We start from the raw sequence: 55439 nt of genomic DNA, 5'->3' as shown, positions 1-55439 counted from the left end.
CAGCGCGGCGCGGCTGGCCAAGCGGGTCGCCGAGCTGGCGCCGGCCGGTGAGGACGTGGAGCTGGCCTGGAACCCGGAGTTCCTGCGCGAGGGCTTCGCCGTGCAGGACACCCTGCACCCGGACCGGATCGTGATCGGCGTGGACGGCGGCCGGGCCGAGGAGGTGCTGCGGGAGGTGTACGCCAAGCCCGTGGCCGAGGGCTCGCCGTTCGTCGTGGCCGACTTCCCCACCGCGGAGCTGGTCAAGACCTCCGCCAACTCCTTCCTGGCCACCAAGATCTCCTTCATCAACGCGATGGCGGAGGTGTGCGAGGCGGCCGGCGGTGACGTGGTGAAGCTGGCGGAGGCGATCGGCCACGACGAGCGGATCGGCAAGAAGTTCCTGCGCGCCGGGATCGGTTTCGGCGGCGGCTGCCTGCCCAAGGACATCCGGGCGTTCATGGCGCGCGCCGGTGAGCTGGGCGCCGACCAGGCGCTGACGTTCCTGCGCGAGGTCGACTCGATCAACATGCGGCGCCGCGGCCACATGGTCGAGCTGACCCGGGAGGCGGTCGGCGGCTCCTTCCTCGGCACCCGGGTCGCCGTCCTCGGGGCCACGTTCAAGCCGGATTCGGACGACGTACGGGACTCCCCCGCGCTCAACGTCGCCGGGCAGATCCACCTCCAGGGCGCCCAGGTGACGGTGTACGACCCCAAGGGCATGGCGAACGCCGCGCGCGTGTTCCCGACGCTCGGGTACGCGGACACGGCGCTGGAGGCGGTGCGCGGCGCCGATGTGGTGCTGCACCTGACCGAGTGGCGGGAGTTCCGGGAGCTGGACCCGGCCGCGCTGGCCGAGGTGGTCGCCACGCCGCGCATCCTGGACGGGCGCAACGCGCTCGACCCGGAGCTGTGGCGCAAGGCGGGCTGGACGTACCGGGCGCTGGGGCGTCCGCAGGCCTGACCCGTACGAACAAGCGATCAGGGGCCGGAACTCCGTGGAGTTCCGGCCCTGATCGCGTCGGACCGGCCCCTCGTGACGTCGGACCGGCCCCTCGTGGCGTCGAAACGGCGGCGAAGTGGCGGCGAAGTGGCGACCTGCGCGCCTCAGCCGTCAGAAGTCCGGCATCCTGCGCCCCGCTCAGCCGTCGAGGCTGTCGAGACCGTCGAGCTGGTCGATCGTCGCGATGGACGGCCCGCGCCCGTCCCGCAGCCCCCGCGCGACATCCTCCGCGCCGCCTAGTGTGCGGACCGCGTTCTGCCAGGTCAGCTTGGCGAGGTCGGCCGTGGACCACTTGCGGTCGAGGAGTTCGGCGATCAGGTTCGGATAGCCGGACACGTCGGCGAGGTCGGCGGGGGTGAAGGCGGTGCCGTCGAAGTCGCCGCCGATGCCGATGTGGTCGATGCCGGCGACCTCGCGCATGTGGTCGAGGTGGTCGGCGACGGTGGCGGCGGTGGCGAGCGGGCGCGGGTGCGCCGCCTCGAAGTCGCGGTGCACGGCCATCGCCTCGGCGGTGGTGTCCAGGTGGTGGAAGCCGTGCGCGCGCATGTTCTCGTCCGCGCGCAGGGTCCAGGCGACGGCCGCGGGCAGGATGAACTTCGGTACGAAGGTGGCCATCGCGACGCCGCCGTTGGCGGGCAGCCGCTCCAGCACGTCGTCCGGGATGTTGCGCGGGTGGTCGCAGACCGCGCGGGCGGAGGAGTGCGAGAAGACGACCGGGGCGGCGCTGGTGTCCAGCGCGTCGCGCATGGTGTCGGCGGAGACGTGCGAGAGGTCGACGAGCATGCCGAGGCGGTTCATCTCGCGGACGACCTCGTGGCCGAAGGCGGTGAGGCCGTGCGCGCGCGGCTCGTCGGTGGCCGAGTCCGCCCAGTCGATGTTGTCGTTGTGGGTGAGCGTCATGTAGCGCACGCCCAGTGCGTACAGCGCGCGCAGGGTGGCCAGCGAGTTGCCGATCGAGTGGCCGCCCTCGGCGCCCATCAGGGACGCGATCCGGCCGTCCGCGCGGGCCGCTTCCATGTCGTCGGCGGTGTACGCCAGGCGCAGGTCGTCGGGGTGGCGGGCGGCGAGCCGGCGCACCACGTCGATCTGTTCGAGGGTGGCGGTGACGGCCCGGTCGCCGGCGTAGTCGGACCGTACGTACACCGACCAGAACTGCGCGCCGACGCCGCCGGCCCGCAGCCGGGGGATGTCGGTGTGCAGGTGACCGGTCTGGTCGGCGGCGATGTCGCGCCGGTCGAGGTCGTAGCGGACCTGCTCGCGCAGGGCCCAGGGCAGGTCGTTGTGGCCGTCGACCACCGGCCATTCGGCGAGCAGCGCGCGGGCGGCCTCCAGGGAAGCGCTCACTTGCCGCTCCCGAAGCCGAAGGCCGGGGAGGCGACCTTGTTGCGCAGCCGCTTGCCCTTCTCGGTGGCCTGTTCGTTCAGGTGCTGCTGGAACTCGCGCATCCGGACCTGGAGCTCCGGGTCGTGGGCGGCGAGCATCCGGGCGGCGAGCAGTCCGGCGTTCCGGGCGCCGCCGACCGAGACGGTGGCGACCGGCACGCCGGCCGGCATCTGCACGATGGACAGCAGCGAGTCCATGCCGTCCAGGTACTTCAGCGGTACGGGTACGCCGATGACCGGCAGCGGTGTGACCGACGCGAGCATCCCCGGCAGGTGGGCCGCTCCCCCGGCGCCCGCGATGATCGCCTTCAGGCCCCGCCCGGCGGCCTGCTCGCCGTACGCGATCATCTCGTGCGGCATGCGGTGGGCGGAGACGACGTCGACCTCGTAGGGGACCTCGAACTCGTCGAGGGCCTTGGCCGCGGCCTCCATGACGGGCCAGTCGGAGTCGGAGCCCATGACGATGCCGACCGTGGGGGAAGTGCTCGCAGTCATTCGGTGATGGTTCCTCGCAGGTAGCCGGCGGCGTGCGCGGCGCGCTCGCGCACGTCGGCCAGGTCGTCGCCGTAGGTGTTGACGTGGCCGACCTTGCGGCCGGGCTTCACGTCCTTTCCGTACATATGGATCTTCAGCTGCGGGTCCCGTGCCATGCAATGGAGGTACGCGGAATACATGTCGGGATAGTCGCCGCCGAGGACGTTGGCCATCACCGTCCACTGGGCGCGCGGGCGCGGGTCGCCGAGCGGCAGGTCGAGGACGGCGCGGACGTGGTTGGCGAACTGCGAGGTGATCGCGCCGTCCTGGGTCCAGTGGCCGGAGTTGTGCGGGCGCATGGCCAGCTCGTTGACCAGGATGCGGCCGTCGGCGGTCTCGAACAGCTCGACCGCGAGGTGGCCCACCACGCCCAGCTCCCGCGCGATGCGCAACGCCAGCTCCTGCGCCTGGCCGGACAGCTCCTCGGACAGGTCCGGGGCGGGCGCGATCACCGTGTCGCAGACGCCGTCGACCTGGATGGACTCCACGACCGGGTACGCGACGGCCTGGCCGTGCGGCGAGCGGACGATGTTGGCGGCCAGTTCCCGGACGAAGGAGACCTTCTCCTCGGCCAGAACCGGCACTCCGGCGCGGAACGGCTCGGCGGCCTCCTTGGAGGATCGTACGACCCAGACGCCCTTGCCGTCGTAGCCCCCGCGGACCGTCTTCAGGACCACCGGGAAGCCGCCCTCCCGCCCGTCGCCCGGCCACCGCCCCTCGTCGAGGCGCTGCGCGCCGCCCCCACTGATTTCGGCCGCGAACCGCTCCACGTCCGCCGGGTCGGCGACGATGCGGTGCCGGGGGCAGGGCGCCCCGATCTCGGTCAGCTTCGCGCGCATCACCCCCTTGTCCTGGGCGTGCACCAGCGCGTCGGGGCCGGGCCGGACGGGGATGCCGTCGGCCTCCAGGGCCCTCAAATGCTCGGTGGGAACGTGCTCGTGATCGAAAGTGATCACATCACAGCCACGGGCGAAGGCGCGCAGCGTGTCCAGGTCGCGGTAATCGCCGATGACGACGTCACCGACCACCTGGGCCGCCGAGTCCTGCGGGGTGTCGCTGAGGAGCTTGAATCTGATGCCGAGGGGGATGCCCGCCTCGTGGGTCATACGGGCGAGCTGGCCGCCGCCGACCATGCCGACTACCGGGAACGTCACGCCCCCAGGGTATCCGTACGGCCATGAGCCTCCGCCGCCCCCTTGGATGAACGTACGAACGCAAGTCCGCCACCCTCGCCGTTCGCCGTGTGCGGAGATCACCCGGGCGGTAGGCTCGCCGCCGCCGTGGAGGGGGAGGACTCATGGGCGACGGGGACGACGGGGGCATACCCAGGCGCACCAGGACCGCGGGGATCGCCTTCGCCGTGGCGGCCCTGGTCGCCGCCGTCTACGCGGTGGTCACCCAGCTGACCGGACCGGTCGTGTTCGACGAGGGCGACCGGGAGATCTCGGTCACCTCCGGCACCCGCTTCTCCATCCGCCTCAAGGACAATCCGGCCAGCGGCTTCCGATGGGTCCTCGCCGCACCGCGGCCGGACCCGGCCGTACTGCAAGGGGCCGTCGGGCACTACGACGCCGACGAGCCGTCCGGCCCGGGCTCGGGCGGCTTCCGCTACGTCGATTTCACGGCCCGCGGGGCCGGACATACCGAGGTGACTCTCAGGTACTGCTACCGCTGCGGCACCGCGCAGGCCGACGAGCAGGACGAGAACGCCCGGACGCGGCGGTTCCGGGTGACCGTGGACTGACACGACCCGGGCGCCCCTCCGGTCACGGGTGGCAGGCGGCACACAGGTCCCCTGGTTAGCATGAGCGGACAGGATGCAGGTTGACGACCGCACCCAGACGCCCACGAACGCCCACCACCAGGAGCTGAACGATCACTATGAGTGAACGGAGCGCACTGCGGGCCCGACTGGACGCACTGGCCCGCGAACTCATGAAGTTCGGCGCCGTCGGGGGCGCGGGGGTCCTCGTCAACTTCGTGGTGTTCAACCTCGTACGGCACCTGACCGAGCTGCCCGTCGTCCGGGCCAGCATCGTCGCCACCGTGGTGGCCACCGGCACGAACTACCTCGGCTACCGCTACTTCACCTACCGGGACCGGGACAAGAGCGGCCGCACCAAGGAGCTGACGCTCTTCCTGCTGTTCAGCGTCATCGGCCTGGTCATCGAGAACGGCGTCCTGTACGTGGCGACGTACGGGTTCGGCTGGGACTCCTCGCTCCAGAGCAACGTCTTCAAGTTCCTCGGCATCGGCCTGGCCACGCTCTTCCGCTTCTGGTCGTACCGCACCTGGGTGTTCCGGGCGCTGCCCGCGCGCAAGGCCGTGGCGACGGCGGAGTCCTTCCTGGCCGAGGCCGAGGCCGAGGGCGCGCGGGAACGGCGGGCGGCGAGCGCGGCGGCCGCGGAGCGCCCGCGCGAGTAGCCCCGTCAGGGAGCCGGTCCTGCCACGGGGCCGGTCCCGTTACGGAGCCGGTCCCACTACGGAACCGGTCCCACTACAGAGCCAGGCCCGCCACGGAGCCAGGCTTGCCACGCAGACGCCCGCCCGATGCTCACTCCCCCGCCGACGACTCCGCCTCGCGGGCCAGGAACAGGGCGAACACCGGCGGATGCTGCTGGAGCAGTTCCAGCCGCCCGCCGTCCGCCTCCGCCAGGTCCCGGGCCACGGCCAGCCCCAGCCCCGTCGAATTCCGGCCGCTGACCGTGCGCTCGAACACCCGGGAGCCGAGGTCGGGCGGTACGCCCCGGCCGGCGTCGGTGACCTCCACGACCGCCTGGTTGCCGGTGACGCGGGTGCGCAGCGCCACCGTCCCGTCCCCGTGCATCAGCGAGTTCTCGATCAACGTGGCGAGCACCTGGGCCACCGCGCCGGGCGTACCGACCGCGCGCAGCCCCTTCTTGCCGGAGCGCACGATGGCCCGGCCGGCGCTGCGGTAGGCCGGGCGCCACTCCTCGACCTGCTGCTTGACGACCTCGTCGAGGTCGAAGGCGACGGCGGAGCCGGAGCGCGGGTCGCGGGAGTTGGTCAGCAGCCGCTGGACCACGTCGGTCAGCCGCTCGACCTGGCCCAGCGCGATGGTGGCCTCCTCCTTCACCGTGTCCGGGTCGTCGGTGACGGTGATCTCCTCCAGTCGCATGGACAGCGCGGTCAGCGGCGTCCGCAGCTGGTGGGAGGCGTCGGCGGCGAGCCGGCGCTCGGCGGTGAGCATCCGCGCGATCCGCTCGGCGCTGGCGTCCAGCACGTCCGCGACCCGGTCCAGCTCCTGCACGCCGTAGCGGCGGTGGCGCGGGCGCGGGTCGCCGGAGCCGAGCCGCTCGGCGGTCTCCGCGAGGTCGGTCAGCGGCGCGGTCAGCCGGCGGGCCTGGCGGACGGCGAGCACCACGGCGGCCAGGATCGCCAGGATCGCGACGGCCAGGATGACCAGCAGCGTACGGCCGATCTCGGCGCTGACCGTGGAGCGCGGCTCCTGGACGGTGACCGTCTCGCCGCGGTCGCCGTGCTGGGTGGACTCGATGACGTCGCCGGCCGGCCGGGAGCCGATCTCGATGCGCGGCCGGCCGGGCACCTCGATCTCGGCGTACCGCTTCGCGGTGATCTGCTCCGAGAGGATCTCGGGCGTCAGCTTCTCGCCGCTGCCCAGCCGGCTCTCGACGATGCCGACGAGCCGTACGGCCTCGGAGGCGACGCTCTCCTGCGCCCCCGACTGGATGGTGCGGGTCTCCACGATGACCAGTGACACGCCGAAGACGGCGATCACGACGAGCACCACGGCGAGGGTGGAGTTGATCAGACGGCGGCGCACGGTGTCCTCCGGGCGGGATGCGTTCGTTCTTCTACTCTTCCCGCCCGGCGGCGGGCGCTCAGCTCTTCTCGAAGCGGAAGCCGACGCCGCGGACGGTGGCGATGTAGCGCGGGTTGGCCGCGTCGTCGCCGAGCTTCTTGCGCAGCCAGGAGATGTGCATGTCCAGCGTCTTCGTGGACGACCACCACGTGGTGTCCCAGACCTCGCGCATCAGCTGGTCGCGGGTGACCACCCGGCCCGCGTCCCGCACCAGCACCCGCAGCAGGTCGAATTCCTTCGCCGTGAGCTGGAGTTCCTCGTCGCCCATCCAGGCGCGGTGCGACTCGACGTCGATGCGCACGCCGTGGGTCGCGGGCGGCTGCTGCGGCTCGGCGGACGAGCCGCGGCGCAGCAGGGCCCGGACGCGGGCGAGCAGTTCGGCGAGCCGGAAGGGCTTGGTGACGTAGTCGTCGGCACCGGCGTCCAGGCCGACGACGGTGTCGACCTCGTCGGCGCGGGCGGTGAGCACGAGGATGGGGAAGGAGTGGCCTTCGTTACGGAGCCGGCGGGCCACCTCCAGGCCGTCCATGCCGGGCAGACCCAGGTCGAGGACGACCAGGTCGATGTTGCCCTGCAGACCGGCGTCTAGCGCCGTGGGGCCGTCCTCGCGCACCTCGACTTCGTAACCCTCGCGGCGCAGGGCGCGGGCGAGCGGCTCCGAGATGGACGCGTCATCCTCGGCGAGCAGTACACGGGTCATGGGCCGATGGTAGTCCGATGTCTTACCTCCTCGGGCGGGACCCGGTGCGCCCGCGGGTGGCCGGAAAACGACCTCCAGGTGGCGCGCCGGCGACCGCTCCCGGGCGGGACCGCGGCATGCCGGGGCCGACGGGTGATCTTGAGGCACACACCGCGCACCGCATCCGCAACCCCCTTCGCGGTTCCCGGTTGCACATGTGACCGTTGTCTCACTCGCCCCACTGGCGCGGCTGCTGGACGTATGGTGTCCCAACGTCCGCAGCACAGCCTCGGGACCAGTGACTCTCAAGAGACGTCATCGGTCCCTGTTGTGTGCGGGGCCGGAACCACCGGTCCTGCTACACAGTGAATGACCTGTCGACCGGGTCCACCGCGCAAGCAGCACGGGGGCGTGGATCCCGGCGTCACGACTGCTCCGCCGATTCCTCTTCCAGTGGCGTCGGCCCCCGGGACGTAGGGGGCGGGCAAGGTGACGCCGGTGCCGGTCAGCCCGACCCGGGCGCGCTGCGGGCTCCCCCACGCGTCCCGAGCACACCTAGGAAGAACCCATGGCGTCCAGCCTGACGAAGGACGCCGCCGCGCAGGGGAACCCTGCCAGCGACGGCAAAACCTTCTTCGGCCACCCCCGCGGACTGGCCACCCTCTTCATGACCGAGATGTGGGAGCGGTTCAGCTTCTACGGGATGCGGGCGCTGCTCGTCCTGTATCTGATCTCGGGCGGTCCCGATGCCAAGGACGGCGCCCAGGGCGGCGGTCTGGGCATACCCCAGACCAGTGCCCTGTCGATCTACGCCGTCTACATGGCGATGGTCTACCTGCTCGCCATGCCCGGCGGCTGGTTCGGCGACCGCGTCTGGGGCCCCCGCAAGACGGTGATCGTCGGTGCCTCCGTGGTCATCGCCGGTCACATCGTGCTCGCGATCCCCGGCCAGACGTTCTTCGTCGGCCTGGCGATGGTCGCGCTGGGCTCGGGCCTGCTGAAGTCCAACATCTCCACGATGGTGGGCCACCTCTACAACGGCCCGCAGGACAAGCGCCGGGACGGTGGTTTCACCGTCTTCTACATGAGCATCAACATCGGGTCCACGGCCGCCCCGCTGGTCATCGGTGGTATCGGCCAGAGCGTCAACTGGCACCTGGGCTTCGGTATCGCGGCGGTCGGCATGGCGCTGGGCCTGGTCCAGTTCCTGCTCGGCACCAAGCACCTGGACCCGAAGAGCAGCCAGGTCCCGACCCCGCTGTCGGTCGCGGAGCGCAACGGCTGGCTGCGCAAGGGCCTGTTCTGGGCCGCCCTCGCCGCGGTCTTCTACGCCGTCATCGGGTTCTCCGGCAACTTCAACGAGAAGTGGCTGCTGATCCCGCTCGGCGTCATCGGCATCCTCGTGCCGGTCGTGGTGCTGTTCCGCATCAAGCGGGACAAGGACCTCTCGGCCGACGAGCAGAGCAAGGTCAGCAGCTACGTCTGGTTCTTCGTCGCGGCCGCCGCGTTCTGGATGATCTTCGACCAGGCCGGTTCGACGCTGAACGTCTTCGCCGAGAAGAACACCGCGGACACGATCTTCGGGATGAGCTTCCCCTCGTCGTGGCTGCAGTCGGTCAACCCGATCTGGGTACTGGCCCTGGCCCCGGTCTTCGCCTCGGTGTGGCTGGCGCTGGCCAACCGCGGCAAGGAGCCGAAGACCACCGCGAAGTTCACCATGGGCATGGTGATGATCGGTGCCTCGTACTTCATCTTCCTGCTCCCGATCACCTTCTCCTCGGACGGCACGAAGGTCACGCCGCTGTGGCTGATCGGCATCTACTGCATGCAGACCATCGGTGAGCTGTGCGTCTCCCCGGTCGGCCTGTCGGTGACCACGAAGCTGGCCCCGCCGAAGTACGCCAGCCAGATGATGGGTGTCTGGTTCCTCGCCAACACCGCCGGCGACAGCGTCGTCAACCTGCTGGGGCAGGCCGGTGCCGACCTCTCCGGTGTGGGCGTGCTGGTGGGTGAAGCGGTGCTGGCCACCCTGGCCGGCGTGATCATCTACCTGAACCGCAAGCGGATCAACGGTCAGATGAACGACGTGAACTAGGGCGCACGCCCGGCTCACCGCCTCCTCGCACTCCCGAGGGCCCCGGCTGCGGATTCCGCGCCGGGGCTCTTGGGCGTTCGGCGGTCTCGCGGTACGGGGGCTCGCCGTAACGGGTTCCCTCCGTACGGGAGGCTCGCCGTACGGGTTCCCGCCGTACGGATTCCCGCCGTACGGGTCCGCGCCGTACGCGACGGTCACCGTCCCAGGCGCCGCCACGGAGTGAGGGTGAGGACGGCGCCGCCCAGCAGGACCACCGTGCCCGCGACGAGAGCCAGGGCGCGGAGGGTGCCGTGGTCGTCGGCGCCGGTCTCCGCCAGACCGCCGGAGGTGCCGCCCGCGCTCGCCGGGCCCGCCGCGCTGCCCGCGGTGGTGCCTCCGGCGGTACCGGTGCCGCCCGCCGTGGTGCCGCCGGTGCCGCCCTGCTGGGCGGTGGTGTCCAGGGCCAGGGAGACGCCCGGGTCCTTCTCCGGGGTGCACGTCGTGGTCGTCCCCAGGGCCCGTACGGTCAGGACGCCCGGCGTCAGCGTCGCCTTGCCGGTCGCGCCCGGTGTGTAGGTGCCCTTCAGGTCGGGGATCTCGATCGGCTGCCCGGACTTGACGGGCTCCTTGTTCGCCGGGCCCTCCGCCGTGACCGTGCCCTTGTCGGCCCCGCCGACCCGGACGTCCATGGACGGCCGCACGGCGCCCGCGGGGATGTCCGCGGGGCTCTGCATGACCGACTTGGCGAACTTCACCGTCAGGCCGTAGCCGCCGCCCTTCTTGACGGCGTTGATCTGCACCGGCGAGGTGGCCTTCTTGTCGCCGATGGGGGTCTTGCATGCGTACGGCACCTGGACGACCTTGCCTTCGTAGGACGTGCCGTCGGCATCGCCGCCGCCCGAGGAGCCTCCGGAGGAGCCGGTGGTGCTGCCGCCCGCCGTGGAGCCGCCGGTGCCGCCGCCCGTATCGCTGCCGCCCGTCGTGCCGCCGCTCGCCGTGGAGCCACCGCCCGTACCACCACCGGTCGTGCCGCCACCGCTGGCGCCACCACCGCTCGTGCCGCCCGGGCCGCCCCCGCCGCCGGTCACCTTGATCGTGGCGGCGGGCCGCACCTCCTCCTTGGGGGCGCACTTGGTGTCCGTGGAGATCGGCTTGCTGACGTTGATCGTGTACGCGCCGGGCGCGAGCGTGACCTCGCCGGGCTTCTCCAGCTTCAGGGTGCCCTTCATGTCCGGGAGCTTCATCGGGCTGTTCTTGGGGATCGGCGGGTTCCGCCGCGGCCCCTGCACCTTCAGCTCGCCGCTCTGCGCGCCACCGACCTTGATCGTTCCGGTGGGGCGCACGGTGTCCTTCTCCAGGTCGAGCACGTCGGGGTTCTTGGACGCGGCCTCGACCGTGCGCCACACGATCTCCACCTCGTCGCCGACCCGGGCCGTCGCGGGCGCGGTCACCGCCGCCCTGGTGGTGCCCTGGACCGCGGGCAGGCCCGAGATCGGCGGCGGTACGCACTCGGTCCGGTACGCCGTCTCCGCGGCCCCGGCCGGGCCCGCTGCCGCCAGGATTCCCGCACCGGCGAGCAGCAGGGCGACCCCGCCCGCGCTCGCTCTCCTGCGTTGCCTCATCACGTGGAACCTTTCGCTCTCGGGGGGTCGGTCGGATCGGACGTGGTGGCGGACGGTGCGGTGTCCGGGGTGAACCACGGCAGGGTGGCGGCGGGGTCCGCCGGGGGCGGCTGCGCGGCGTCGGGTTCGGGGGCGCGCCTTCGCATCCGCAACGGTTCACGGAGGGCGCTCCCCGGTGTACGCAGGGTGCTCCTCGCCGCGTGGAGGGGCCTCTTCCGCGTACGGACGGACCTCCTCGGGGCGCGGGCGGCTCTCCCCGGCGTACGGGCGGCACCTACGCGCGGGCGCACGCGGTCGACGACCACCATCCCGATACGGAAAACCGCGGCCGGCACGACGACGCACAGCAGGATCCAGAACAGCGTCACGCCCCACGGCCGCCCGACGCCCCACGGCTGCTCGGCGAGCACCTTGCCGCCGTACTTGAGCGAGACCAGGTAGTCGCCGTGTGCCCCGGCGGGCAGCTCCACCGGCAGCTCGATCCGCTGCCTGCGCCCGGCGGGCACGGTGCCCTGCCACTGCCGCTCCTCCCACTGCGGCGCGTAGACCCCGTGCGAGGTGCCCACCTCGAAGACCGGGTCCTTGGCCGGGGCGGACCCGAGGTTGCCCACGGTGATCACCAGCCGGCGCCGCGGCGGCGCGCCGAACCAGGTCAGCAGTCCGCTGGAGCCCTCCAGGCGCGGCGGCGCCAGTACGCTCAGCCGCCCGCCGGCGTCCTCCCGCGGCAGCGGCGCCACCGGATGCCCGGCCACCGTGAACGGGGCGTCGGCGGTGGCGGGAGCGCCGGTCACCGTGGCGGCGTGCACGACGCACGGGCAGGGCTTGGGCGGCTCGGCGACCGGGATGTCCTTGCGGAACGCCCCGTCCGGCCCGGTGGTCACGGCCCGGCCGTCACCGTTGGCACAGGCGTTGGTGCCGCCGATCATGTTCTGCCCGCAGATGAGCAGGGTGAGCAGCGCCTTGGGACGCCAGCCGCGGCCGGTGACGGTGAGGGTGCCGCCTTTGCCCGCTTGCCGGGCGGAGAGGTGGAGGGTGGGGGCGGGGGCGGCGGATGTGGGAGGAGCCGCGGAGGCCGGGAGCGCGGCCTGTAGGGACAGCAGGAGTACGAGGGTGGCCAGGGCGCTCGTGACGGCGGCGGGGCGGTGGCGATGGGCCCGTACCGTACGGCGCCCGCTCCCGGCCCTCATGCGTCCGCCTCTGCCCGGCAGGGACCCGCCTGGGGGGCACTCGCTCGGGACGTCCCCACCTGGAAGGCACTCGCTTGGGAAGCCCCTACTTGAGGAGCACTCGCTCGGGTGGCCTCCGCCTGGCAAGGCGCCTTCTGCGCGGCACCCGCTCGGGAATCCCCCACCCGCCTCCGCCTTCGTAAGCGCCACACGGCCGCCCCCGCCAGCAGTCCGGCGGGCGGCAGCGCCGCGGCCCCCCACGGCACCGCCGTGTACGCCGCCACGGCCGTCCCGCGCGCGCCGCCCGCCGCCGTGACCGTCAGCCGTACGTCCACCGAATCCAGCGCGGGCGGGTCCGGCCACGGCTCGGTCAGGGGCAGCCGGCGGCCGGGCGGCAGCGTGACGGGGAGTACGCGTGCGGCGCGGCGCAGGGCCGGGCCGAAGAGCCCGTCGGCGTGGACGGCGAGGCGCGGCGCGAGCGTGGTGTTGCCGCGGTTGACCAGCACGTACCGGATGACCGCCGCGCTCCCCCGGCGCTCCACCGCCACGTCCTCGACGCTCAGCGCGGCCAGCGCGGGCCCGGTCACCCGCAGGTGCACCGGAACCGCGGCCTTCCTGCCGGACGCCTCGGCGACGAGGGCGGTCGGGTGATCACCCGGGTCCGCGTCCCCGGGAACGGTCACGGTGAAGGGCACGTCCGCCCGGGTCCGCGGCGGTACCCGTACTTCCTCCGACGCCGTCACGATCCAGCGCCCCGGCCCGGCCGGCGCGCCGCCCACCCGGATCGTCACCGCGCTGCCGGTCGGATTGGTGAGCGCGAGGCGGTCCTTCAGGACCGTGCCGGGGGCGCCTTCCAGGTAGAAGTACGGGCGGTCCTGTGCGCTCGGCCGGGCGCCGCCGCCCGGCGCGGGCGCGGCGGTCCAGCGCTCGCCGTCGTTGCGTGCGGCGTATGCCTCGGCCGGGCCGAGCAGCGCGGCGGCGGTCGCCAGGGCGGCACCCGTGACCACCGCGCGGGTACGGAACGGCATCGGCGGCTCCTGGTGCTGGTGCGCTGGTGCGGGTACGCGAGTGCACAGGCGAGACATGGGTGCACGGGTGCGCCACGGGTGCACGGGTGTGCCGGTGTGGTGACGGGGACACCCGGGCGGGGCCTACACGCTGTTGTGGTGGCGCCGCGTCAGCCAGAGCACGCCCGCCGCACCGGCGAGGAGCACCGTGCCGCCGAGGGTGCCGAGGGCGACGGCGGAGTCGGCCGGGCCGGTCTGCGGCAGCTGCCCGCCGCCGGATCCGCCCGTGGCCGACTCTCCGGTGCCGTTCGCGGAGCCGCCGGTCGTTCCGCCGGCGCCGCTGCCACCCGTACCGCCGCCCTCCGTACCGCTGCCGCTGCCGCCCGTACCGCCGGAACCGCCCGTTCCGCCCGCGCTCTTGACGTCCAGGGTGAGCGACGGCTTCGGGTTGTTGGCGGGCGTGCAGGTGGTGGTCGTGCCGAGGGCCTTGATGGTGAGCGTGGAAGCCGTGAAAGTGACCTTGCCGCTCCGCTTGGGCGTGTACGTCCCGCTCAGGTCACTGATCTTGATGGGCGTGTTGGCGGGGACCGCCTTGTCGTTGGGCGGACCGGACACGGGCACGGTGCCGCTCTCGGCGCCGCCCAGCTTGATGAGCGCGCTCGGCTTCATGGCGCCCGCGCCCAGTTCGACGGGGCTGGAGGAGACGCCCTTCTGGAACGTCATCACGAGCTTGTACGCGTCGCCGCTGCGGGTGCTCCTGATGTCGATGGGCGAGACCGCGCCCTTGTTGCCGATCGGCGTCTTGCACTGGTAGTTGACGTCCACGACGTCGGCCCGCGCGGCCGGCGCGGCGAGCAGGACCGCGGACCCCGCCGTCAGCGCCACGGCCGCGGCCAGACCGGCCGCACGGCGGGGGCGCGCGGCGTGCTGTTCGTAGAAGCGGGCCACCTTGAGTTCCCCTTCTCACGGTTGAGCGCCGCCCGATGTTACTGACGGCACATCAGATCGGTGGCTCAAGGTACGCCGGGGACCTTGTCGAGGGAAGTCACAGAACAGGCCGGATCTGTACGGCGCGGGAAAACAGCGGCCACAGGAGGGCCGCCACGCAACGCGCCCAGTACCTCACGCAGAGCCACGACCTCGCGCAATGGGCTGGCGACGGCCGTGCGCGGAGCGCAGAATCCCGCTGAGCCCACTCGCCGCCGTAGCCCCTCGGGCGCCCGCACGCCCTCCGGGCCGCCCTCTGGCGCATACGCCCCCGGAGCCCCTCAGGCGTGAACGAGGGCCCCGCCCAGGGGCCCTTAAGAAGGAGCTGCGAGTTCCGCCCACACGGTCTTGCCCGTGCCGTCGGGGTTGCGGACGACCCCCCAGTCCAGACACAGGCGCTGCACGATGAACATGCCGTGCCCGCCGGGCCGCCCCGCCCGGTGCGGGGTGCGCGGCGCGGGCGAGCCCGCGCCCAGGTCGGTCACTTCGAGGCGCAGCACCTTGGCGTTGCTGCGCAGCCGCAGTTCCTCCGGCCCCTCAGCGTGCAGGCAGGCGTTGGTGACCAGCTCGGATACCACGAGCAGGACGTCCTCGGCGGCGGCCCGCTGGTCAGCACTGGCGGCCGGGAGCCAGCCCCAGTCGTGGAGGGCCTGCCGGGCGAAGTCACGGGCCCGCGCAACGGCTCCCTGCACACCCGCCAGGCGCAGCCTGCGGATCTGGCCGGCCGGGACGGCCGGGGAGGCGGAGGGAGCGCCGGCGTTGCCCGGCTCCGGGCCGAGGTCGCCCGGCGGGTACGGCCGGGTGGTGCTCATCAGCGCTTCACCTCACCGATTCGCCATTTCACGGATAGCGGTTACCTGACAGATTCAACAGATTCAGATGTCTCCTGCCCGACGGGACCGTGAGAACACCCACTTCTTGGGTACGGAAGTTGTGACGCGGGCAACGCGCACGAGGGGAACCCCCGTGACCGCACCGCCCCCGTCGCTTCCGTCAGTCGGCGAGAGCCTTGTCGAGGGAGTCGTGCACGGTGAACACCGCGTCCGCGCCTGTGATCTCGAAGACCCGCGCCACCACCGGCTGCATTCCGGCCAGATGCACCCCGCCACCCTCGGCCTCCGCCTTCAGACGGGCGCCGAGCAGGACGTTCAGGCCGGTGGAGTCCATGAACTCCAGCTGTGAGCAGTCGACCACCAGCCGTGTGAAGCCGTCGCCGACGCACCCTTCGAGCGATTCGCGCAACAGCTCCGCGGTGTGGTGGTCCAGCTCACCCGCGACGGTCACGATCGCGCTGGCACCTTGATGCCGGATAGCGACATTGAGCCGTCCCCGACTGGCACTGCCGACCGTCCCGCGGTCCATGCGCGTGCACCCCTCTTGCTGTCTCGGCGTCCGATTGCTTACGACTGCGCTGACCGAACACTACGCCTTCGATACGCGCGACTGGTAGCCGAACAATACGCAATCACTGCCGAACCCGGACAACACGCACTTGCCATCTTCCGGCAAAGCCAGGTAGGCGTAGTAAGGACACGTTCGAAACGACCGGCTTTGGAGGCGCCGCACACCGCAGCTTCACGTAGAGGCATCGGCAGCCATATGCCGAGAACGATGGAGGACAACATGTCACCCCGGCTCGACGAATTGCGCACCGAAGACATCACGGAGACCGCGTCGTCGACTCCCCTGTCAGAGACCACCCTCGCCCAGGCCGCCCTCACCGAAGCCGTCCTGACCGAGGCCGCCCTGCCCGACCAGTCCCATCACTCTCGTTCCCCGCACCTCACATCTGAACCGTCCGAATCGGACGCGGCGGGAATTCCCGAGATCGACGGGCTGCCCGAGATCCCCCCGTACGACGAGGTGGGGCCGCTGGACGCGCGGGCCCTGTCCAAGACCCTCTTCGAGCGCCTGGAATCGCTGGAAGAAGGCACCCACGAATTCGCGTACGTCCGCAACACCCTGGTCGAGCTCAATCTCGCGCTCGTGAAGTTCGCGGCCTCCCGGTTCCGCTCGCGCAGCGAGCCCATGGAGGACATCGTCCAGGTCGGCACCATCGGCCTGATCAAGGCGATAGACCGCTTCGAGCTCAGCCGGGGCGTGGAGTTCCCGACCTTCGCCATGCCGACCATCGTCGGCGAGATCAAGCGCTTCTTCCGCGACACCAGCTGGTCCGTACGGGTGCCCAGGCGCCTTCAGGAACTGCGCCTGGACCTGGCCAAGGCCGGCGACGAGCTGGCGCAGCAGCTGGACCGCTCCCCCACGGTGAGCGAGCTGGCCGAACGCCTCGGCATCACCAATGACGAGGTCATCGAGGGCATGGCCGCGAGCAACGCGTACACCGCCAGCTCGCTGGACGCCCAGCCGGAGGAGGACGACAACGAGGGTGCGCTGGCCGACCGCATCGGCTACGAGGACCACGGCCTCGAAGGCATCGAGTACATCGAGTCCCTCAAGCCGCTGATCGCCGAGCTGCCGCCGCGCGACCGCAAGATCCTCTCCCTCCGCTTCGTCGCCAACATGACGCAGTCGGAGATCGGCGAGGAACTGAACATCTCTCAGATGCACGTCTCGCGCCTGCTGTCCCGCACGCTGGTACGGCTCCGCAAGGGGCTGATGGTCGAGGAGTGACCCCCACGACCACCCCGCGGTCGCGGCCGGCCCGGCAGGCCGGCTGACGCCCGCGCAGAGGAGGGCCTGCCCCGGAATCTCGGGACGGGCCCTCCTCTGCTGTGCGGGTGCGGTCGCCGCCGCTGTGTGGGTGGGGCGCACGACTCCTCTGTGCGTGGGCGCTCGACTCCTCTGTACGTGGGGCGCCCGACTCCGCTGGGTGTGGGGGGGCGCTCGACTCTGCTCCAGGAGCGCGCTCGGTGTTACGGGGCGCGCAGGTGGTGCACGTACGCCGGTGGCAGATTGCGCCACACCGTGCTGCGCCCCTGCCCGTACCGCTTGCCGTACTCGGCCAGCACGCCGGCCACGGCGCGGTGCCGGGCCGCCTCGGACCGGCCGGCCACCAGCGCGCGGGCGGGGGCGGTGCCCAGGTAGGCGAAGTATGTGAGGTGCCCGCCCGGCCGGAGCACGGACAGGTAGCGGTCCAGGACCGTACGGACCTCGTCCGGCGCGAAGTTGGTGAACGGCAGCCCGGAGACGACCGCGTCGTACCGGCGGTCCAGGGGGACTTCGGTGATCGAGCCGGGGAGTATCCGTATCCGGTCGGCCGCCGCGGCCAGGGCGGCGTCCGTGCGCAGCGCGCCGTTCAGGGCCTCCACGAAGCGGGGGTTGATCTCGACCACGTCCAGGTGGTCGGCGGGCCGCAGCAGCCCGGCCAGCGCGCGGGTGACCGGACCGGTGCCCGCGCCTGCTTCCAGTACGGCCAGATCGAGGCCGACATCGAGGGCGACGGCGGAAGCCTGCCCGCCGGCCGCCGCCTGGCCGTCCACCGGCTCGTCCAGGAGGCCCTGACCAACGCCCGTAAGCACGCGCCGGGCGCCTCGGTGCGGGTGACGGTGCGTCACGGGCCGCAGGAATCCGCCGTCGAGGTGCGCAACGCGGCGCCCCGTCCGGAAGCAGATCCTCCGGCGGCCGGTCCGGCCGGCGGCTACGGCCTGCTCGGCCTGACCGAACGGATGTCCGCGCTGGGCGGCACCCTGGAGTACGGTCCGACGCGGGACGGCGGCTGGCACATCGCCGCCACCCTCCCGACGCGCTCCGGGCCGGACGCACCGACGACGGGAGCGACATGATCCGCATGCTGGTCGCCGACGACGACAGCCTGGTCCGGCTCGCGCTGACGGACATCCTCGGCGACGCGCCCGGCATCACCGTCGTGGCCGAGGCGGCGGACGGCGCCGAAGCCGTCGACCTGGCCCGTGCCCACCGGATCGACGTGGCGCTGATGGACATCCGCATGCCGCGCCTGGACGGCATCGCCGCCACCGAACGGCTGCGCGGGCTGCCGGACCCGCCGGAGGTCGTGGTGCTGACCACCTTCGACCTCGACCAGTACGTCTACGACGCGCTCACCGCGGGCGCCTCGGGGTTCCTCCTCAAGGACAGCGACCCGGCGGAGATCATCCGCGCCGTACGGGTCGTCGCCGACGGCCAGGCCATGCTCCACCCCGGCGCCGCCCGCCGCCTGATCGACCGTTACCATCACACGACCACCCGCACCACCCCACACGCCCGCTCCCGCATCGAACGCCTCACGCCCCGCGAGACCGAGGTACTGGCCCTCCTCGCCGACGGCGCGTCGAACGCGGAGATCGCGGGCGGCCTGTCGATGCGCGAGAGCACGGTCAAGGCCCATGTGAGCCGCATCCTCGCGACGCTGGAGGTCGGCAACCGGGTGCAGGCGGCGCTTTGTGCGCGGGATGCGGGAATGGTGGGGTGAGGGGGACGTGAAGGGGCGTGCCCCGGGACCGGTGGGGTCCCGGGGCACGGCCGCTTGTTCAGTGGGGCTTACAGCACCGTGGTGATCAGCGCGAGGGGGTGGTCGTCGTTCTGCTCGCCCGGCTTCGCGTAGTTGGCGGTGACCTTCACCTCGTCGCCCTTCACGAAGTGCGAGCCGGGGGTCGGCTTGAGCTTCAGCTTGAGGATGCGGTCCTGGTAGTCACAGGTGATCTTGTCGGCCGGGACGGTGGCGGTCGCCAGCGACTTGGCGTCCTCCTCCTGGTCCACCTTGGTCATCTTGCTGACCAGCTGCCACGAGTCGCCGGGGTCACAGGAGTACTTGACCGTCACGGACAGCACGTCGCCACGCAGCTGCGCGCGCTCGATCGAGATAAGAGTCGCCTTCGCCGCGGCGCCCGGCGCCATGGCCAGGGAGGCGCCGCCGAGGACGGCCACTGCGGCCGCGGTGCCGGCGATGCGGGTCTTCAGACGGGTCGACTTCATGTGGGTTCCTTCCCCCCGCGCAGTTGCCCTGGTCGTACACAAGAGGAACGCGGTGTTCCGCCAACTGTGCTGGCAACTGCGACAGTTGTTCGTATTGGAACCCGGACATTACGTGATCTACGCAATGTCCGGCACCTGAACATGGGGAAGTCGCCGTGTGATCAGACGCACTCCCCTCCGCGCCAGACCCGGGAGACGAGCGGGACGCCCGGGCGGTAGGCGAGGTGGACGTGGGAGGGGGCGTCGAGGAGGGTGAGGTCGGCGCGGGTGCCGGGGGTGAGGCGGCCGATGTCGGTGCGGCGCAGGGCCGCGGCGCCGCCCGCCGTGGCGGACCAGACGGCTTCGTCGGGGGTCATCTTCATGTCCCGTACGGCCAGCGCGATGCAGAAGGGCATCGAGCTGGTGAAGGACGAGCCCGGGTTGCAGTCGGTGGACAGCGCCACGGTGGCGCCCGCGTCGAGCAGGGGGCGCGCGTCGGGCCACTGGGCGCGGGTGGAGAACTCGGCGCCGGGGAGGAGCGTGGCGACGGTCGAACTGTTGGCGAGCGCGTCGATGTCGGCGGCGTCCAGGTGGGTGCAGTGGTCGGCGGAGGCGGCGTCGAGCTCGACGGCGATCTGCACGCCGGGGCCGTGGTGGAGCTGGTTGGCGTGCACGCGCGGGTGCAGGCCCCGGGCCTTGCCCGCGGTGAGGATGGCGCGGGCCTGGTCGCCGTCGAAGGCGCCCTGTTCGCAGAAGACGTCGATCCAGCGGGCGTGCGGGGCGCAGGCGTCCAGCATGGGGCCGGTGACGAGGTCGACGTAGCCCGCGGGGTCGTCGGCGTAGTCGGGGGAGACGATGTGCGCGCCGAGGAAGGTGACCTCGTCGGTGTGGGCGGCGGCGATGCGCAGGGCGCGGGCCTCGTCCTCGACGGTGAGGCCGTAGCCGGACTTGGTCTCCAGGGTCGTGGTGCCCTGGCGCAGCGCCTCGGCCATGTACTTGGCGACGTTGGCGTGCAGGTCCGCGTCGCCGGCCGCGCGGGTGGCGGCGACGGTGGTGCGGATGCCGCCGGCCGAGTACGGGCGGCCGGACATCCGGGCGTTGAACTCGGCGGTGCGGTCGCCGCCGAAGACCAGGTGGGAGTGGGAGTCGACGAAGCCGGGGAGCGCCGCGCGGCCCTCGGCGTCGACGCGGTTGTCAGTGGCGGGTGCTTTGCTTGTCGGACCGACCCAGGCAACGCGGTCGCCGTCGAAGACGACCGCCGCGTCCTGGAGCAGACCGAGGGGGCCTTCACCGAGGGAGGGGTCGTTGGTGACGAGACTGGCGATGTTGGTGATGACGGTGGTGCTGCCGCTCGCGGCGCGCTCCGCGGCAGGGGTGTCGGGGTGGGTCATCGTGGGGGTGCTCTCCTTCGGCCGCGGGTTCAGCCGCGTACGGCCGCGATGGCCTCGGCCAGTGCGGTGGGGACGTCGGGCACGAGCGTATGGACTCCGTCGCGTACGACCTGACGGCCGCCGACGACCGTATGGCGCACATCCGCCCCGGAGGCGGCGAATACCGCCGTCTCGGCGCCCAGCCTGGGCAGCGGGCCCGCGGTGCGCACGGAGTCCAGCGCGATCGTGGTGAGGTCGGCGAGCGCGCCGCGTTCGATGGTGCCCGCCTCGTCCCAGCCCAGTGCGGCGTGGCCGTCGGCGGTGGCGGCGCGCAACAGGGCGGCGGCCGTCCAGTGGCCGCGGGTGCGGGTGCGCAGCCGTTCGTCCAGTTCCATCGCGCGGGCCTCTTCGAAGAGGTCGATGACGGCGTGGCTGTCGCTGCCGAGCGACAGGGGGCTGCCGGCGGCCTGGAGCTGGACGGCGGGGCCGATGCCGTCGGCGAGGTCGCGCTCGGTGGTGGGGCACATGCACACCCCGGTGGTGGCGGCGCCCAGCAGCCGTACGTCCTCCCCGGTGAGGTGGGTGGCGTGCACGGCGGTGGTGCGGCGGCCCAGGACACCGTGTTCGGCGAGCAGTTGGGTGGGTGTGCGGCCGTGCGCCTCGCGGCAGGCGTCGTTCTCGGCGGTCTGCTCGGAGAGGTGGACGTGCAGCGGTGCCTGCCGCTGCCCGGCCCATTCCGCGACGGTGCCCAGCTGGTCGGCGGGCACGGCGCGGACGGAGTGCACGGCCGCGCCGATACGGGCGTGCGGCCTGCCCTCCTTCAGGCCGGACGCGCGCTCGGCCCAGGCGTCGGCCGTGCCGTCCGAGAAGCGCAGCTGGTGATGGTTGGGCTCGGCGCCGAAGCCGGAGGAGAGGTAGGCGGTGTCGAGCAGGGTGATGCGGATGCCGGCCTCGTCGGCGGCGGCGATCAGGGCCTCGCCCATCGCGTTGGGGTCGGCGTAGCGGGTGCCGCCGGGACCGTGGTGGAGGTAGTGGAATTCGCCGACGCAGGTGATGCCGGTCAGCGCCATCTCGGCGTAGACGGCCCGCGCGAGCGCGTAGTAGGAGTCGGGGGTGAGCTGGGAGGCGACCTGGTACATCACCTCCCGCCAGGTCCAGAAGGTGCCCGAACCGACCTGGACGGTGCCGCGCAGCGCCCGGTGGAAGGCGTGCGAGTGGGCGTTGGCCAGGCCCGGGAGCGTCAGGCCGCGCAGGGCGACGGCGCCCGGCGGCGGGTCCGGGACCTCGGTCCGCACGGCGGCGATGCGCCCTTCCGCCGGGTCCACGTCCACGGCCACGCCCGGCTCGACGTGGGTGCCGAGCCAGGCGTGTTCCAGCCAGTACGTCTTCGGTGCGGCCGGCCGCGGCCCGTCGCCGGGTCGCGGGGTCGGCCCGGGTTCCTGCGGCGTCACCTGCACGCCAGACCCTCCAGTACGTCGGCGAGTGCGGTCACCCCGGCGGTGCAGTCGTCCTCGGCCGCGTGTTCGGCGGGCGAGTGCGAGACGCCGGTGGGGTTGCGTACGAACAGCATGGCGGTGGGCACGGTTGCGGACAAAATACCCGCGTCGTGTCCGGCGCCGGTGCCGAGCACGGGCACCTCGCGGGCGCCGCCCGGACGGTGGTCCGCCGCTCGGCCGAGGATCTCGGCCAGCTCGTCCCGCAGCGCGTGCCCGAACTCGACGACGGGGGTGAAGGATTCCCGGGTGACGCGCACGTCGACGCCGTCGCGCGCGCCGTGCTCGGCGGCCGCCCGCTCGATGGCGGCGACGACGGTGTCCAGCGTGTCCTGGTCGGCGGCGCGGGAGTCCAGCCAGCCGCGGACCAGCGACGGGATGGCGTTCACGCCGTTCGGCTCGACGCCGATCTTGCCGAAGGTCGCCAGCGCGCCGGCCCGTTCGGCCCGCTCGCGGGCGGCGAGCACGGTCGCCGCGTAGGTGAGCATCGGGTCGCGCCGGTCCGCCAGCCGGGTGGTGCCGGCGTGGTTGGCCTCGCCGTGGAAGTCGAACCGCCAGCGGCCGTGCGGCCAGATGGCGGAGGCGATGCCCACGGGGTCGCCGCTCAGGTCGAGCGCCCGGCCCTGTTCGACGTGCAGTTCGACGAACGCGCCGATGCGGGAGAGCCGGTCGGGGTCCGGGCCGATGGCGTCCGGGTCGTAACCGGCCCGCTCCATGGCCCGGGGCAGCGTCGTGCCGTCGGCGTCGCGCAGTTCGCGGGCCCGCTCCACGGTGAGCTGTCCGGCGCTGAGCCGGGAGCCGACGCAGGCCAGGCCGAAGCGGGCGCCTTCCTCGTCGCCGAAGTTGACGACGGCCAGCGGCTTGGCGGGCGTGGCGCCCCGTCGGCGGAGTTCGTCGAGCGCGGCGAAGGAGGACACCACGCCGAGCGGCCCGTCGAAGGCGCCGCCGTCCGGGACGGAGTCCAGGTGGGAGCCGGTGACCACGGCGTCGCCCGCGGCCACGTCCGCGGCGGACGCCGCGCCGAGCCAGGCCCACTGGTTGCCGTTGCGGTCCACCTCGTAGGCCAGCCCGCGGGCGCGGGCCTGGTCCGCGAACCAGGCCCGGCAGTCGGCGTCCGCGCCGGTCCAGGCGTAGCGGCGGTAGCCGCCGGTGCCGGAGTGGCGGCCGATGGCGGCGAGGTCCCGCCACATCTCGTGGAAGGACGTCCCGACCGCCCCCGGAGCACCTGGCCCAGGAGCACCCGCCCCAGAGGCGTCCGCCCGAGAGGCACCCGCCCCCAGAGCACCGGCCCCGTGGGCTCCCGCCCCAGGCCCGCCCGCCCCAGGGGTTCCAGCTCCAGAGGCGCCCGCCCCCGGACCGCCTCCCGCTCCGTCGTTCGGCGAGGTCACTCGCCCTCCCGCATCGGAATGCGCACGCCGCGTTCGGCCGCGACCTCGTCGGCGCGCTCGTATCCGGCGTCGACGTGGCGAATGACGCCCATGCCCGGGTCGTTGGTCAGGACGCGGCGGATCTTCTCGCCCGCCAGCGGGGTGCCGTCGGCGACGGTGACCTGGCCGGCGTGGAGGGAGCGGCCCATGCCGACGCCGCCGCCGTGGTGCAGGGACACCCACGAGGCGCCCGAGGCGACGTTGACCATGGCGTTCAGCAGCGGCCAGTCGGCGATGGCGTCCGAGCCGTCGAGCATCGCCTCGGTCTCCCGGTACGGGGACGCCACCGAGCCGCAGTCCAGGTGGTCGCGGCCGATGGCCAGCGGGGCCTGGAGGGTGCCGTCGGCGACCATGTCGTTGAAGCGCTCGCCCGCCTTGTCGCGCTCGCCGTACCCGAGCCAGCAGATCCGGGCCGGCAGGCCCTGGAAGTGCACCCGCTCGCCGGCCAGCTTGATCCACCGGGCGAGGGACTCGTTCTCCGGGAAGAGGTCGAGGATCGCCCGGTCGGTGGCGGCGATGTCCTTGGGGTCGCCGGACAGCGCGGCCCAGCGGAACGGGCCCTTGCCCTCGGCGAACAGCGGCCGGATGTAGGCGGGCACGAAGCCGGGGAAGGCGAACGCCCGCTTGTACCCGGCCAGTTCCGCCTCGCCGCGGATGGAGTTGCCGTAGTCGAAGACCTCGGCACCGGCGTCCATGAAGCCGACCATGGCCTCCACGTGCCGGGCCATCGACTCGCGGGCCCGGCGGGTGAAGTCGGCGGGCTGCTCGGCCGCGTACGCAGCCATGTCCGCGAAGTCGATGCCCAGCGGGAGGTACGACAGGGGGTCGTGGGCGGAGGTCTGGTCGGTGACGATGTCGATCGGCGCGCCGTCGGCGAGCATCCGCGGCAGCAGTTCCGCGGCGTTGCCGAGCAGGCCGATGGAGAGCGGTTTGCGCTGGTCACGGGCCTCGACGGCGAGCTGGAGCGCGTGCTGGAGGCTGTCGGCCCGTACATCCAGGTAGCGGTGCTCGATGCGCCGCTCGATGGCGCGCGGGTCGCAGTCGACGCAGATCGCGACGCCGCCGTTCATCGTGACGGCGAGCGGCTGGGCGCCGCCCATGCCGCCGAGCCCGGCGGTGAGCGTGATCGTCCCGGCGAGCGTGCCGCCGAACCGCTTCGCGGCCACCGCGGCGAACGTCTCGTACGTGCCCTGGAGGATGCCCTGCGTGCCGATGTAGATCCACGAACCGGCCGTCATCTGGCCGTACATGGTCAGGCCCAGCGCCTCCAGGCGCCGGAACTCCTCCCAGTTGGCCCAGTCGCCCACCAGGTTGGAGTTGGCGATCAGCACCCGCGGCGCCCACTCGTGCGTCTGCATGACGCCGACCGGCCGGCCCGACTGGACGAGCATCGTCTCGTCCTGCTTGAGCGTGGTCAGCGTGCGCACCATCGCGTCGAAGGAGCGCCAGTCGCGGGCGGCCTTGCCGGTGCCGCCGTAGACGACGAGCTGGTCCGGGTGCTCGGCGACCTCCGGGTCGAGGTTGTTCTGCAGCATGCGCAGCGCGGCTTCCTGCTGCCATCCCCGGGCGCTCAGTTCCGTACCGCGCGGTGCCCGCACGGGTCGCGGTCCTGACATGGGCCGTGCCTCCCTGGCGTCGATGCGAAGTCATCGCGCGATGTGCATGCCTCGCACGATGCGTGTGGAGCGGGCGCCGCCCGGGGGACGGGCAGCACCACTGGATCGAGCTATTCACATCTTGGGGTGTTGAATATGGCTAGTCAACAGGTCGGGGCGGGGCACGCGCCGCCCCGCCCCTCCGGCCGGGGCCTCAGCGCACCGTCTGGTCCCCGTCCGGCACATCCGTCACCGACACCTTCGCCCGCGGCTGCCCCAGACCGTCCGCCACCGCCGCCGCCAGGCCCTCCGGGTCGGGACGCGTCGGGTACGGGACGGCCTCCCCGTCCCCGTAACTCTCCACGGCCTTCGTGAAGTAGCCGGGATGCCAGGCTCCGACCGCGCCCCTGACCTGCACCGCCGTGACACGCCGGTCGCCCACCCGATCCCGCAGGACGCCGAGGATGCGGTCGGAGCGGTACTCCCCCGGTACCTGGAAAAGGCTGGCGTGCGCGCCCACCAGGCCGCCGTCCGCCAGGCGGACCGTCACGGTCAGGCAGCTGGTCACGCTCGGGTAGAGCAGCGTGCCGCCGGGGCCGGCCTCCCGGACCTGGCCTTCTGTGATGCGGACGGCCGGGGCCGTGGCACTGGCCGCCGGGCTCCCCTCAAGGTGGGACTGCGCCACGGCCGCCCCCGTGCCGGCATGCAATGCCAGCACCGCGGCCGGTACGGCCAGCAGCCGCAGCCCGCGCTTGCGGAGCCCACGCCCGCTGCCCGCCGTCTTCTCGTCCACCAATGCGCTCCGCTTTCTCTTCGTACGTACGTGCCCCCCAACCTCTACAGCACGAACCCCCGCGGGAACGGATCGGTCGGATCGAGCACATACCGGGCCGTGCCCGTGATCCAGGCCCGGCCGGTCACCGTGGGCACGACCGCCGGCCGGCCGCCGACCCGCTCCGTGCCCACCAGCCGGCCCGTGAAGCGGGTGCCGATCAGGGATTCGTTGACGAAGGGCCGGCCGAGGGGGAGTTCGCCGCGTGCGTGCAGCTGGGCCATGCGGGCGCTGGTGCCGGTGCCGCACGGCGAGCGGTCGACCCAGCCGGGGTGGATGACCATGGCGTTACGGGAGTCGGAGCCGTCCGGGCCCGGCGTGCCGGGGGCCGTGAACTGGACGTGGCGGCAGCCGGAGATGGCCGGGTCGGTGGGGTGGACGGGCCGGTCCCGCTCGTCGACCGCGGCCATCACGGCCAGCCCCGCCGCGATGATCTCGTCCAGACGGGCGGCGTCGAACGGGATGCCCAGCGCGGCGAGCGGGGTGATCGCGTAGAAGTTGCCGCCGTACGCCAGGTCGTAGCGGACCTCGCCGAGGCCGGGCACCTTCACCACGGCGTCCAGCTCGTACGCGTACGAAGGGACGTTGTGGATCGTGACGTGTTCGGCGCGCCCGCCGCGCACCGCGACCCGGGCCGCGACCAGCCCGGCCGGGGTGTCCAGCCGTACGGTGGTGACCGGCTCGGTGACCTCCACCAGGCCCGTTTCCACCAGGACCGTGGCGACGCCGATGGTGCCGTGCCCGCACATCGGCAGACAGCCGGAGACCTCGATGTAGACGACGCCCCAGTCGGCGTCGGGCCGGGTCGGCGGTTGCAGGATCGCCCCGCTCATCGCGGCGTGCCCGCGCGGCTCGTTCACCAGCAATTGGCGGACCGGGTCGAGGTGTTCCACGAAGTACCGGCGGCGTTCGGCCATGGTCGCGCCGGGGATGGTGCCGACGCCGTCCGTGATGACGCGCGTCGGCATGCCCTCGGTGTGCGAGTCCACGGCTTGGAAAGTGCGCACACTGCGGGCGGCGAAGGAGTTCCGGGCGTCGGACGTCATCACCCGGCCGCTTTCACCCAGGCCTCCAGCGCCTGGACGGCGCCGCGCATGTCCGCGTCCAGCTGCCGCCGCTGTTCCGGGAGCAGCGGTCCGCGCGGCGGCCGGCAGGGCCCGCCGTAGCGCCCGACGAGGTCCATCCCGCGTTTGACGGCCTGTACGAACTCGGTGCGCGAGTCCCAGCGGAACGCGGCGACCAGCGGCTCGTACAGCTCCCGTGCCTCGGTGACGCGGCCTTCCCGGGCCAGTTCGTAGAGGCGTACGGACTCGGCCGGGAAGACGTTGGGGAAGCCGGCGAACCAGCCGGTGGCGCCCATCAGCAGCGCCTCCAGCACCAGGTCGTCGGCGCCCGCGACCACCTCCAGGCCGGGGGCCTGCTCCTTGATGTGCAGCACCCGGCGGATGTCGCCGGAGAACTCCTTGACGGCCACCACGCCGTCGATCGCGGCGACCTCCCGCAGCACCTCCGGAGTGAGGTCGACCTTGGTGTCGAGCGGGTTGTTGTAGGCCATCACCGGCAGCCCGACGGCCGCGACCTCCTCGAAGTGCCGCACGATCTCGGCGGTGTTGGCGCGGTAGAGGGTGGGCGGCAGGCACAGCACGCCGTCCGCGCCGTCCTCGGCGGCCAGCTCCGCCCAGTACCGCGCCTGGTGCGCGCCGGCCCCGTGCACACCGACCACGACCAGCGCGTCCCGCCCCACCGCCGCGACGGCGGTACGGGCCACGGCGCGCCGTTCGCCGTCCGTGAGGGAGGAGTACTCGCCGAGCGAACCGTTCGGCCCGACCCCGTGACAGCCGTTGTCGACGAGCCAGCGGCAGTGGTCGGCGTACCGGTCGAGGTCGGGCCGCAGCCCGGCGGGCGCGGCCGGGTCCTCGGCGTACGGGAGGGCGGTGGCGACGATGACGCCGGTCAGGGACGTACGGGAGGCGGCACGGGACGTACGGGACTGCGGCGTGGCGGGGTCCGTCATGGCGGGTCCTCTCGGTACGGCGGGTCGGTCGGGGTGGAGTGGAGTCAGGGTCGGGGGCGCGGTTCAGGGCCGGGCGGACGTGGGGTCGGAGGGCGGCTCGGGTACGGGGTCGGGCTCCGCCGCGTCCGCGTGCGCCACGCCCGTATCCCCCGCCTCCGCCCCCGCCGCGGCCAGATCCGCGAGCCGTACCGGCTGGGCGATCGGGCGGCGGTCGGCCGTCTGCGGGTCGGGCAGGGCGTCCGGGCCGCAGAGCCCGGCCGCGTTGCGGGCGCAGACCCGGCCCTGGCAGGGGCCCAGGCCGACGCGCGTGCCGAGCTTGAACGTCCGCATGCCGTCGGCGGTCAGGAGGCCGGTGCGCAGCTGCCCGTACGGCACCTCCTCGCAGCGGCAGACGAGCGTGTCCTCGTCGAGCCAGGTGCGCCACCCGGGGCGCACGGGGTGGGTCGCGGCGAGCAGCCGGGCGAAGCGGCGGCCCGCGAGCACCCGCCGCCGGACGGCCGGGGCGCGCCGCGCCGCCACGGACCGCGCGCCGGCCCACCGCGCCGCCGCCAGCCCCGCCAGCTCGCCTTCGGCCGCGGCGAGTGCCGCGCCGCCGATGCCGGTGGGCTCGCCCGCCGCGTACACACCGGGTACGGAGGTCTGCTGCGCGGGCCCGACCGCGACCCGGGCGCCGTCGCGCAGCGCGCATCCGGCGGCGAGGGCGAGTTCCAGCTGCGGTGTGAAGCCGTACCCGACGCAGAGCGCGTCCACGTCCTCGATGCGGCGTCCGGTGCCGGGCACGATGCTCCAGTCCGGTGCGAGGCGGGCCACCGTCACCGCCTCGACGCGGTCCCGTCCGTGCGCGGCGACGACCGCCCGGCGGGGCCGGTAGGGGACGCGGTGCCGCGCCATGGTGGCGGCGTACGCGAGGAGTTCGGGGACCTTGCCGCCGCCGTCCCGGAGCGCGGCGACGGGCGCGCGCAGCCAGGCGGCGGGCGTGCCCGCCTCGTACACGCCGAGGACGCGTGCGCCGACGGTGAGCAGCGACGAGGTGACCGGCAGCAGGAACGGGCCGGTGCCGGAGACCACCACCCGGCGGCCGATCGCCGTCCGCTGCCCCTTGGCGAGCGCCTGTGCCGCGCCCGCCGTGACGACGCCCGGCAGGTCCCAGCCGGGGAACGGCAGTGCCCGGTCGTACGCGCCGGTGCACAGGACGAGCGCGTCGGCGTGCAGGGTGTACGGCGTACGGGCGGGGGCGTCGGCCGGGCCTTGCAGGACGTGGACGGTCCAGCCCGCGTCCCTGCCGGCGGCTGTCCCGGACGGCGGGCCGCCCCCCTCGCCCTCTGCCTCCACCCCCCACACCGTCGCCCCCGCCAGCCACTCGATCCGCGGATGCTCCTGTACGGCCCGCACCGCCGCGCCCCGCGCCGGGCCGTCCGCGGTCTGCCGGTGGTACTGCCCGCCCGGCCGCTCCCCGTCGTCCACCAGCACCACCCGGACCCCGGACCCGGCCGCCGCCAGCGCCGCCGCCATGCCCGCGGGCCCGGCCCCGACGACGACCACCGGCACCGTCACGTCCCGCGCCCCCGCCCAAAGCGCGTCCGGCGCGAGTTCCGGCAACCGCGCTCCCACCTGCGTCTCGATGCGGTCGCCCGCCGCCACCACGCGCCGGCAGGCCCGTACGTCGGGTACGCCGTTGACCACCACCAGGCAGTCGTGGCAGACGCCGATCCCGCAGAACACTCCGCGCGGACGGCCGCCGCGCGTGGTCCGCCAGGAGAGGCGTCCCGCGGCCAGCAGCACCGACGCGACCGTCTGGCCGGGCCGCGCCCACTCCCCGGCACCGTCCACCGTCACACGGAACACCGCGCCCCCTCCCCTTCCACCAGCCCCGGCCGCCCCACCCGGTACGGTTCCGGGTCGATCCGGGGGCGCTCGCCCGCGTACAGCCGCGCCAGGAGTTCGCCGGTGGCCGGGGCGAGGCCGATGCCCGCGCCCTCGTGCCCGGTCGCGTGCCACAGGCCGGGCAGCCGCGGGTCCGGGCCGATCACGGGGAGGTGGTCCGGGGTGTACGGGCGGAAGCCCCCGTAGGCGCGGATCACCGGGACCCGGCCCAGCACCGGGAACAACGCGGCGGCCTTCCGGGCGAGTTCGCCGAGGACGGCGGCGCGGAAACGTTCCTCGAAACCGGCCCGCTCCCGGCTCGACCCGATGAGCACCGTGCCGCCCCGCGTCGCCTCGACCACCGTCGAGGTCCGCAGGTCGGCGTCGCCGCTGCCGACGGCGCCCACGTACTCGGCGTCGTACACCTTGTGCCGGACGGTGCCCGGCGGCAGCGGCGCGGTGACCAGCACCAGGCCCCGGCGCGGCTGTACGGGCAGCGGCGCGCCCGCCGCCCGCGCGAAGTGCCCCGCCCAGGGGCCGCAGGCGTTGACGACCGCGCCGCACGGCAGCGTCCCGGCCGAGGTGCGCAGCGCCGTCACCCGCCCGTCCGCGCCGCGCTCCACGCCGAGCGCCCGCACCCCGGAACGCAGCGTGCCGCCGCGCCCGCGCACGGCGGCGAGCAGCGCGGTGGCCGCCGCGACCGGCTGGATCTGGGCGTCCTGCGGGTAGTGGACGGCGGCGCGGACGCCCGGGGCGAGGTGCGGTTCGTACGCGCGTGCGGTGTCCGGGCCGACCTCGTGAGCGGTGACGCCGGCGGCCCGTTGCGCGGTGGCGAAGGCCGCCAGCGCCCGCGCTCCCGCCTCCCCGAGGGCGACCACGAGGCCGCCCTTCGCCTCGTACTCGCACCGCTCCGCGAGAGCGGGCCCGCCGGGATCGCGCCGCTCGGCGTCCAGCTCCGCGAGCAGCCGCGGCCAGCGCTCCGCCGAGTCCAGCGCCAGGTCGAGTTCGGGTCCCGGCGGCTTGTCGGAGACCAGGAGGTTGCCCTCGCCGCGGGCCGTGGTGCCGGAGGCGAGCGGCGCGTGGTCCAGGACGGTGACCCGTACGCCGCGCCGGGTGAGCGCCTCGGCGCAGGCGGCGCCGACGATGCCGCTGCCCACCACGATCACGTCGGGGTGCCGGGGCCGGGGCGGTCGCGGGAGGTCCCGCCGCGCCGCCGGTCTCGCCTGGACGTGCCGGTATCGCATGTACCGCACCACCGTTCCGGGAAAGGGGGCCCTCGTGAGAGCGCCGCGACGTTATTGCCGCGTGCCGAAGAGGTCAACACCGCGTGCGGGCGGGCCGGTCGATGGCGGCCACGGCGGGCAGGTGGTGGAGTGGTGCCATGAGCGCTCCCCCCGCCGGTCCGCCCGCCCCGCGCCACCGCGCCGTCGCCGCGGCCGTCGCCCGGGGTCTGGCCGGCCCCGGCTCCCCCGTCGCCGGTCTGCTGGACATCGCCGGAATCCGCCGTTCCGCCGCTGAACTGCGGTCCGGCTTCGAGGAGTTCACCGAGCCCGGCACGCCGGTCCTGCACGCCTTCGCCGTCAAGGCCGCCTCCCTCGTCCCCGTACTGCGCCTGCTCGCGCACGAGGGGCTGGGCTGCGAGGTCGCCAGCCCCGGTGAGCTGGCACTGGCGCGCGCGGCTGGGGTGCCGCCGTCCCGTACGGTGCTGGACTCGCCCGCCAAGACCCCCGCCGAGCTGCGCGAGGCGCTCGCCCTCGGCATCGCCGTCAACGCCGACAGCTTCGGCGAACTCGCCCGGCTGGACGCGCTGACCGGCTCCGCGCCGACCGCCTCGCCACTCGGCCTGCGGGTCAATCCCCAGCTCGGCGGCGGCAGCATCGGCGCGATGAGCACCGCGACCGGCAGCTCGAAGTTCGGCGTGCCCCTGCGCGACGAGGACGCCCGTGACCGGGTCGTACACGCCTTCCTGAACCGCCCGTGGCTGACCCGCCTGCACGTCCACGTCGGGTCCCAGGGCATGCCGCTGGAGCTGATGGCGGACGGGGTGCGCGTGCTGTACGAGCTGGCCGAGGAGATCAACGAGAAGGCCGGCCGGGCCCAGGTCACCACCCTGGACCTCGGCGGCGGGCTGCCGGTGAACTTCGCGTCCGACGAGGTGTCGCCGACCTACCGCGCCTATGCCCGGCTGCTGCACGCCACCGTGCCGGGGCTGTTCGACGGCCGCTACGGGCTGGTCACCGAGTTCGGCCGGTCGCTGCTCGCCAAGCACGGCACCGTGCTGGCACGTGTGGAGTACACCAAGTCGGCCGGCGGGCGGCGGATCGCGGTGACCCACGCGGGCGCCCAGGTGGCCACCCGTACGGTCTTCGCGCCGGACTCCTGGCCGGTGCGGGTCGCCGCCTACGACGCGCGGGGCCGCCCCAAGACCGGCGAACCGGTCGTCCAGGACGTGGCCGGCCCCTGCTGCTTCGCGGGCGACCTGATCGCGCGGGACCGGGCGCTGCCGCTCCTGGAACCGGGCGACCACGTGGCCCTCCTGGACACCGGCGCGTACTACTTCTCCACCCACTTCGCGTACAACTCGCTCCCCCGGCCCGGGGTGTACGGGTACGCGCCGGGCCCGGACGGAGCCCTGCGCTGGGCGACCGTGCGCGCCGCGCAGGAGATGGACGAACTGGTCGCGGAGAGCGGCGGCGCCCACGCGGACGCGCTCACCCGGCTCGGCGCCCCCGCCGCCCCCGAGCGCTAGAAATCTTGTGCTCCGGGCATGTCCCGCTCATGCGGAACCCCTCCACGGACGTCACCGGGCACAGCGGCGAGAACGCCCCGCTGCGCCGCGCCATCGGCCCCAGACTGCTGATCCTGCTGGTGGTCGGCGACATCCTCGGCACCGGCGTGTACGCCGTCACCGGCAAGGTCGCGGGCAAGGTGGGCGGCGCCCTGTGGCTGCCCTTCGTGATCGGCTTCGGCATCGCCGTACTGACCGCCGCCTCGTACGCGGAACTCGTCGGCAAGTACCCGAAGGCGGCGGGCGCCGCGCTCTACACCCAGAAGGCGTTCCGGGTCCCCTTCCTGACCTTCCTCGTCGCGTTCATGGTGATGTGCTCGGGCCTGTCCTCGGCGAGCGCCGCGGCCCGCGCCTTCAGCGGCGACTATCTGCGCACTCTCGCCGATCTGCCGCCGACCCCGGTGGCGGTGGCGTTCGTGCTGGCGCTGGCCGCGGTGAACCTGCGGGGCGTGGCGGAGTCGGTGAAGGCGAACGTGGTGCTGACCCTGGTCGAGGTGTCCGGGCTGCTGATCATCGTCGGGCTGGGTGTCTACGCGGTCCTGACGGGCGGCGGGGAGCCGGCGCGGCTGGTCGCGCTCGACACCGGCGGCACCGGCCTCGCCGTGCTGACCGGTGTGCTGGGCGCCACCGGCCTGGCGTTCTTCGCCTTCGTCGGGTTCGAGGACTCGGTGAACATGGCGGAGGAGGCCGAGCACCCCGGCCGCGACTTCCCGCGCGCGATCTTCCTCGGGGTCGGGATCACGGGCACCGTCTACCTCCTCGTCGCCCTGGTCTCGTCGCTGCTGGTCGACCACCGGCGGCTCCAGGGCTCGTCGGCGCCGCTGCTGGAGGTGGTGCACGCGGGCGGGGCGGCCTTCCCGCCCACGGTGTTCGCGCTGATGGCGCTGTGCGCGGTCACCAACTCCGCGCTGATCAACATGATGATGGCCTCGCGGCTGTGCTACGGGATGGCCAATGAGCGCATCCTGCCGCGCGCCGTCGGCCGCGTCCTGCCGGGCCGCCGTACGCCCGTCGTCGGCATCGCCCTGACCACGGCGCTGGCCCTGGGCCTGGTCCTCACCGGCGAGATCGAGGGCCTCGGCGACACCACGGCCTTCCTGCTGCTGTGCGTCTTCGCGGTGGTCAACGTGGCGGTGCTGGTGCTGCGCCGCGACCGGGTGCCGCACCGCCACTTCCGTACGCCGGCCGTCTTCCCGGTCCTCGGCGCCGCCGGTGCCCTGGTCCTGGCCAGTCCGCTGGCCGACCGGTCGGCGGAGGTGTACGTACGGGCCGCCGTGCTCGTCGCGATCGGTGTCGTCCTGTGGGGCGTGAACCGGCTGGTGCTGCGGGCGCGGGGCGAGTAGGCCCGCGCCCGCCCGGGCCGTCCGTCAGGCCTTCGCCTTCGGCCGCCCCGCCTTCGCCCCTCCCGGGCGCGCGTCCTTCGCCGCCACGCCGGTCGTCAGGTAGCCGCGTACGTCCCGGCCCGCGGGCCCGCCCCGTACGGCCGCTTCCGTACGGACCCACAGCAGCGCCTCGTGCTCCTGCTCCCAGCGGCCCAGCCACAGCGCCTTGGCCCACAGCCCGAGCCCGGCCCCGGCCAGCAGCAGTCCACCGGCCGCGGGCAGCGCGAACGAGGAGCCGACCGCCGCCGCGAAGGCCAGGAGCAGCCACCAGCGGTGGGCCCGCCGCCAGGCCCGCAGCGTCACGGCGCGGTCCTGGAGGATCGCCGACTTCCCGGCCCGGGAGGCCGCCTTGGCCAGGTGCGCGTACCGCTTGCGGCGTACCGCGAAGACCGTGAAGGCCGCGACGACGAACAGCGCCGCCCCGGCCAGCACCCCGATCCGCCGCCCGGTCAGGCCGGGCGGCAGCGTCCCGGCCCCGGCGGCCAGCAGCCCCGGCCACCACAGCCACCCGGCCGGTGCCCGCAGCAGCACCGCCACCCGTGCCAGCGCAACAGCCCCGCGCCCCACGACAACCTCCTCGCACCACGATCCGGCCACGGGCCCCGGGGACGGCGGCGGTTCCCCGCCGCGACGGCGGAACCCGTATACGGCGGCGGATGGTAGCCAGCCCGTCTGAGAATTCCGTGAAGCCGCCGGGCCGCCTTCCGGCCGGGCGGCACGCGCCGGACGGGCTCACTCCACGAACAGGCCCCGCTCCGCCGCCTTCACGTCGAACTCCTCCAGCCGCGCCTGCGCGTCCGGCAGGGCGTCGCACATCGCCTCCAGCAGGACGCGCCCGAGCAGCATCGGCGCGCAGGCCGTGTCGAAGGCGAGGCCGGTGCCGACCGCGGCGGGCAGCAGCAGGTCCGTGTGGCGGGCGACCGGCGCGAAGGCGCTGTCGGCGACGGTCACGACGGTCAGGCCCGCCTCGTGCGCGTACGCCAGGGCGTCCACGACCTCGCGCGGGTGGCGCGGCAGCGCGAAGCACAGCAGGGTGCTCGCGCCCGCCTGCACCGCCGCGTCGATGCGGTCGGTGAGCATCGTGCCGCCTTCGTCGAGCAGCCGGACGTCCGGGTGGACCTTGCGGGCGAAGTACGCGAATCCGGCGGCCTGCGCGGTCGCCGCGCGCAGCCCGAGGACCGGCAGGGGCCGGGAGGCCGCGAAGAGCCGGCCGGCCCGCACCACCGGCCCGGGATCGGCCAGCACCGCCGCGAGGTGGCGCAGGTTGTCGATCTCCGCCTGTACGGCCTGCTGGTACTCGTTGTACGTGCCGGTGCCGCGCGCGGCCGGGGTGGGCGCCACCTCGCGCAGGTGCTTGCGCAGCGCCGGATAGCCGTCGAAGCCGAGCGCGACCGCGAAGCGGGTCACGGACGGCTGGCTGACCCCGGCCAGTTCGGCGAGTTCGACGCTGGAGAGGAAGGGCGCGTCGGCGGCCCGGCGCACCATGCAGTGCGCGATGCGCCGCTGGGTGGGGGTGAGGCGGTGCCCTTCGAAGAGCTTCTGGAGGCGGGCCGCGGTGCCGGTGGCCGCGGCGGGGCCGGGCGGGGGCGCCCCCGTGTCCGCCCCGGTCCGTGCGTCCGCCGCCCGCTCGCCGCGGTCCTCGCCGCCGTCCCCGATCATCGCTGCCTCCCGGCCGTGTCCGCGGCCGTGCTCCCGGCCTTCGTGTCGTTGCTGGTCGTGCGGGGCGGCGCGCCGTGCGCCCGCCGTCCCGCCGCCCGACTGTACGTAATCCGGGCCCGCGCCCGGCGGCTTCCGGCCCCGCTTCACAGCGCGGCCAGCCCGTCCAGCAGGGTTTCCGCCACCGCCACGTCCGCCGTCAGCGGCCGGTCGGCCATCCGCGCGTCCAGCGCCCCGGCGGCCAGGGCGAACGCCCGGGCCGCCGGCACGCCCGGCTCGGGCTCCAGCGAGCGCATCCGCAACGCCCGGACGGCGGCGACGAGTTCGCAGGCGAGCACCCGCCGGTACGCGACGCCGGCGCGCAGCGTCTGGCGCGCGCCGAGCGACGCGAAGCTGGCCTGTTCCTCGACGCCGCGGGAGAGCACCGCGTGCCCCAGGGAGGCGGGCTGCGAGGCGGCCCGCAGCTCGCCGAGGGCGGCCCCGGCCGCGTATTCGAGGATCATCACGCCGGAGCTGGCCGGCGCGTGGTCCCCGAGGAACGGGCGCAGCCGGGTCAGATCCGGCTCGGAGAGCGCGGCGAGGCGGGCGGTGGACAGCAGCGCGGTCTGGAGCACGGCGAGCCGGAAGCCGTCCAGGGCGAGGGCCGGGTGCGCGGCGTAGAAGTTGCCGTGGTGGTACGCCGCCTGGTCCGCCACGCTGATGAGCGGGTTCTCGGCCGCCGCGTTGACCTCCACGGCCAGCACCTGTTCGAGGGCGTCGGCGGCGTCCAGCGCGGGCCCGTGGATCTGCGGGACGCAGCGGAAGCCGTACGGGTCCTGGATGCGGCCCAGCGGCGGCGCGGGCCGGGCCGGGGCCCCGGTCAGCTCCCGCATGCGGGCGGCGACCGCGGCCGTCCCGGGGTGCGGGCGGGCCCGGACGACCGGCTCGGCGAAGGGCTCGTACGAGCCGCCGACCGCCAGCAGGGACAGCGCGGCCACCGGCAGCGCCGCGTCCAGCAGGCGCCGCGTCCCGTCCAGCGCGAGCGCGGCCTGGCCGAGGGTGAGCGCGTTGCTGCTGATGAGGGCGAGCGCGTCGTTGCCGTCCAGGGCGAGCGGGGCGGGCGCCCGGCCACCGGCCCAGGGATGTTCGCCCACGAGCGCCAGCCCGGTCTGCGCCAGCGCGGCCAGATCCCCGGTGCCGACCGCCCCGTACTCGTTCACGACCGGATGCGCGCCGCTCTCCAGCGCCTCGGCCAGCGCCGTGATCACCTCGGGCCGCAGCCCGGCACCACCCGCCAGCAGCTGGTTGGCGCGGACGGCCAGCATGGCGCGCACCTCCCGCGCGGGCAGCGGGTCCCCGATCGCCCCGGCGTGACTGCGCAGCAGCCGCAGCCCGTGCCCGTCGTCGGCCGCGACCACGTCCTCCGTACGGTTGGCACCGACACCGGTGCTGCGCCCGTAGACCCGGCCGGTGGCGGCGAGCCGGCGGGCGGTCTCCCAGGACTCCCGCGCACGCGCCAGGTCCCCGGCGGCGAGCGCGGCGGGCCGGGCGGTACGCTCCGCGAGCCCGGCGATCCCGCCCACACCGAGACCGCGCCCGTCCAGCGCGACCGTGGGCAGGGGCGCGGCGGCCGCTTCCGCGGGCACACGGCCGGACCGGATCCCCTGCCTCAGCACCCGGGACGCCATGGCACCGGCCTCCCTTCCCCGGACGGCCCGCCGACCGTTCCACACCCGTCGGGACACCTCGGCATCTATTCACTCACCACGACTCTGCATGACGATATGCAGACGGACAAGAGGCGGGCCGCCGCCGACCGGCCGATCGCCCTCCGGACACCACCCGGCACGGCGGAGAGGTGGGGCACACCCCACCCTCGATCTTGGTGCTGCCCCACTGGGCACCCGGCACCCGCCCGGCCAGGCTGTCGACATGCGAAAATCCAAGCGCCGCCGCCCCGTTGGGGCCTGCGCCGTTGCCACCGCCGCCGTACTCGCCACGGCCCTGCCGTTCCTCGCGCCGCCCGGCGCCGCCGCTTCGGCCGCCCCGGACCGCCCCCGCACCACGCTCGACTGGCAACCGTGCGGTTCGACGCCTGCCAAGGCCGCTTCCCAGCAGTGCGCGACCCTGAAAGTCCCCCTGGACTACAAGGACCCGGGCGGCAGACAGATAGATCTCGCGGTCTCCCGCATTCCGGCCGAGGACCCGGCCGCGCGCCGCGGGGCCCTGCTGCTGATCCCCGGCGGACCGGGCGGTACGGGGCTGGACCGCCCCGCCACCGCGAAGCTCTCGGAACGCCTGCGCGCCGCCTACGACATCATCGGCTTCGACCCGCGCGGCATGGGACACAGCTCGCCCGTGAGCTGCGGCCTTCCGTACGCCGACCTGGCCATGACCACCCTGCGCCCATGGCCCGCGGCCGACGGATCCATCGACGGCAACGTCGCCGCGGCGCGCCGGACGGCCGCCGCCTGCGCCCGGAACGGCGGGCCGGTGCTGCGCGGCATCAGCACCGCCAACGAGGCCCGGGACATCGACCGCATCCGGCAGGCCCTGGGCGAGCACCGGCTGTCCGGCCTGGGCGTCTCGTACGGGGCGTACACCGGGGCGGTCTACGCACAGCTTTTTCCGGACCGGACGGCCCACTGGGTGCTGGACAGCAACGGCGATCCCGACCCGGCCCGGGTGGAGCGCGGCTGGCTGGCGAACTCCGCCGTCGGCGCCGAGGACCGCTTCCCCGACTTCGCGGCGCGGGCCGCCGACCCGGCACGGGCCGACCGGCTCGCCGACCGCCCGGAGGAGATCCGCCCGCTGTTCCTGGACCTCGCCGCCCGCCTCGACCGCACCCCGCTGCCCTGGCCGGACGCCAACCCCGCCGAGCTGAACGGCAACGTCCTGCGCCAGCAGCTGCTGACGAGCCTCCACTCCGACAGCCGGCTGGACGGCCTGATCACGCTGATGCGCGCCGCCCGCGCCAAGCTGGACGACCCGAAGGCCCCGGACCTGCCCGCGCAGCCGGTGCCGTCCCCTGCGGACATCGAGGCGCAGCAGCAGACCGCCGCCGTCTCCACCGCCACTCTCTGCAACGACGTGGCCTGGCCCCGTTCGCCCGGAAAGCACGCCCGTGACGTGGCCGCCGACCGCGTCCGCCACCCGCTGACCGCCGGTATGCCGGTCAACATCACGCCCTGTTCCTTCTGGCCGGCGCCGCCCGCCGAGCGGCCCGTGCGCATCACCCCGCACGGCCCGTCGAACGTCCTGCTCATCCAGAACCGCCGCGACCCGAACACCCCGCTCGCCGGCGCCCGCGCCATGCGCCGGGCCTTCGGCGACCGCGCCCGGATGATCACCGTCGAGGCCGGTGGGCACGGCGTCTACAAGGGCGACGACCGCACCTGCGCGGACGCGCGCACCACCGCGTTCCTGCTCACCGGCGCACGCCCGGCCACCGACATCACCTGTCCCGCCACCCGGGCCTGACGTACCGCCGGCCCCGGCCCGGCGCTAGCGCCGGATGACCGAGCGGATCCAGGCGAGCTGCTGGGAAACCTCCCCGGCCTGGGCGACCGTCTCCCGGTCCGAGCCGTTGAAGACGCCGAGGAGGGTTTCCGAGCCGTGCGGGGCGATGCTCATCACCGGGCCGCCGGAGTCGCCGCCGGCCGGGATCCCGGAGACCTTCTCCATGCAGAAGTCCGGGCCGCCCGGTGCGGTGTGGCCCTCGCACCGGGGGTCGTCCGGCCGTACGACCCGCAGGCTGGACTGCTTGAGGACGGGGGACTGGCAGCTGTTCTCGTCGTCGGTGCAGGTGGCGCCCCACCCGTACTGCCGCACGGTCTGGCCGATGTGGACCGGGGCCGTGGCCAGGCGCGCCGTGGGGATCTTCATCGGCGGGACCTTGACGAGCATCATGTCGGCGTGCGCGCTGCCCACGCGCTTGCCGGGCACCGGGCGGACCGTGGTGCCCTTGCGCACGTCGAGGTCGCCGACCCGGAAGGAGATCCGCTTGTCGGCGATCGGCTCGGCCTGCTCGTAGAAGCAGTGGGAGGCGCTGAGTATCCACTCCCGGGCGACCGCCGTCCCCGTGCACTCCGGTTTGCCGTCGACGAGCATGCGCACCGCCCACGGGCCGTAGGTGCTCCTGGACCCGCCGATGACGGCGGAGGCCGGCACGGCCGTCATCACCGAGCCCGTCACCAGCAGTAAGACGGTCAGCAGCAGTACACGAACGCGACGCACCATCCGGAAACAGCTCCTTTTTCGCCGGGCACGGGCCGTACCGTGAGACACCTCGCCGGGACGAAAGGTTCCGGAGACTCGCGGACGAACCGCACAACTTCGGCCTTGCCGCCGCCCCATGACATTCGTCCCGGCCGGCCGAGGACACTTGACGCTGCCGCGCAGCCCCGCGCCTCAGCAGGATGAAGGCATCACGGAACAGCGGTACTTCACCATCAGGGGCGGGCAGCATGCAGATCTTCACGAAGGCTCGGAAGGACGCGGGGCGGCAGGTCTCCGCGGAGGAGCCGGCGAAGGTGAAGCCGCTGCCGGTGTGGTTCTTCGCGTTCGAAGGGGTGCTGGGGGCCGCTTACGACCTGTGTCACGCGTGGTCCGGTGCCTGGGCGGTGGTCCTGGCGTTCGCCGCGGTCAACATCGTCGTCGGGCTGACCGTGCTGCGCCGCCGGATCAAGCTGGTGAGGGCACTGCTGAAGAACTCCCGTACGCGGTTGATCGCCTTCGGGCTGATCGCCTTCCGGATGGGGGCGCACCTTCTGCTGGGGGCGCTCGGCGCTCAGGTCGCGTCGGCGGCCGGGCACCTCGTGTTCGCGGCGGTCATGGGCGGTGTGACGGTCGCGCTGCTGTGGTTCGACCAGCGGGTCACGTTCCGCGCCCTCGGACTGCCCGTCCCCGCGTGAGGCGCCCGGGACCGCCGCCCCTCAGGCCCGTACGGCCGAGCCCCGCTCGCTCAGCCGCGGCGCGCACAGCATGCGCTTGCGCCGTACCCGCCGTCCCTCGATCGCCGCGACGGCCAGCCGCGCCGCCTCCTCGGCGATGCCGCCGAGGCCCCAGTCCAGCGTCGTCAGGGGCGGGGTGAGCACCTGGGAGACGGGGTGGTCGTCGAAGCCGACCACCGAGATGTCCCGGCCGACCTTCAGCGACGCCTCGGCCGCCGCCGCGTAGACCCCGTACGCGATCGAGTCGGAGAAGCAGAACACCGCCGTCGGGCGGGTCCCGTCCGCGCCGCCGTCGCGCAGCACGCGCCGCGCGACCGCCGTCGCCTCGCCCAGTTCCTGGGCGCACGGGAGGACTTCGGCGGCGATGCCGAGCCGTCCGGCGGCCTCCCGTACGTACACGTCGGCGGGCCGGTCGGGGGTGGACGGGCCGGTCGGGGTCAGGACCGTGATCCGGCGGTGGCCCAGTCCGGTCAGGTATTCCAGTACGGCGTCGATGCCGGCGCGGTTGTCGAAGAGCACCTCGCCCGCCGTACGGGCGCGGCGCAGCGAGTCGCCGATGGAGACCACCGGCACCGCCTCGGCGATCCGCGCCCAGCCCGCCGCCGAGGGGTCGACCGGGGACACCAGCAGTCCGTCCACGCGCTGGTCACGGAGTTGTTTGGCCAGGGCCAGCTCGCGCTGCGGGTCGCCGCCCGCGTCGAGGATGAGGGCGTAGCGGTCGCCCGCGAGCAGTTCCCGCCCTATCGCCGCCATCAGCTGCTGCTGCCACAGGTCCTGGAGGTCGCCGGCCAGTACGCCGACCATGCTCGTCCGGCCGCTGGCCAGGGCGCGGGCGATCGGGTCGGCCTCGTAACCCAGTTCGGCGGCGGCCTTGCGCACCCGTTCCTCGGTCTCCTTGGAGACGTGCGTGCCGCGCAGGGCGTAGGAGACGGCGGCGGTGGAGAGCCCGGTGGCCTCGGCCACCTCGCGGAGGGTGGTGCGCTTACGGGGCCTGGCCATGCCGGAAGCCTACCCAAGGGGCTGCCCGAACCCGCGCGTCGGTCCGCGCGGACGCCGTGCCGTGCGCGTGCCCGCCCCCGCCGTTCCCTTGACACGCCTTCGGGTTAATCGCTTCACTCAATCGCGTAACTGAAGCGGTTAACTTCCCTTGTTCCGGACCGTTCCGAGGGCCGATTATCCCGGCCGACCGAGCCGCCCGCCCGACCGAGCCACTCGGCCGGACAGCCCTCCCGGAGGAAGCCCGTGCCCACCGACGTCCACCAGCACCTCTGGCCGCCACGGTTCCTCGCGCTGCTGCGTACGCGGACCGCGCCGCCCCGATTCGACGGCCGGACGCTGCACCTGCCCGGCGAGCCTCCGTACGCCGTCGACCCCGCCGACCACGACCCCGCCGCCCGTGCGGAACGCGCCCGCGCCGACGGCCTCGGCCGGGCCCTGCTCGCGCTCTCCAGCCCGCTCGGCATCGAGTTCCTGCCGCCCGCCGAAGCCGCCCCGCTCCTGGACGCCTTCCACGACGAAGCGCTCGCCCTGCCCGCCCCGTTCGGCGTGTGGGCCTCCCCCTGCCTGTCCGTCCCCGTCCCCGATCCCCGGCCCGTCGCACGCCTGCTGCACCGCGGCTGCGTCGGCCTCCAGCTCCCCGCCACCGCCCTGATGGACGCCGCCGGGTGGAAGCGCTGCGGGCCGCTCCTCGACGGCGTGGCCCGGCTCGGCCGGCCCCTGTTCATCCACCCCGGAGCCGCGCCACCCGCCCCGCCCGGCAGCCCGCCGTGGTGGCCCGCCCTCGTCCCCTACCTCCAGCAGCTGCACGCCGCCTGGTTCGCCTTCCGCGCCTTCGGCCGCCCCCGCCACCCGCACCTGCGCGTCTGCTTCGCCGCCCTCGCGGGCCTCGCCCCGCTGCACGGCGAACGGCTGGCGGCACGCGGCGGGCAGGACCGCGGGCGCATCGACCCCGGCGTCTTCTACGACACCTCCTCCTACGGCACGCGTGCCGTGGACACGGTCGTCCGCGCCGTCGGCATCGACGCCGTGGTCTTCGGCAGCGACCGCCCGTACGCCGTACCGGACGTGCCCGGCCTCGGCGCCGCCGCCGTGCACGCCCTGCGCACCGCCAACCCGGCCCGCCTCCTCGGCCCGGCGAAAGGAGCCCGCCCGTAATGCCCGAACCCCGCACGCCCCACCGCCCGGCCCCGCGCACCGCCCCTCCCCGGCTCCCCGGCCTCTTCGCCGCCCTCCCCGCCCGCAACCTCGACCGGCGCGAACTGCGCTCCCTCGTCGAGCGGCTGGCCGACTCCCCCGGCCTGTGGCGCGACGAGGTCGCCTTCTCCGACACCGAGCGGCACTACGCGTCCCTCCACCGCGACACCTACGTCGACGTCTGGCTGCTGTGCTGGACCCGGCGCAGCGACACCGGCTGGCACGACCACGACCTCTCGTCCGGCGCGGTGCGCGTGGTGCAGGGAGTGCTCACCGAGTCCAACCCGCGTATCGGCGGCGCCCACCTGAGCACCGCCTTCGGCTCCGGCGCCGCCTTCTGCTTCGGCCCGGACCACATCCACCGCCTCACCGGCGCGACCGACGACACGGTCTCGCTGCACGCCTACTCGCCGCCGCTGTGGCGGCTCGGCCAGTACGCCATCACCGAGGACGGCCTGATGCGCCGCCTCTCCGTCTCGTACGCGGACGAACTCCGCCCCCTGGAGCCCGGCGGGCCCCCGGAGCCCGGTACGGCCGGCCCGGCGCCCGGCGGCCCCCGCGCCACCTTTTCCGGTCCGGGGTATTGATTTCTCCATTCACCCGCGCCGATCCTGCATGAGCCCATACAGCCGGAGCGAGGAGGGCGGCCGATGGCGGCAGTGGTGGAACGGCACTCGATCGACGTCGTACCGGACGCCGAACGCCATGGCACGCCGGTCAGCCAGTTCACCCTGTGGCTCGGCGCCAACCTCCAGATCACCGCCGTCGTCACCGGCGCGCTGGCCGTCGTCTTCGGCGCCCGGGCGCTGTGGGCCGTGCTCGGGCTGCTGCTCGGCAACGTCCTGGGCGGCGCGGTCATGGCCCTGCACTCCGCGCAGGGGCCGCGGCTGGGCCTGCCGCAGATGATCTCCTCGCGGGCCCAGTTCGGGGTGCGGGGCGCGGTGGTGCCGCTGGCGCTCGTGATCGTCATGTACATCGGGTTCTTCGCCAGCGGCACGGTGCTGGCCGGGCAGGCGGTCGGCGAGCTGACGAAGCTGGGCGACACCCCGGGCATCCTGGTCTTCGCCGCGGTCACCGCCGTCGCCGCGGCGGTCGGCTACCGGCTCATCCACATGCTGGGCCGGGTAGCGAGCATCGTGTGCGCGCTGGCCTTCCTCTACCTCGGCGCGCGCCTGCTGGAGCGCGCCGACCTGGCCGCGCTGCTGCACGACCGGTCCTTCTCCTTCCCGCTGTTCCTGCTCGCCGTCTCGCTGTCCGCCTCCTGGCAACTGGCCTTCGGCCCGTACGTCGCCGACTACTCCCGCTATCTGCCCCGCCACACCTCCACCCGGGCCACCTTCTGGTGGACCCTGTCCGGCTCGGTCCTCGGGTCGCAGTGGTCGATGACCTTCGGCGCGCTGGCGGCCGCCGCGGCGCCCACCGCCTTCGTCGGCCACGAGGTCTCCTACGTCGTCTCCCTCGGCGGCACCGGCCTCGCGGCCTCGGCGCTGTACTTCGTCATCGCCCTCGGCAAGCTGACCATCAACGTCCTGAACACCTACGGCGGCTTCATGTCGCTGGTCACCGGCGTCAGCGGCTTCCGCGGCCGCGGCACCCTGTCACCGCGCGGCCGCGCCGCCCACATCACCGGCATCATGCTCGCGGGCACCGCCGTCGCCCTGCTCGGCAAGGACTCCTTCCTCACCTCGTTCAAGGACTTCCTGCTGTTCCTGCTGACCTTCTTCACCCCGTGGTCGGCGATCAACCTGGTCGACTACTACCTGATCTCCAAGGAGCGCTACGACATCCCCGCGCTCAGCGACCCGGCCGGCCGCTACGGCGCCTGGAACGGCAGGGCGCTGGCCGTCTACGGCCTCGGGGTGCTGGCCCAGCTCCCGTTCCTGGCCACGCACTTCTACACCGGCCCGCTGGTGGACCCGCTCGGCGGCGCCGACGTGTCCTGGCTCGTCGGGCTGGCCGTACCCGCCGTCCTGTACTGGGCGGCCGCCCGCCGCGACACCGGCCGCGTACCGCCCGCCACGGTGGCGGGCACGGGTTCCTCTCCCCCGGACGCGGGCCCCTCCCCCGCGAATACGGGGGAAAGCCCTACCGCGCGGCCCGGTCCCCGCCCGTAGTCTCGGCAGCATGGCTACCCATGACCCCGAGCTGAGGAAAGAACTCGACGCGACCCTGCAGACGCGCAAGGAGCTGGGGCCGGAGTACGAGTCCGAGCTGGTCGAGTCCTTCCTGGAGAAGCTCGACACGACGGTCGACCAGCGGGTGCGCCGGCAGTTCGCCGAGCAGCAGATGCAGGTCGCGCGCGGTGCGCAGCCGCCCCGGCCGCGGAGCGCGCCCGGCGGTGGCGGCGGCTATGCGGAGCGCTTCGGCTTCGCCACGGTCTCGCTGGTCCTCGCGGTCCCGCTGTCCGCGATCGGGAGCGCCAACGCGGGACTGACCGGGCTGATCGTCAGCTGGGCGGGCATCGTCGCCGTCAACGCGGTGCACGCGTCCGGCTTCTTCAAGCGCCCCCGCCAGGACCGCAAGCGGGACGAGGACGGCTGGGACTAGGCGGGCGGCCGGTCCGGCCCCCGCACGGGCGTGGTGGCGCGGGGACCGCCGCACCCCGGCCGGGCCGGGGGCGGGACGACGGCGGTCCCCGCGGAGGACGCGCGCCGGCCGGGGCCGGTCCGCGCGTCCGGGCGATCTGCGGAAGGTCCGGGAGCCGCTCCGGAAGTCCGTATCGCCACCGTCACCAATGTGCCCGGTCAGTGTTAAGCCCGTGCTGCGGACACGTGACGCATACGTACACCTTGCGGCGGCCGCCCGTTTCCTGACGGTCACTTGACGCCGGCTGTCCTCGGCGCGGAGCAACCCGGAACCTGGCCCGCCGCCCTCAGGGCCTCCTAGCCCTGCTTCGCCTCCCGCGCCAGGAACGCCAGCAGGTCCTGCCGGCTGACCACGCCCTTCGGCTTGCCCTCGACGAGCACGATCGCCGCGTCCGCCTTCTCCAGGACCGCCATCAGGTCGCCGACCGGCTCGCCCGAGCCGACCTGCGGCAGCGGCGGGCACATGTGCTTCTCCAGCGGGTCCCCGAGCGACGCGCGCTGCGCGAACAGCGCGTCCAGCAGCTCCCGCTCCACGACCGAGCCGACGACCTCCGCGGCCATCACGTCCGGGTGCCCGGCGCCCGGCTTGACGATCGGCATCTGCGAGACGCCGTACTCCCGCAGCACGTCGATGGCCTCGCCGACCGTCTCCTCCGGGTGCATGTGGACCAGCGAGGGCAGCGCGCCCTCCTTGTGCCGCAGCACATCGCCGACCCGGGCCGCGGGACCCGCGTCCTCCAGGAAGCCGTAGTCCGCCATCCACTCGTCGTTGAAGATCTTGCTGAGGTAGCCGCGGCCGCTGTCCGGCAGCAGGACGACCACCACGTCGTCCGGGCCGAGCTTCTTGGCCACCTCCAGGCCCGCCACGACCGCCATGCCGCAGGAACCGCCGACCAGCAGCCCCTCCTCCTTGGCCAGCCGCCGGGTCATCTGGAAGGCGTCCTTGTCGGAGACCGCGACGATCTCGTCCGCGACCGTACGGTCGTAGGCGCTCGGCCAGAAGTCCTCACCGACGCCCTCGATCAGGTACGGGCGGCCCGAGCCGCCGCTGTAGACCGAGCCCTCCGGGTCGGCGCCGACGACCTTGACCCGGCCCTCGCTGGCCTCCTTCAGGTACCGGCCGGTGCCGCTGATGGTGCCGCCGGTGCCGACGCCCGCGACGAAGTGAGTGATCTTTCCCTCGGTCTGTTCCCACAGCTCGGGACCGGTCGTCTCGTAGTGCGAACGCGGGTTGTTCGGGTTGCTGTACTGGTCCGGCTTCCAGGCGCCCGGGGTCTCACGGACCAGCCGGTCCGAGACGTTGTAGTACGAGTCCGGGTGCTCGGGGTCCACCGCGGTCGGGCAGACCACGACCTCGGCGCCGTACGCGCGCAGTACGTTGATCTTGTCGGTGGACACCTTGTCCGGGCAGACGAAGATGCACTTGTAGCCCTTCTGCTGGGCCACGATCGCCAGGCCCACCCCGGTGTTCCCCGAGGTCGGCTCGACGATGGTGCCGCCCGGCTTCAGCTCGCCGGACTGCTCGGCGGCCTCGATCATCCGCACCGCGATCCGGTCCTTCACGGACCCGCCCGGGTTGAAGTACTCGACCTTCACCAGGACGGTCGCCTGGATGCCTCGGGTGACGTTGTTGAGCTTCACCAGCGGGGTGTCGCCGACGAGCTCGATCATGGATTCGTAAAACTGCACGGTGGTCTCCGCTGTCGGGGGCGCGCTGTCCTGCGCCCATCCGACCAGCCTATTGCCCGCTCCCGGGAGGGCGCCGCGCGTTGCGCGGCCCGCCCGACGGGGCACCACCTTGTTGTAGCGCTTCTTGTTCCGGCCACCAGACATCCCGTACCGGGCCCCGCGGCCGGCTCCGGCCCGGCTCCACCCATCCACCGCCACCACTGTTCCGAACGCACTGCACGGGGAGGTGCCCGGCCTTATGCCGATGACGATGTCCAGGGCGAGGGTGGCACGGCGGATCGCCGCTGCCGCCGCGGTGGGCGGCGGCGGGATCGGTCTGCTCGGCGTGGCCGGTGTCGGCCTGCTGCTGACCGAGGTCCGCCTCGCCCGCCGTACGGTCGGCGGCTCCAGCGCCGTGCCGCCCAGCGCGGACGGCCGCTACGGCTCCGCGTTCGCCCACCGCACCGACCGGCCGCCGCTGCGGCTGTGCTTCCTCGGCGACTCCACGGCCGCGGGCCAGGGCGTGCACCGCCCCCGCCAGACGCCGGGCGCCCTGCTCGCCTCCGGCCTCGCCGCCGTCGCGGAGCTCCCGGTCGACCTGCGCAACGTGGCACTGCCCGGCGCCCAGTCCGACGACCTCGACCGGCAGGTCACGCTCGTCCTGGAGGGCCCGGAGCCCGCGCCCGACGTCGCCGTCATCATGATCGGCGCCAATGACGTGACCCACCGCATGCCGCTCGCCCGCTCCGTGCGCCTGCTGTCCGAGGCGGTGCGGCGGCTGCGCGAGGCCGGCTGCGCCGTGGTCGTCGGCACCTGCCCCGACCTGGGCACCATCGAGCCGGTCTACCAGCCGCTGCGCTGGGTCGCGCGCCGCCTGTCCCGGCAGCTCGCCGCCGCGCAGACCATCGGCGTGGTGGCGCACGGCGCCCGTACGGTCTCCCTCGGCGACCTGCTGGGCCCCGAGTTCGAGGCCCACCCGCGCGAGCTGTTCGGCCCCGACAACTACCACCCCTCCGCCGAGGGCTACGCCACCGCCGCGATGGCCGTGCTGCCCACGCTCTGCGCGGCGCTCGGCCTGTGGCCCGAGGAGGAGCGCCCGGAGGCGTACCGCCGCGAGGGCATCCTCCCGGTCGCCGAGGCCGCCGCCCAGGCCGCCGACGAGGGCGGTACGGAGGTCACCCCGACCCGGACGCCGTGGGCCCTGCTCAAGCACCGGCGCCGACGGCAGATTCCCGCGGCGGAACCCTCGGAGGCGGCGGACGCGACGGGCCGCGCGCCGCGGGGCGACTGAGCCGGGCCGCCGGAGCGCGGCCCCACCGCGATAAGCATCCGCTTAGAAAAGAGTCCCGTCTCACAGCGCCGACTGCGTGACCTCCGCCTTACGGCCGGGTAACTTCCCCCACAGTCCTGCCCGTCCGCCCGCCTTCCCCAGGAGCCGTCATGCCCGAAGCCGTGATCGTGTCCGCCGCCCGTTCCCCGATCGGCCGCGCCTTCAAGGGCTCCCTGAAGGACGTGCGCCCGGACGACCTGACCGCCGGGATCATCCGGGCCGCGCTCGCCAAGGTCCCCGCGCTGGACCCGAAGGACATCGACGACCTGATGCTCGGCTGCGGTCTGCCGGGCGGCGAACAGGGCCACAACCTGGGCCGGATCGTCGCCGTGCAGATGGGCATGGACCACCTGCCCGGCTGTACGGTCACCCGCTACTGCTCGTCCTCCCTCCAGACGACCCGGATGGCGCTGCACGCCATCAAGGCCGGCGAGGGCGACGTGTTCGTCTCGGCCGGCGTCGAGACCGTCTCGCGCTCCGTGAAGGGCACCTCCGACGGGCTGCCCGAGACCCACAACCCGCTGTTCGCCGACGCGGAGGCGCGCACCGCCGCCCGCGCCGAGCAGGAGGGCGCCGACTGGCACGACCCGCGCGAGGACGGCCTGCTGCCCGACCCGTACATCGCGATGGGGCAGACCGCCGAGAACCTGGCCCGCGCCAAGGGCATCACCCGCCAGGACATGGACGAGTTCGGCGTCCGGTCCCAGAACCTCGCCGAGCAGGCGATCAAGGACGGTTTCTGGGAGCGCGAGATCACGCCGGTGACCACCCCGGACGGCACGGTGGTGAGCAAGGACGACGGCCCGCGCCCCGGCGTCACCCTCGAAGGCGTGCAGGGCCTCAAGCCGGTCTTCCGCCCCGACGGCCTGGTGACGGCCGGCAACTGCTGCCCGCTCAACGACGGCGCCGCGGCCCTCGTCATCATGTCCGACACCAAGGCCCGCGAGCTGGGGCTGACCCCGCTCGCCCGGATCGTCTCCACCGGCGTCAGCGCCCTGTCGCCGGAGATCATGGGCTACGGCCCGGTCGAGGCGTCCAAGCAGGCGCTCCGGCGCGCGGGCCTGGGCATCTCCGACATCGACCTGGTGGAGATCAACGAGGCGTTCGCCGCCCAGGTGATCCCCTCGTACCGGGACCTCGGCATCGACCTGGACCGGCTGAACGTCAACGGCGGCGCGATCGCCGTCGGCCACCCCTTCGGCATGACCGGCGCCCGCATCACCACCACGCTGATCAACTCCCTCCAGTGGCACGACAAGCAGTTCGGCCTGGAGACGATGTGCGTGGGCGGCGGCCAGGGCATGGCGATGGTCATCGAGCGCCTGAGCTGAGCCCCGCGGTCCGCCGGCGTACGGGGCGGGTGACCGTACGGAGCGGGTGCCGCCCGCCCCGTGTGCGGCGCCCGTCCCGCCCCGCGCGCCCCGGGTGGGGCGCCCATTCCGCCCCGCGCGCCGCACACGTCCCACGGGCGCGCCTCCTCCGCACCCTGTGTCCCAACTGACGCACACAGAGCGACCATCGGTGACCTGGCTCACCGGTTGACGAGATCGCGATCAAAACCCCCCATGGATTGTGACCAAACCCCCCAAGGTGGGGTGTCCCCGCAGGTCAGCGCGGTGTCACCCGAACGCACCAGGTCCAAATCCCCCTCCAGCTCAGGCCCTCGGCCACTGGGACCGGTCGCCGACGACCGGCAGCCTGATGTAGGAAGTCGGGGGACATTCTGCTAATGGGAGTACGTCAGTGAGCGCCATCACTCTTGCCCTGCTGCTGGCCGCGGCGGTCGCCGTGGCCCTGGGAGCGGCCGCCCTGTACACCGCCCACGCGCTGCGCCGCCAGGTCGCCGGGCTGCGCGCCGAACTGCTCGCCGCGCACGCCGAGACCCGCGCCGAGGCCCGGGCGCAGGCCGTCGCCGCGAGCATCCCCGCCGCCCGCCCGGCCCCGGCCGCCGAGTACGCGCTCGCCGACATACGGGCCGCCGTCGCCGACGCGCTGGCCGAGGAGCGGGAGCGCGAACTGGCCGAGGCGCGCGCCTTCTGGGCCGCCCAGGAGGCGCGGGACGCCGCCGACGCCCCGTCCCTGCTGGGCCCGCTGGACGGCGGCACCGACCACCTCGACCCGCACGAGCGGCTGGACGACCCGTTCTTCCTGCCCCGGCAGGCCGACCTGGCCGGGCTGGAGCCGCTGCTCGGCCCGGACGCGCCGTACGCCGTGGACGGCCCGGGCGCCCTGGAGCCGGTGGACGCGCTGGAGAGCGAGACGGCCGAGGAGACCGAGTCCGCCGAGCTGGCCGCCGCGCGCCGCCGCCACCCCTCGCACCCCGACTTCACCCCGTCGCCCGCCATCGGCGACCACGAGCGCACCGTCAACCGCCTGGAGGAGCTGGCCCGCGACCGCACCCCGCTCGCGGACGTCCGCCCCGGCCCGCTGGGCACCCTGGACGTGTACGTCTTCACCGACGGCACCACGATCTGCATGACGCCCGGCCACCGGGAGACCGCCGAGCGCGTCGCCGCGGCCCTGCGCGAAGGCAGCGCCCCGGTCCTCCTGGGCGGCTCCGGCGTCTCCGGCGCCTTCGCCCTGACCTTCTCCTGGGGCCCCGCCACCACCGAAAGCGTCTACATCCTCGCGGACCGCGTCATCGCGTCCCTCTGAGCGCTGCCGACGGCCGGCGGGAGGCCTCGCGTCCCGCCGGGAATCCTCGCGTCCCGCCGGACATCCGGCCGGAAGCAGCCGTTCCCCGGCGGCCTCAGCAGCGCCCCGCGGCCGCCCGCACCAGCTCCAGCGCCGACGTCAGCGCCCGCTCGTCCCCCGCGGCGCGCACCGCCTCCACCAAGTCGTGCCCGGCCACCGCCACTTGGTCGCCGACCGCGAACATCCCCGCGTCCGGCAGCTCGTACGGTTCCCGCCGGGGGTTTTCCAGGCGCTGCGCCCGGTCCGCCAACTCGCGGGCGAGGGCGAGCGCTTCGGCCGCCGCACCGCGCGCCAGAGTGCTCTGCGGCAGCGCCCGCAGGCGGTCGGCGAGGGCGTCCACAGCGGTCTGCAAAGGCGTCACGTCAAGCACAGGCCGAGCTTATGCGCCACTCCCGGGTGGTTGCCAACACCCGAACGGTCAGGCACGGTGGGCTGAAGGACCAGCATCGAACGCGTCCGGAGGCGCCGATGTCTCAACTCTTCTCCGAAGAGACCCACCGGAACCTGCTCTCCCGTATCCCCCACTGCACCGGTCGCGAAGTGTCCGACTGGCTTCGCACGGTAGACGAAGGCCCCGCTCTCTTCCGCTTCGAGGAGAAGGTCAGCTGGCTCCGGGGCGAGCACAACCTCGCCTACGGGCACGCCAAGGCGATCGTCCACGAATACGACCTCAGGCGCGCAGCGCGCAAACTCTGACCGTGCCCGCCCGGAACGCCGAAGGGCCCGCGGGGAGTTCCCCACGGGCCCTTCGTCATGTCCGTGCACCGGGCGCCGGGCCCGGGAGCCCGGCGGCGCCGCGTCAGTCCCGCAGGATCGAGATCAGCCGCAGCAGCTCGGTGTAGATCCACACCAGGGTCACCGTCAGGCCGAACGCGGCCAGCCAGGACTCCTCGCGCGGAGCGCCGTACGCGATGCCGTCCTCGACCTGCTTGAAGTCCAGGGCGAGGCACAGCGCGCCGAGCACCACGCCGACGACGCCGAACAGGATGCCCAGGCCGCCGCTGCGGAAGCCGAGGCCGTCACCGCCGCCGAAGACCATGAACAGCATGTTGACCATCGACAGCAGCACGAAGCCGAGCATCGCGATGAGCAGGTAGCGCGTGAAGCGGGCGGTGACCCGCACGATGCGGGTCTTGTAGGCGACGAGCATGGCGACGAAGACCGCCATGGTGCCCATCACCGCCTGCATGGGCGCGCCGCTCAGCTTCGGGAGGTCGTTGATCGCGCCGCTGAGCGCGCCGAGGAAGATGCCCTCGAAGGCCGCGTAGGTCAGGATCAGGGCCGGCGACGGCTTGCGCTTGAAGGACTGGACGAAGCCCAGCACCATCGCGATCAGGCCGGCGGCGACGGCGAAGCCGAGGCTCTTGGTCAGGAAGATCCAGCCGACGGCCGCACCCGCGATGACCGTGCCGAGCGTCATGCCGGTGCGCAGCACGACGTCGTCCATGGTCATCCGGCCGGTCTGCGGCGCGTACGACGGCGCCTGGGCGGCCTGGGCGGCGTCCTGGGCGTAGGGGTTGCCGGGCTGGGCGTACGGGTTCGTTCCGGCGTAGGGGTTCGCTGCGGGGCCCCCGGCCTGCGGCGGCGCGTTGAAGCCGGCGTAGCCGTTGTTGTCGCGGCTGAACCCCCGTCGCGAGAAGACCGGGTTGCTGCTCCTCATCTCACTCCTCCATGGCCGCCGTGCGCGGCCTTCCCACAAGGGTAATGGCTTGGCAAAAGCGCGTTCTAGTTCTTGAGCAGGATCTTCACCCCTACCGCCGGTGGTCAATCCTGCGCGCGAACGATGTGCGCCGGTAGATCTCCGTATGGAGGACGTACGGGAGGCCGAGAAGGTGCCCGGACGCCGTCGAGGGACCGTACGCGGGCGGCGTGCGGTCCCTCAACGGATTTCGGCGGCCGGCGCTTCGGCCGCCGGTGACGGTCACTCGTTGTTGGTGCCGTTCTGGGAGAGGAGCGGCAGCTTGTCGATGAGGTGCGACAGGTGCTGGTCCTGCTGGCTCTCGGTCGAGTTCTCGACACACTGCTGGTTCTGGTCCGAGGACAGGATGTCCTGTACACCGATGTTGATCAGCGCCACGATGTTCTGCACGTTCTGGATCGGGATACCGATGCAGAGCTTGTTCAGCGAGTTGCCGATGAGCGTGGCGCTCGGGCTCATGTCGCCCTCGGTGCGGTTGTTGCCGAACGACTGGGCCGAGTGGTTGCCGTTGGCCGTCCCCGTGTCACGGCCGTCGCCCACCGCCATGGCCTGCGGAGCGGCCGCCGCGGAGATACCGACCAGAGACGCGGCAACCGCCACGCCCGCCATCATCTTGTTCATCTCGAAACCCCTTCAGGAAATGAACTCCCATGACGAAGGGAGCCCTGTAAGCAACAACCGGTCACGGCCGGGAAAGTTGCGCATCATCACCCGAACAGATCGACATTCCAGTTCCCGGACCGGTGTCCCACTCTTCCGTGTGGCTTTCGGCGGCACCGGACGGGGACGATTCCCCGGTCCGCCGGACAGCGAAAGGACAAAGATTCACGTATGGCAGCCCCGAGGGACGCGACTCGCGTGCAAGAGGAAATCGTCGACGCGGTGCGCCGCGGCGACGACGCCGGCGTCGACACCCTGCTCGGCCGCTTTGCCCGGGTCGCCGATTTCGAGGCCCTGATGAGTCTGCGCCGTGCGTTGCTGGAGAAGCCGGACGACGAGACCGGCTGACCGCGGCGCGGCCGCCGGCGGCGGCACAGGAAAAGGGCCCGCGCTGCCGGCCGGCGGCATTGCGGGCCCTCACACCGTTCACGCGGCGACGGTGCCCGTCACTGGTTGTTGGTGCCGTTGACGGAGAGGATGGGGAGCTTGTCGATGAGGTGCGACAGCGGCCCGTCACCCTGGACCTGGGACGAGTTCTCGACACACGTCTGGGTCTGGTCCGAGGACAGGATGTCCTGCAGACCGATGTTGACCAGGGCCACGAGGTTCTGCACGTCCTGGACCGGCAGCGCGATACAGGGCTTGTTGAACGAGCCCTGGATGAGCGCGAACTGCGGGCTCATGTTCCCCATCGTGGACATGTTGCCGTACACCTGGGCCGCACCGTTGCCGTTATAGGTGCCGATTTTGCGGGCGTCGCCGACCGCCGATGCCTCTGGGGCGGCGGCGGCCGCGATACCTACGACAGAAGCAGCCGTGGCTACTGTTGCCAGCGCCTTCTTGATCATGTGTGATCCTTCGCGTTTCGGGATGCTCTTCACCCGGGGCAGTGTGAACAACTCGGTGTGCCGAGCTTGGTTTTGCTCCATCACTCAAATGATGTGGTGCACAACTGAGGGGAACAGCTGTGCCGCCGACCGGCACAGCGGCCGTCTCTTACTGACCGTGACGCCCCGGGAATTCGGCCGCGACCGGCAGCAAATCGCGGAACGGGCTACTTTCCGGACGCCTTGGCCACCTCGACGCCCTTGAGCCCCGGCGTCTTCTGGGCGACATCACCGACGGCGCGCACCAGTTTCCTCGTGGCGGGGGAATCCTGGAGGTCACTGGAAGTCTCCTCGACCGTCCTGACCACCGGGTCCAGCTGTCGGCCGTCCAGCTGCTTGTTCTTCAGAGCTTCCGCAAGCCCACCGTTGATGCTGAAACTCGGCCCCTGGCCCGGGGTACCGGCGAAAACAGGGGACGCCACTCCCAGGGCCATGGCGGAACCAGCCAAAAACGCGGCAGTCTTTGCGTACTTCACTTTCCGCTGTCCTTTCCTGAGCGGTGCTTTCGGCGATCGCAAGCCAATGCGCCGCGCGACCTTTCCGGCATTGCCCGGACCACCGCCCTTTTGGTGTTCAACGATTTCGGCCCGAAAGAGAAACCCAACCGTTTCGCCGCTTCCCGGCCCCCTCGAACGCGACCGGCCCCGGCACGCTTGGCTGGCGCGCCGGGGCCTTTCGCTCCATCCTCTGCTACCCGTCCGACGCGATACGTCAGTCGTTGACGCAGGTGTTGCCGAACGCCGGGTTCAGCAGCCCGATGATGTCGATCGAGTTCCCGCAGAGGTTGACCGGGATGTGAATCGGGATCTGCAGGACGTTGCCGGAGAGGACGCCGGGGGAATTCTGCGCGGCGCCCGAGGTACCCGCGTCGGCGAACGCCGGGGTGGCGGCCCCGACCGCCATGAGCGTTCCAGCAGCGACTGCGGCAACCTTCGCGTACTTCACTTTCAGCCCTTTCCGCAGCGGAGTCTGAAACGGTCACGTCCTTCGTGCCGCACGGGCGTCCTCAGGATTGCCCGTAACACCGCCACCAATATTCGTAACGATTCGTCCGCGCTGACGAAACTCCCGAGAAGTCGATTTTCACGAGGAATCGCCCAGATGGTTCAGCGCGGGCCAGGATAGAAGACCAGCCGGAACTGCGCGCTTTTCGTCAAGCGCAAAGGCCCGAGTCGATCAGGAGGAGAGAACCGACGTCCCGGGCCTTTTACGGTACTCCGGCT

Annotated in this window: 55 protein-coding genes (2 of these 55 cut by a window edge); 20 read left to right on the top strand and 35 right to left on the bottom strand. The window is 73.2% G+C overall.

The annotated features are described in order from the left end of the window. On the top strand, positions 1–943 hold the 3' portion of the coding sequence (locus tag CP973_RS05505) for a UDP-glucose dehydrogenase family protein (protein ID WP_150238064.1). It extends 398 nt beyond the left edge of the window; only the last 943 of its 1341 coding nucleotides appear in the window; the start codon falls outside the window, past its left edge; its stop codon occupies positions 941–943. A gap of 177 nt (positions 944–1120) precedes the next feature. On the opposite strand, the gene CP973_RS05500 is transcribed toward CP973_RS05505, so the two are convergent. From CP973_RS05500 to CP973_RS05490, 3 genes are read right to left on the bottom strand one after another with little or no spacing between them, the layout of a single operon-like run. Beyond that, positions 1121–2326 (bottom strand): dipeptidase, encoded by a 1206-nt coding sequence (locus CP973_RS05500; protein ID WP_150238059.1) that lies wholly within the window; start codon positions 2324–2326, stop codon positions 1121–1123. After that, positions 2323–2859: a 5-(carboxyamino)imidazole ribonucleotide mutase gene (gene purE, locus CP973_RS05495; RefSeq protein ID WP_150238058.1), complete on the bottom strand. Its 537-nt coding sequence runs from the start codon at positions 2857–2859 to the stop codon at positions 2323–2325. The genes CP973_RS05500 and purE overlap by 4 nt, the downstream gene beginning before the upstream one ends. Next, positions 2856–4052 (bottom strand): 5-(carboxyamino)imidazole ribonucleotide synthase, encoded by a 1197-nt coding sequence (locus CP973_RS05490; protein ID WP_425281937.1) that lies wholly within the window; start codon positions 4050–4052, stop codon positions 2856–2858. The genes purE and CP973_RS05490 overlap by 4 nt, the downstream gene beginning before the upstream one ends. Before the next feature lie 143 nt (positions 4053–4195). On the opposite strand from CP973_RS05490, the gene CP973_RS05485 reads away from it, so the two are divergent. Continuing rightward, complete coding sequence (locus tag CP973_RS05485; RefSeq protein WP_150238055.1) at positions 4196–4642, top strand: protease inhibitor I42 family protein; 447 nt, start codon at positions 4196–4198, stop codon at positions 4640–4642. A 137-nt stretch (positions 4643–4779) separates the two neighbouring features. Further along, entirely contained in the window at positions 4780–5322 is a 543-nt protein-coding gene (locus CP973_RS05480; RefSeq protein ID WP_150238052.1) for a GtrA family protein, read from the top strand. Between the two features lie 130 nt (positions 5323–5452). On the opposite strand, the gene CP973_RS05475 is transcribed toward CP973_RS05480, so the two are convergent. Next, the gene (locus tag CP973_RS05475) at positions 5453–6703 is read right to left on the bottom strand and encodes an ATP-binding protein (RefSeq protein ID WP_150238050.1); all 1251 of its coding nucleotides are present in this window, start codon (positions 6701–6703) and stop codon (positions 5453–5455) included. A 58-nt stretch (positions 6704–6761) separates the two neighbouring features. Continuing rightward, positions 6762–7442, bottom strand: a complete 681-nt coding sequence (locus CP973_RS05470; protein WP_003984832.1) for a response regulator transcription factor — start codon at positions 7440–7442, stop codon at positions 6762–6764. Between the two features lie 547 nt (positions 7443–7989). Between CP973_RS05470 and CP973_RS05465 the strand changes: the two genes are divergently transcribed. Continuing rightward, positions 7990–9516, top strand: coding sequence for a peptide MFS transporter (locus CP973_RS05465; protein ID WP_150238048.1), 1527 nt, complete (start codon positions 7990–7992; stop codon positions 9514–9516). 194 nt (positions 9517–9710) lie between these two features. On the opposite strand, the gene CP973_RS05460 is transcribed toward CP973_RS05465, so the two are convergent. The 6 genes from CP973_RS05460 to CP973_RS05435 form a co-directional block, all read right to left on the bottom strand. After that, complete coding sequence (locus CP973_RS05460) at positions 9711–11117, bottom strand: hypothetical protein (protein ID WP_150238047.1); 1407 nt, start codon at positions 11115–11117, stop codon at positions 9711–9713. Beyond that, positions 11117–12304, bottom strand: a complete 1188-nt coding sequence (locus tag CP973_RS05455) for a hypothetical protein (protein ID WP_150238045.1) — start codon at positions 12302–12304, stop codon at positions 11117–11119. Before CP973_RS05455 ends, CP973_RS05460 begins: the two co-directional genes overlap by 1 nt. Then, complete coding sequence (locus CP973_RS05450; RefSeq protein WP_150238043.1) at positions 12301–13311, bottom strand: COG1470 family protein; 1011 nt, start codon at positions 13309–13311, stop codon at positions 12301–12303. The genes CP973_RS05455 and CP973_RS05450 overlap by 4 nt, the downstream gene beginning before the upstream one ends. Before the next feature lie 123 nt (positions 13312–13434). Next, positions 13435–14238 carry an LPXTG cell wall anchor domain-containing protein gene (locus CP973_RS05445; protein WP_150238041.1) on the bottom strand — a complete coding sequence of 268 codons (804 nt, stop codon included), beginning with the start codon at positions 14236–14238 and terminating at the stop codon, positions 13435–13437. Between the two features lie 353 nt (positions 14239–14591). Continuing rightward, a complete protein-coding gene (locus tag CP973_RS05440; RefSeq protein ID WP_030594971.1) occupies positions 14592–15089 on the bottom strand; it encodes an ATP-binding protein in 498 nt (165 codons plus the stop codon). A gap of 181 nt (positions 15090–15270) precedes the next feature. Then, positions 15271–15639 (bottom strand): STAS domain-containing protein, encoded by a 369-nt coding sequence (locus CP973_RS05435; protein WP_150238039.1) that lies wholly within the window; start codon positions 15637–15639, stop codon positions 15271–15273. Between the two features lie 261 nt (positions 15640–15900). Here CP973_RS05435 and CP973_RS05430 point away from each other — a divergent pair, with 261 nt between their 5' ends. Continuing rightward, complete coding sequence (locus CP973_RS05430; RefSeq protein WP_208853135.1) at positions 15901–16908, top strand: RNA polymerase sigma factor SigF; 1008 nt, start codon at positions 15901–15903, stop codon at positions 16906–16908. 242 nt (positions 16909–17150) lie between these two features. Here the strand turns inward: CP973_RS05430 and CP973_RS05425 are convergent, their stop codons facing one another. Continuing rightward, on the bottom strand, positions 17151–17756 hold the full coding sequence (locus CP973_RS05425) for a class I SAM-dependent methyltransferase (protein ID WP_244409291.1): 606 nt from the start codon (positions 17754–17756) through the stop codon (positions 17151–17153). On the opposite strand from CP973_RS05425, the gene CP973_RS40355 reads away from it, so the two are divergent. Both CP973_RS40355 and CP973_RS05415 read left to right on the top strand, forming a co-directional pair. Beyond that, a complete protein-coding gene (locus CP973_RS40355; protein WP_341874834.1) occupies positions 17655–18020 on the top strand; it encodes a sensor histidine kinase in 366 nt (121 codons plus the stop codon). The genes CP973_RS05425 and CP973_RS40355 overlap by 102 nt on opposite strands. After that, a complete protein-coding gene (locus CP973_RS05415; RefSeq protein WP_150238036.1) occupies positions 18017–18667 on the top strand; it encodes a response regulator transcription factor in 651 nt (216 codons plus the stop codon). The genes CP973_RS40355 and CP973_RS05415 overlap by 4 nt, the downstream gene beginning before the upstream one ends. 68 nt (positions 18668–18735) lie before the next feature. Here the strand turns inward: CP973_RS05415 and CP973_RS05410 are convergent, their stop codons facing one another. From CP973_RS05410 to CP973_RS05360, 10 genes are all read right to left on the bottom strand, one after another. After that, positions 18736–19170: a hypothetical protein gene (locus tag CP973_RS05410; RefSeq protein ID WP_150238034.1), complete on the bottom strand. Its 435-nt coding sequence runs from the start codon at positions 19168–19170 to the stop codon at positions 18736–18738. 161 nt (positions 19171–19331) lie between these two features. Beyond that, entirely contained in the window at positions 19332–20540 is a 1209-nt protein-coding gene (gene hutI / locus CP973_RS05405; RefSeq protein ID WP_150238032.1) for an imidazolonepropionase, read from the bottom strand. A gap of 29 nt (positions 20541–20569) precedes the next feature. Continuing rightward, positions 20570–21895, bottom strand: a complete 1326-nt coding sequence (locus tag CP973_RS05400) for a formimidoylglutamate deiminase (RefSeq protein ID WP_150243172.1) — start codon at positions 21893–21895, stop codon at positions 20570–20572. 71 nt (positions 21896–21966) lie between these two features. Further along, the gene (locus CP973_RS05395) at positions 21967–23202 is read right to left on the bottom strand and encodes an allantoate amidohydrolase (RefSeq protein ID WP_150238029.1); all 1236 of its coding nucleotides are present in this window, start codon (positions 23200–23202) and stop codon (positions 21967–21969) included. A gap of 194 nt (positions 23203–23396) precedes the next feature. Then, entirely contained in the window at positions 23397–25055 is a 1659-nt protein-coding gene (hutU, locus tag CP973_RS05385; RefSeq protein WP_150238027.1) for a urocanate hydratase, read from the bottom strand. A gap of 193 nt (positions 25056–25248) precedes the next feature. Continuing rightward, entirely contained in the window at positions 25249–25827 is a 579-nt protein-coding gene (locus tag CP973_RS05380; RefSeq protein ID WP_244409290.1) for a hypothetical protein, read from the bottom strand. 44 nt (positions 25828–25871) lie between these two features. After that, positions 25872–26912 carry a proline racemase family protein gene (locus tag CP973_RS05375; protein ID WP_150238024.1) on the bottom strand — a complete coding sequence of 347 codons (1041 nt, stop codon included), beginning with the start codon at positions 26910–26912 and terminating at the stop codon, positions 25872–25874. After that, a complete protein-coding gene (locus CP973_RS05370; protein ID WP_150238022.1) occupies positions 26912–27880 on the bottom strand; it encodes a dihydrodipicolinate synthase family protein in 969 nt (322 codons plus the stop codon). Before CP973_RS05370 ends, CP973_RS05375 begins: the two co-directional genes overlap by 1 nt. Positions 27881–27943: 63 nt before the next feature. Beyond that, positions 27944–29725, bottom strand: coding sequence for an FAD-dependent oxidoreductase (locus tag CP973_RS05365; protein ID WP_150238020.1), 1782 nt, complete (start codon positions 29723–29725; stop codon positions 27944–27946). Then, positions 29713–30987: an NAD(P)/FAD-dependent oxidoreductase gene (locus tag CP973_RS05360; RefSeq protein ID WP_150238018.1), complete on the bottom strand. Its 1275-nt coding sequence runs from the start codon at positions 30985–30987 to the stop codon at positions 29713–29715. Before CP973_RS05360 ends, CP973_RS05365 begins: the two co-directional genes overlap by 13 nt. Before the next feature lie 137 nt (positions 30988–31124). Here CP973_RS05360 and CP973_RS05355 point away from each other — a divergent pair, with 137 nt between their 5' ends. Both CP973_RS05355 and CP973_RS05350 read left to right on the top strand, forming a co-directional pair. Next, entirely contained in the window at positions 31125–32492 is a 1368-nt protein-coding gene (locus tag CP973_RS05355; RefSeq protein ID WP_150238016.1) for a type III PLP-dependent enzyme domain-containing protein, read from the top strand. A 29-nt stretch (positions 32493–32521) separates the two neighbouring features. Continuing rightward, positions 32522–33874 carry an APC family permease gene (locus tag CP973_RS05350; protein WP_150238014.1) on the top strand — a complete coding sequence of 451 codons (1353 nt, stop codon included), beginning with the start codon at positions 32522–32524 and terminating at the stop codon, positions 33872–33874. A gap of 24 nt (positions 33875–33898) precedes the next feature. Here CP973_RS05350 and CP973_RS05345 read toward each other — a convergent pair whose 3' ends face one another. The 3 genes from CP973_RS05345 to CP973_RS05335 form a co-directional block, all read right to left on the bottom strand. Continuing rightward, a complete protein-coding gene (locus tag CP973_RS05345; RefSeq protein WP_150238012.1) occupies positions 33899–34480 on the bottom strand; it encodes a hypothetical protein in 582 nt (193 codons plus the stop codon). 165 nt (positions 34481–34645) lie between these two features. Continuing rightward, positions 34646–35572, bottom strand: coding sequence for a MurR/RpiR family transcriptional regulator (locus CP973_RS05340; protein ID WP_150238010.1), 927 nt, complete (start codon positions 35570–35572; stop codon positions 34646–34648). A 143-nt stretch (positions 35573–35715) separates the two neighbouring features. After that, on the bottom strand, positions 35716–37236 hold the full coding sequence (locus tag CP973_RS05335) for an aromatic amino acid ammonia-lyase (protein WP_150238008.1): 1521 nt from the start codon (positions 37234–37236) through the stop codon (positions 35716–35718). Between the two features lie 244 nt (positions 37237–37480). On the opposite strand from CP973_RS05335, the gene CP973_RS05330 reads away from it, so the two are divergent. After that, positions 37481–39028, top strand: coding sequence for an alpha/beta hydrolase (locus CP973_RS05330; protein ID WP_150238006.1), 1548 nt, complete (start codon positions 37481–37483; stop codon positions 39026–39028). Between the two features lie 24 nt (positions 39029–39052). On the opposite strand, the gene CP973_RS05325 is transcribed toward CP973_RS05330, so the two are convergent. Beyond that, the gene (locus CP973_RS05325; RefSeq protein WP_150238004.1) at positions 39053–39787 is read right to left on the bottom strand and encodes a S1 family peptidase; all 735 of its coding nucleotides are present in this window, start codon (positions 39785–39787) and stop codon (positions 39053–39055) included. Positions 39788–40014: 227 nt separating this feature from the next. On the opposite strand from CP973_RS05325, the gene CP973_RS05320 reads away from it, so the two are divergent. Beyond that, the gene (locus CP973_RS05320; protein WP_244409289.1) at positions 40015–40461 is read left to right on the top strand and encodes a hypothetical protein; all 447 of its coding nucleotides are present in this window, start codon (positions 40015–40017) and stop codon (positions 40459–40461) included. Positions 40462–40482: 21 nt separating this feature from the next. Here the strand turns inward: CP973_RS05320 and CP973_RS05315 are convergent, their stop codons facing one another. Continuing rightward, positions 40483–41499 (bottom strand): LacI family DNA-binding transcriptional regulator, encoded by a 1017-nt coding sequence (locus CP973_RS05315; protein ID WP_150238002.1) that lies wholly within the window; start codon positions 41497–41499, stop codon positions 40483–40485. 243 nt (positions 41500–41742) lie between these two features. Between CP973_RS05315 and CP973_RS05310 the strand changes: the two genes are divergently transcribed. The 4 genes from CP973_RS05310 to CP973_RS05295 all read left to right on the top strand — a co-directional run bounded on the left by CP973_RS05310 (position 41743) and on the right by CP973_RS05295 (position 45240). After that, entirely contained in the window at positions 41743–42654 is a 912-nt protein-coding gene (locus CP973_RS05310) for an amidohydrolase family protein (RefSeq protein WP_150238000.1), read from the top strand. Further along, positions 42654–43280, top strand: a complete 627-nt coding sequence (locus tag CP973_RS05305) for a cysteine dioxygenase (RefSeq protein WP_244409288.1) — start codon at positions 42654–42656, stop codon at positions 43278–43280. Before CP973_RS05310 ends, CP973_RS05305 begins: the two co-directional genes overlap by 1 nt. A 63-nt stretch (positions 43281–43343) precedes the next feature. Beyond that, a complete protein-coding gene (locus tag CP973_RS05300; protein ID WP_150237997.1) occupies positions 43344–44807 on the top strand; it encodes a purine-cytosine permease family protein in 1464 nt (487 codons plus the stop codon). A gap of 10 nt (positions 44808–44817) precedes the next feature. Next, complete coding sequence (locus CP973_RS05295) at positions 44818–45240, top strand: hypothetical protein (protein WP_150237995.1); 423 nt, start codon at positions 44818–44820, stop codon at positions 45238–45240. A gap of 335 nt (positions 45241–45575) precedes the next feature. Here the strand turns inward: CP973_RS05295 and CP973_RS05290 are convergent, their stop codons facing one another. Next, positions 45576–46967: a cystathionine beta-synthase gene (locus CP973_RS05290; RefSeq protein ID WP_150237993.1), complete on the bottom strand. Its 1392-nt coding sequence runs from the start codon at positions 46965–46967 to the stop codon at positions 45576–45578. Positions 46968–47217: 250 nt separating this feature from the next. On the opposite strand from CP973_RS05290, the gene CP973_RS05285 reads away from it, so the two are divergent. From CP973_RS05285 to CP973_RS05275, 3 genes are all read left to right on the top strand, one after another. Then, positions 47218–48237 (top strand): SGNH/GDSL hydrolase family protein, encoded by a 1020-nt coding sequence (locus tag CP973_RS05285; protein WP_150237991.1) that lies wholly within the window; start codon positions 47218–47220, stop codon positions 48235–48237. Between the two features lie 149 nt (positions 48238–48386). Further along, positions 48387–49607: an acetyl-CoA C-acetyltransferase gene (locus tag CP973_RS05280; RefSeq protein ID WP_150237989.1), complete on the top strand. Its 1221-nt coding sequence runs from the start codon at positions 48387–48389 to the stop codon at positions 49605–49607. Between the two features lie 412 nt (positions 49608–50019). Continuing rightward, positions 50020–50931: a hypothetical protein gene (locus CP973_RS05275; RefSeq protein WP_150237987.1), complete on the top strand. Its 912-nt coding sequence runs from the start codon at positions 50020–50022 to the stop codon at positions 50929–50931. A 94-nt stretch (positions 50932–51025) separates the two neighbouring features. Here the strand turns inward: CP973_RS05275 and CP973_RS05270 are convergent, their stop codons facing one another. Further along, positions 51026–51340 (bottom strand): hypothetical protein, encoded by a 315-nt coding sequence (locus CP973_RS05270; protein ID WP_150237985.1) that lies wholly within the window; start codon positions 51338–51340, stop codon positions 51026–51028. 98 nt (positions 51341–51438) lie between these two features. Here CP973_RS05270 and CP973_RS05265 point away from each other — a divergent pair, with 98 nt between their 5' ends. Continuing rightward, a complete protein-coding gene (locus CP973_RS05265) occupies positions 51439–51666 on the top strand; it encodes a DUF4287 domain-containing protein (protein WP_003984087.1) in 228 nt (75 codons plus the stop codon). 103 nt (positions 51667–51769) lie between these two features. On the opposite strand, the gene CP973_RS05260 is transcribed toward CP973_RS05265, so the two are convergent. Both CP973_RS05260 and CP973_RS05255 read right to left on the bottom strand, forming a co-directional pair. Beyond that, complete coding sequence (locus CP973_RS05260) at positions 51770–52630, bottom strand: Bax inhibitor-1/YccA family protein (protein ID WP_150237983.1); 861 nt, start codon at positions 52628–52630, stop codon at positions 51770–51772. Between the two features lie 261 nt (positions 52631–52891). After that, the gene (locus CP973_RS05255; protein WP_053701067.1) at positions 52892–53290 is read right to left on the bottom strand and encodes a rodlin; all 399 of its coding nucleotides are present in this window, start codon (positions 53288–53290) and stop codon (positions 52892–52894) included. Positions 53291–53527: 237 nt separating this feature from the next. Here CP973_RS05255 and CP973_RS39855 point away from each other — a divergent pair, with 237 nt between their 5' ends. Beyond that, on the top strand, positions 53528–53677 hold the full coding sequence (locus CP973_RS39855) for a hypothetical protein (protein ID WP_158712074.1): 150 nt from the start codon (positions 53528–53530) through the stop codon (positions 53675–53677). Positions 53678–53775: 98 nt separating this feature from the next. On the opposite strand, the gene CP973_RS05250 is transcribed toward CP973_RS39855, so the two are convergent. The 4 genes from CP973_RS05250 to CP973_RS05235 all read right to left on the bottom strand — a co-directional run. Next, positions 53776–54177 (bottom strand): rodlin, encoded by a 402-nt coding sequence (locus CP973_RS05250; RefSeq protein WP_150237981.1) that lies wholly within the window; start codon positions 54175–54177, stop codon positions 53776–53778. A gap of 206 nt (positions 54178–54383) precedes the next feature. Then, entirely contained in the window at positions 54384–54650 is a 267-nt protein-coding gene (locus CP973_RS05245) for a hypothetical protein (RefSeq protein ID WP_244409287.1), read from the bottom strand. Positions 54651–54927: 277 nt separating this feature from the next. Continuing rightward, a complete protein-coding gene (locus CP973_RS05240) occupies positions 54928–55161 on the bottom strand; it encodes a chaplin (protein WP_150237977.1) in 234 nt (77 codons plus the stop codon). A 277-nt stretch (positions 55162–55438) separates the two neighbouring features. After that, position 55439: a 1-nt sliver of a rodlin gene (locus CP973_RS05235; RefSeq protein ID WP_060728591.1), read on the bottom strand. 401 nt of this gene lie beyond the right edge of the window; just 1 of its 402 coding nucleotides falls inside the window; its start codon lies beyond the right edge, outside the window; the stop codon is cut by the window's right edge — 1 of its three bases falls inside, at position 55439.

Source organism: Streptomyces albofaciens JCM 4342 (genome assembly GCF_008634025.1).
Classification (GTDB): Bacteria; Actinomycetota; Actinomycetes; order Streptomycetales; family Streptomycetaceae; genus Streptomyces; species Streptomyces albofaciens.
This window is presented reverse-complemented; position numbering and strand designations above follow the sequence as displayed.

What these genes read in the sequence shown, in the direction of transcription:
- CP973_RS05300 (WP_150237997.1), top strand. Translation starts at nt 43,344, where the DNA reads ATGGCGGCAGTGGTGGAACGGCACTCGATCGACGTCGTACCGGACGCC.
- CP973_RS05245 (WP_244409287.1), bottom strand. Translation starts at nt 54,650, where the DNA reads ATGGCCCTGGGAGTGGCGTCCCCTGTTTTCGCCGGTACCCCGGGCCAG.
- CP973_RS05330 (WP_150238006.1), top strand. Translation starts at nt 37,481, where the DNA reads ATGCGAAAATCCAAGCGCCGCCGCCCCGTTGGGGCCTGCGCCGTTGCC.
- CP973_RS05395 (WP_150238029.1), bottom strand. Translation starts at nt 23,202, where the DNA reads ATGTGGCGGGACCTCGCCGCCATCGGCCGCCACTCCGGCACCGGCGGC.
- CP973_RS05375 (WP_150238024.1), bottom strand. Translation starts at nt 26,912, where the DNA reads ATGACGTCCGACGCCCGGAACTCCTTCGCCGCCCGCAGTGTGCGCACT.
- CP973_RS05325 (WP_150238004.1), bottom strand. Translation starts at nt 39,787, where the DNA reads ATGGTGCGTCGCGTTCGTGTACTGCTGCTGACCGTCTTACTGCTGGTG.
- CP973_RS05335 (WP_150238008.1), bottom strand. Translation starts at nt 37,236, where the DNA reads ATGGCGTCCCGGGTGCTGAGGCAGGGGATCCGGTCCGGCCGTGTGCCC.
- CP973_RS05435 (WP_150238039.1), bottom strand. Translation starts at nt 15,639, where the DNA reads ATGGACCGCGGGACGGTCGGCAGTGCCAGTCGGGGACGGCTCAATGTC.
- CP973_RS05320 (WP_244409289.1), top strand. Translation starts at nt 40,015, where the DNA reads ATGCAGATCTTCACGAAGGCTCGGAAGGACGCGGGGCGGCAGGTCTCC.
- CP973_RS05465 (WP_150238048.1), top strand. Translation starts at nt 7,990, where the DNA reads ATGGCGTCCAGCCTGACGAAGGACGCCGCCGCGCAGGGGAACCCTGCC.
- hutI (WP_150238032.1), bottom strand. Translation starts at nt 20,540, where the DNA reads ATGACCCACCCCGACACCCCTGCCGCGGAGCGCGCCGCGAGCGGCAGC.
- CP973_RS05470 (WP_003984832.1), bottom strand. Translation starts at nt 7,442, where the DNA reads ATGACCCGTGTACTGCTCGCCGAGGATGACGCGTCCATCTCGGAGCCG.
- CP973_RS05280 (WP_150237989.1), top strand. Translation starts at nt 48,387, where the DNA reads ATGCCCGAAGCCGTGATCGTGTCCGCCGCCCGTTCCCCGATCGGCCGC.
- CP973_RS05450 (WP_150238043.1), bottom strand. Translation starts at nt 13,311, where the DNA reads ATGCCGTTCCGTACCCGCGCGGTGGTCACGGGTGCCGCCCTGGCGACC.
- purE (WP_150238058.1), bottom strand. Translation starts at nt 2,859, where the DNA reads ATGACTGCGAGCACTTCCCCCACGGTCGGCATCGTCATGGGCTCCGAC.
- CP973_RS05440 (WP_030594971.1), bottom strand. Translation starts at nt 15,089, where the DNA reads ATGAGCACCACCCGGCCGTACCCGCCGGGCGACCTCGGCCCGGAGCCG.
- CP973_RS05350 (WP_150238014.1), top strand. Translation starts at nt 32,522, where the DNA reads ATGCGGAACCCCTCCACGGACGTCACCGGGCACAGCGGCGAGAACGCC.
- CP973_RS05410 (WP_150238034.1), bottom strand. Translation starts at nt 19,170, where the DNA reads ATGAAGTCGACCCGTCTGAAGACCCGCATCGCCGGCACCGCGGCCGCA.
- CP973_RS05415 (WP_150238036.1), top strand. Translation starts at nt 18,017, where the DNA reads ATGATCCGCATGCTGGTCGCCGACGACGACAGCCTGGTCCGGCTCGCG.
- hutU (WP_150238027.1), bottom strand. Translation starts at nt 25,055, where the DNA reads ATGTCAGGACCGCGACCCGTGCGGGCACCGCGCGGTACGGAACTGAGC.
- CP973_RS05295 (WP_150237995.1), top strand. Translation starts at nt 44,818, where the DNA reads ATGGCTACCCATGACCCCGAGCTGAGGAAAGAACTCGACGCGACCCTG.
- CP973_RS05285 (WP_150237991.1), top strand. Translation starts at nt 47,218, where the DNA reads ATGTCCAGGGCGAGGGTGGCACGGCGGATCGCCGCTGCCGCCGCGGTG.
- CP973_RS05250 (WP_150237981.1), bottom strand. Translation starts at nt 54,177, where the DNA reads ATGATCAAGAAGGCGCTGGCAACAGTAGCCACGGCTGCTTCTGTCGTA.
- CP973_RS05315 (WP_150238002.1), bottom strand. Translation starts at nt 41,499, where the DNA reads ATGGCCAGGCCCCGTAAGCGCACCACCCTCCGCGAGGTGGCCGAGGCC.
- CP973_RS05485 (WP_150238055.1), top strand. Translation starts at nt 4,196, where the DNA reads ATGGGCGACGGGGACGACGGGGGCATACCCAGGCGCACCAGGACCGCG.
- CP973_RS05430 (WP_208853135.1), top strand. Translation starts at nt 15,901, where the DNA reads ATGTCACCCCGGCTCGACGAATTGCGCACCGAAGACATCACGGAGACC.
- CP973_RS05355 (WP_150238016.1), top strand. Translation starts at nt 31,125, where the DNA reads ATGAGCGCTCCCCCCGCCGGTCCGCCCGCCCCGCGCCACCGCGCCGTC.
- CP973_RS05360 (WP_150238018.1), bottom strand. Translation starts at nt 30,987, where the DNA reads ATGCGATACCGGCACGTCCAGGCGAGACCGGCGGCGCGGCGGGACCTC.
- CP973_RS05255 (WP_053701067.1), bottom strand. Translation starts at nt 53,290, where the DNA reads ATGAACAAGATGATGGCGGGCGTGGCGGTTGCCGCGTCTCTGGTCGGT.
- CP973_RS05480 (WP_150238052.1), top strand. Translation starts at nt 4,780, where the DNA reads ATGAGTGAACGGAGCGCACTGCGGGCCCGACTGGACGCACTGGCCCGC.
- CP973_RS05265 (WP_003984087.1), top strand. Translation starts at nt 51,439, where the DNA reads ATGTCTCAACTCTTCTCCGAAGAGACCCACCGGAACCTGCTCTCCCGT.
- CP973_RS05305 (WP_244409288.1), top strand. Translation starts at nt 42,654, where the DNA reads ATGCCCGAACCCCGCACGCCCCACCGCCCGGCCCCGCGCACCGCCCCT.
- CP973_RS05340 (WP_150238010.1), bottom strand. Translation starts at nt 35,572, where the DNA reads ATGATCGGGGACGGCGGCGAGGACCGCGGCGAGCGGGCGGCGGACGCA.
- CP973_RS05260 (WP_150237983.1), bottom strand. Translation starts at nt 52,630, where the DNA reads ATGAGGAGCAGCAACCCGGTCTTCTCGCGACGGGGGTTCAGCCGCGAC.
- CP973_RS05370 (WP_150238022.1), bottom strand. Translation starts at nt 27,880, where the DNA reads ATGACGGACCCCGCCACGCCGCAGTCCCGTACGTCCCGTGCCGCCTCC.
- CP973_RS05455 (WP_150238045.1), bottom strand. Translation starts at nt 12,304, where the DNA reads ATGAGGGCCGGGAGCGGGCGCCGTACGGTACGGGCCCATCGCCACCGC.
- CP973_RS05460 (WP_150238047.1), bottom strand. Translation starts at nt 11,117, where the DNA reads ATGAGGCAACGCAGGAGAGCGAGCGCGGGCGGGGTCGCCCTGCTGCTC.